The organism is Chloroflexota bacterium (assembly GCA_011322445.1).
In the GTDB taxonomy this organism is placed as follows: domain Bacteria; phylum Chloroflexota; class Anaerolineae; order Anaerolineales; family DRMV01; genus DRMV01.
Map to the genome: position 1 here is coordinate 1 of DRMV01000009.1, position 57671 is coordinate 57671.

General features: G+C 63.4%; 46 protein-coding genes and 1 tRNA gene (1 of these 47 running past the window's edge). 17 read left to right on the top strand and 30 right to left on the bottom strand.

The annotated features are described in order from the left end of the window. Nucleotides 1-128: 128 nt before the first annotated feature. Nucleotides 129-539: a hypothetical protein gene (locus ENJ54_01330; GenBank protein HFC08485.1), complete on the bottom strand. Its 411-nt coding sequence runs from the start codon at nucleotides 537-539 to the stop codon at nucleotides 129-131. A gap of 58 nt (nucleotides 540-597) precedes the next feature. Here ENJ54_01330 and ENJ54_01335 point away from each other — a divergent pair, with 58 nt between their 5' ends. Continuing rightward, the gene (locus ENJ54_01335) at nucleotides 598-873 is read left to right on the top strand and encodes a hypothetical protein (GenBank protein ID HFC08486.1); all 276 of its coding nucleotides are present in this window, start codon (nucleotides 598-600) and stop codon (nucleotides 871-873) included. On the opposite strand, the gene ENJ54_01340 is transcribed toward ENJ54_01335, so the two are convergent. From ENJ54_01340 to ENJ54_01355, 4 genes are all read right to left on the bottom strand, one after another. Beyond that, nucleotides 860-2086, bottom strand: coding sequence for a hypothetical protein (locus tag ENJ54_01340; protein ID HFC08487.1), 1227 nt, complete (start codon nucleotides 2084-2086; stop codon nucleotides 860-862). The genes ENJ54_01335 and ENJ54_01340 overlap by 14 nt on opposite strands. Further along, the gene (locus tag ENJ54_01345) at nucleotides 2083-2913 is read right to left on the bottom strand and encodes a hypothetical protein (protein HFC08488.1); all 831 of its coding nucleotides are present in this window, start codon (nucleotides 2911-2913) and stop codon (nucleotides 2083-2085) included. Before ENJ54_01345 ends, ENJ54_01340 begins: the two co-directional genes overlap by 4 nt. A gap of 164 nt (nucleotides 2914-3077) precedes the next feature. After that, complete coding sequence (locus ENJ54_01350; GenBank protein HFC08489.1) at nucleotides 3078-4268, bottom strand: FAD-binding oxidoreductase; 1191 nt, start codon at nucleotides 4266-4268, stop codon at nucleotides 3078-3080. A gap of 141 nt (nucleotides 4269-4409) precedes the next feature. Continuing rightward, nucleotides 4410-5177 (bottom strand): hypothetical protein, encoded by a 768-nt coding sequence (locus tag ENJ54_01355; GenBank protein HFC08490.1) that lies wholly within the window; start codon nucleotides 5175-5177, stop codon nucleotides 4410-4412. A gap of 342 nt (nucleotides 5178-5519) precedes the next feature. Between ENJ54_01355 and aroF the strand changes: the two genes are divergently transcribed. From aroF to ENJ54_01375, 4 genes are all read left to right on the top strand, one after another. After that, nucleotides 5520-6566 (top strand): 3-deoxy-7-phosphoheptulonate synthase, encoded by a 1047-nt coding sequence (gene aroF / locus ENJ54_01360; protein HFC08491.1) that lies wholly within the window; start codon nucleotides 5520-5522, stop codon nucleotides 6564-6566. Beyond that, on the top strand, nucleotides 6550-7461 hold the full coding sequence (locus tag ENJ54_01365) for a prephenate dehydrogenase/arogenate dehydrogenase family protein (protein HFC08492.1): 912 nt from the start codon (nucleotides 6550-6552) through the stop codon (nucleotides 7459-7461). Before aroF ends, ENJ54_01365 begins: the two co-directional genes overlap by 17 nt. A gap of 79 nt (nucleotides 7462-7540) precedes the next feature. Then, entirely contained in the window at nucleotides 7541-7975 is a 435-nt protein-coding gene (locus ENJ54_01370) for a hydrogenase maturation nickel metallochaperone HypA (GenBank protein HFC08493.1), read from the top strand. Between the two features lie 90 nt (nucleotides 7976-8065). Continuing rightward, the gene (locus tag ENJ54_01375) at nucleotides 8066-14134 is read left to right on the top strand and encodes a hypothetical protein (protein ID HFC08494.1); all 6069 of its coding nucleotides are present in this window, start codon (nucleotides 8066-8068) and stop codon (nucleotides 14132-14134) included. 88 nt (nucleotides 14135-14222) lie between these two features. Here ENJ54_01375 and ENJ54_01380 read toward each other — a convergent pair whose 3' ends face one another. After that, nucleotides 14223-15212: a hypothetical protein gene (locus tag ENJ54_01380; GenBank protein HFC08495.1), complete on the bottom strand. Its 990-nt coding sequence runs from the start codon at nucleotides 15210-15212 to the stop codon at nucleotides 14223-14225. A gap of 99 nt (nucleotides 15213-15311) precedes the next feature. Here ENJ54_01380 and ENJ54_01385 point away from each other — a divergent pair, with 99 nt between their 5' ends. Further along, entirely contained in the window at nucleotides 15312-17240 is a 1929-nt protein-coding gene (locus ENJ54_01385) for a hypothetical protein (protein HFC08496.1), read from the top strand. Between the two features lie 3 nt (nucleotides 17241-17243). Here the strand turns inward: ENJ54_01385 and ENJ54_01390 are convergent, their stop codons facing one another. The 19 genes from ENJ54_01390 to ENJ54_01480 form a co-directional block, all read right to left on the bottom strand. Next, on the bottom strand, nucleotides 17244-18332 hold the full coding sequence (locus ENJ54_01390; protein ID HFC08497.1) for a hypothetical protein: 1089 nt from the start codon (nucleotides 18330-18332) through the stop codon (nucleotides 17244-17246). Nucleotides 18333-18368: 36 nt separating this feature from the next. After that, a complete protein-coding gene (locus tag ENJ54_01395; GenBank protein ID HFC08498.1) occupies nucleotides 18369-18806 on the bottom strand; it encodes a chromate resistance protein in 438 nt (145 codons plus the stop codon). A 44-nt stretch (nucleotides 18807-18850) separates the two neighbouring features. After that, the gene (locus ENJ54_01400) at nucleotides 18851-19408 is read right to left on the bottom strand and encodes a GNAT family N-acetyltransferase (GenBank protein HFC08499.1); all 558 of its coding nucleotides are present in this window, start codon (nucleotides 19406-19408) and stop codon (nucleotides 18851-18853) included. After that, a complete protein-coding gene (locus ENJ54_01405; GenBank protein ID HFC08500.1) occupies nucleotides 19405-20673 on the bottom strand; it encodes an acyl-CoA dehydrogenase in 1269 nt (422 codons plus the stop codon). The genes ENJ54_01400 and ENJ54_01405 overlap by 4 nt, the downstream gene beginning before the upstream one ends. A 326-nt stretch (nucleotides 20674-20999) precedes the next feature. Continuing rightward, nucleotides 21000-22892 carry an N-acetylmuramic acid 6-phosphate etherase gene (gene murQ / locus ENJ54_01410; GenBank protein HFC08501.1) on the bottom strand — a complete coding sequence of 631 codons (1893 nt, stop codon included), beginning with the start codon at nucleotides 22890-22892 and terminating at the stop codon, nucleotides 21000-21002. Continuing rightward, nucleotides 22889-24097, bottom strand: coding sequence for a class A beta-lactamase-related serine hydrolase (locus tag ENJ54_01415; protein HFC08502.1), 1209 nt, complete (start codon nucleotides 24095-24097; stop codon nucleotides 22889-22891). The genes murQ and ENJ54_01415 overlap by 4 nt, the downstream gene beginning before the upstream one ends. 9 nt (nucleotides 24098-24106) lie before the next feature. Next, the gene (locus ENJ54_01420) at nucleotides 24107-24955 is read right to left on the bottom strand and encodes a carbohydrate ABC transporter permease (GenBank protein HFC08503.1); all 849 of its coding nucleotides are present in this window, start codon (nucleotides 24953-24955) and stop codon (nucleotides 24107-24109) included. Further along, complete coding sequence (locus ENJ54_01425) at nucleotides 24952-25920, bottom strand: sugar ABC transporter permease (protein HFC08504.1); 969 nt, start codon at nucleotides 25918-25920, stop codon at nucleotides 24952-24954. Before ENJ54_01425 ends, ENJ54_01420 begins: the two co-directional genes overlap by 4 nt. 72 nt (nucleotides 25921-25992) lie before the next feature. Beyond that, entirely contained in the window at nucleotides 25993-27438 is a 1446-nt protein-coding gene (locus ENJ54_01430) for an extracellular solute-binding protein (protein ID HFC08505.1), read from the bottom strand. After that, nucleotides 27435-28193 carry a GntR family transcriptional regulator gene (locus tag ENJ54_01435; GenBank protein HFC08506.1) on the bottom strand — a complete coding sequence of 253 codons (759 nt, stop codon included), beginning with the start codon at nucleotides 28191-28193 and terminating at the stop codon, nucleotides 27435-27437. Before ENJ54_01435 ends, ENJ54_01430 begins: the two co-directional genes overlap by 4 nt. Before the next feature lie 143 nt (nucleotides 28194-28336). Continuing rightward, on the bottom strand, nucleotides 28337-29374 hold the full coding sequence (locus ENJ54_01440; GenBank protein HFC08507.1) for an SIS domain-containing protein: 1038 nt from the start codon (nucleotides 29372-29374) through the stop codon (nucleotides 28337-28339). A gap of 12 nt (nucleotides 29375-29386) precedes the next feature. Continuing rightward, nucleotides 29387-30250 carry a PIG-L family deacetylase gene (locus tag ENJ54_01445; protein ID HFC08508.1) on the bottom strand — a complete coding sequence of 288 codons (864 nt, stop codon included), beginning with the start codon at nucleotides 30248-30250 and terminating at the stop codon, nucleotides 29387-29389. A 395-nt stretch (nucleotides 30251-30645) separates the two neighbouring features. Further along, the gene (locus ENJ54_01450; protein HFC08509.1) at nucleotides 30646-33435 is read right to left on the bottom strand and encodes a 2Fe-2S iron-sulfur cluster binding domain-containing protein; all 2790 of its coding nucleotides are present in this window, start codon (nucleotides 33433-33435) and stop codon (nucleotides 30646-30648) included. 128 nt (nucleotides 33436-33563) lie between these two features. After that, a complete protein-coding gene (locus tag ENJ54_01455; GenBank protein HFC08510.1) occupies nucleotides 33564-34433 on the bottom strand; it encodes a hypothetical protein in 870 nt (289 codons plus the stop codon). A gap of 106 nt (nucleotides 34434-34539) precedes the next feature. Further along, entirely contained in the window at nucleotides 34540-36081 is a 1542-nt protein-coding gene (locus ENJ54_01460; protein ID HFC08511.1) for an ABC transporter ATP-binding protein, read from the bottom strand. Nucleotides 36082-36142: 61 nt separating this feature from the next. Next, entirely contained in the window at nucleotides 36143-37159 is a 1017-nt protein-coding gene (locus tag ENJ54_01465; GenBank protein HFC08512.1) for a BMP family ABC transporter substrate-binding protein, read from the bottom strand. 162 nt (nucleotides 37160-37321) lie between these two features. After that, nucleotides 37322-38251 carry an ABC transporter permease gene (locus ENJ54_01470; protein ID HFC08513.1) on the bottom strand — a complete coding sequence of 310 codons (930 nt, stop codon included), beginning with the start codon at nucleotides 38249-38251 and terminating at the stop codon, nucleotides 37322-37324. 49 nt (nucleotides 38252-38300) lie between these two features. Beyond that, entirely contained in the window at nucleotides 38301-39350 is a 1050-nt protein-coding gene (locus ENJ54_01475) for an ABC transporter permease (GenBank protein ID HFC08514.1), read from the bottom strand. A gap of 118 nt (nucleotides 39351-39468) precedes the next feature. After that, complete coding sequence (locus ENJ54_01480) at nucleotides 39469-40194, bottom strand: GntR family transcriptional regulator (GenBank protein HFC08515.1); 726 nt, start codon at nucleotides 40192-40194, stop codon at nucleotides 39469-39471. A gap of 222 nt (nucleotides 40195-40416) precedes the next feature. On the opposite strand from ENJ54_01480, the gene ENJ54_01485 reads away from it, so the two are divergent. The 5 genes from ENJ54_01485 to ENJ54_01505 all read left to right on the top strand — a co-directional run bounded on the left by ENJ54_01485 (nucleotide 40417) and on the right by ENJ54_01505 (nucleotide 45311). Further along, nucleotides 40417-42123 (top strand): aldehyde ferredoxin oxidoreductase, encoded by a 1707-nt coding sequence (locus ENJ54_01485; protein ID HFC08516.1) that lies wholly within the window; start codon nucleotides 40417-40419, stop codon nucleotides 42121-42123. A gap of 341 nt (nucleotides 42124-42464) precedes the next feature. After that, nucleotides 42465-43466, top strand: a complete 1002-nt coding sequence (locus ENJ54_01490) for a CPBP family intramembrane metalloprotease (protein ID HFC08517.1) — start codon at nucleotides 42465-42467, stop codon at nucleotides 43464-43466. 162 nt (nucleotides 43467-43628) lie between these two features. Then, a tRNA-Leu gene (locus ENJ54_01495) sits at nucleotides 43629-43713 on the top strand. Between the two features lie 77 nt (nucleotides 43714-43790). Further along, nucleotides 43791-44876: a hypothetical protein gene (locus ENJ54_01500; GenBank protein HFC08518.1), complete on the top strand. Its 1086-nt coding sequence runs from the start codon at nucleotides 43791-43793 to the stop codon at nucleotides 44874-44876. Between the two features lie 54 nt (nucleotides 44877-44930). After that, nucleotides 44931-45311 carry a hypothetical protein gene (locus ENJ54_01505; protein HFC08519.1) on the top strand — a complete coding sequence of 127 codons (381 nt, stop codon included), beginning with the start codon at nucleotides 44931-44933 and terminating at the stop codon, nucleotides 45309-45311. 74 nt (nucleotides 45312-45385) lie between these two features. Here the strand turns inward: ENJ54_01505 and ENJ54_01510 are convergent, their stop codons facing one another. Then, nucleotides 45386-46687, bottom strand: a complete 1302-nt coding sequence (locus ENJ54_01510) for an amino acid permease (GenBank protein HFC08520.1) — start codon at nucleotides 46685-46687, stop codon at nucleotides 45386-45388. A 240-nt stretch (nucleotides 46688-46927) separates the two neighbouring features. On the opposite strand from ENJ54_01510, the gene ENJ54_01515 reads away from it, so the two are divergent. Both ENJ54_01515 and ENJ54_01520 read left to right on the top strand, forming a co-directional pair. Beyond that, nucleotides 46928-48391, top strand: a complete 1464-nt coding sequence (locus tag ENJ54_01515; GenBank protein HFC08521.1) for a sensor histidine kinase — start codon at nucleotides 46928-46930, stop codon at nucleotides 48389-48391. Continuing rightward, entirely contained in the window at nucleotides 48385-49017 is a 633-nt protein-coding gene (locus ENJ54_01520) for a response regulator transcription factor (GenBank protein ID HFC08522.1), read from the top strand. Before ENJ54_01515 ends, ENJ54_01520 begins: the two co-directional genes overlap by 7 nt. A 94-nt stretch (nucleotides 49018-49111) precedes the next feature. On the opposite strand, the gene ENJ54_01525 is transcribed toward ENJ54_01520, so the two are convergent. Then, on the bottom strand, nucleotides 49112-49840 hold the full coding sequence (locus tag ENJ54_01525; protein HFC08523.1) for a DUF2202 domain-containing protein: 729 nt from the start codon (nucleotides 49838-49840) through the stop codon (nucleotides 49112-49114). A gap of 229 nt (nucleotides 49841-50069) precedes the next feature. On the opposite strand from ENJ54_01525, the gene ENJ54_01530 reads away from it, so the two are divergent. Next, nucleotides 50070-51887: a GAF domain-containing protein gene (locus ENJ54_01530; GenBank protein ID HFC08524.1), complete on the top strand. Its 1818-nt coding sequence runs from the start codon at nucleotides 50070-50072 to the stop codon at nucleotides 51885-51887. Beyond that, complete coding sequence (locus ENJ54_01535; protein HFC08525.1) at nucleotides 51853-52578, top strand: response regulator transcription factor; 726 nt, start codon at nucleotides 51853-51855, stop codon at nucleotides 52576-52578. The genes ENJ54_01530 and ENJ54_01535 overlap by 35 nt, the downstream gene beginning before the upstream one ends. Before the next feature lie 93 nt (nucleotides 52579-52671). Here ENJ54_01535 and ENJ54_01540 read toward each other — a convergent pair whose 3' ends face one another. From ENJ54_01540 to ENJ54_01550, 3 genes are all read right to left on the bottom strand, one after another. Beyond that, nucleotides 52672-53070: a hypothetical protein gene (locus tag ENJ54_01540; GenBank protein ID HFC08526.1), complete on the bottom strand. Its 399-nt coding sequence runs from the start codon at nucleotides 53068-53070 to the stop codon at nucleotides 52672-52674. A gap of 143 nt (nucleotides 53071-53213) precedes the next feature. Continuing rightward, nucleotides 53214-55382 carry a hypothetical protein gene (locus tag ENJ54_01545; GenBank protein ID HFC08527.1) on the bottom strand — a complete coding sequence of 723 codons (2169 nt, stop codon included), beginning with the start codon at nucleotides 55380-55382 and terminating at the stop codon, nucleotides 53214-53216. A gap of 387 nt (nucleotides 55383-55769) precedes the next feature. Next, on the bottom strand, nucleotides 55770-56540 hold the full coding sequence (locus ENJ54_01550) for a hypothetical protein (protein ID HFC08528.1): 771 nt from the start codon (nucleotides 56538-56540) through the stop codon (nucleotides 55770-55772). A gap of 232 nt (nucleotides 56541-56772) precedes the next feature. Here ENJ54_01550 and ENJ54_01555 point away from each other — a divergent pair, with 232 nt between their 5' ends. Next, the gene (locus ENJ54_01555) at nucleotides 56773-57594 is read left to right on the top strand and encodes a ParA family protein (protein HFC08529.1); all 822 of its coding nucleotides are present in this window, start codon (nucleotides 56773-56775) and stop codon (nucleotides 57592-57594) included. 67 nt (nucleotides 57595-57661) lie between these two features. After that, nucleotides 57662-57671: the 5' portion of a hypothetical protein gene (locus ENJ54_01560; GenBank protein HFC08530.1), read on the top strand. Its footprint extends 1151 nt past the window's final position; 10 of the gene's 1161 nt are visible here — the first part of the coding sequence; the start codon lies at nucleotides 57662-57664; its stop codon lies beyond the right edge, outside the window.

Consider the following 57671-nt stretch of genomic DNA (forward strand, 5'->3'; position numbering starts at 1 on the left):
GGCTCAAACGAGCCGGTGCTCGATGGACGCCATACGGGGCTGAAATGACCGCCAAAGCGCGAGCAGCCTGGTTGAGCGATGCTTGGTCTCCCACCACCGGCTGGCCCCTTGCTGCCTGATTCTACAACTTATGAGTGCTCCCCCTCAATGATACCCGATTTTGCAGTCGGCCGCAGGGGGAGTAAAATATCACTGCCGCGCTTCTTTATGGTTTGCCTACCCCGAGGAGTTTTCTCCATGCGCCTTTCCACTGTCTTCCGCCTTGCCCGCCAGGGATGGTTGGGGCTCGCTCTGCTGGCCCTCATCGCCACGGCCTGCGCGCCCCGCCCCACGCCGTCTCCCACCGCCACGCTGAGGCCCACAATGCCGCCCACCGCCACCTCCCTTCCGCCGACGGCCACGCCCACGGTCACACCTTCTCCCACGCCTACGCCCATCCCGCCGACGGCCACACCCACCTTCACGCCTTCCCCCACCGCCACGGCCACGCCCGGCACGCCCATCTTCCGGCAAGGGAAGGTCGATTTCGTATTCGACAAAACCATCAACCTGGATAACGGCAGCAAAGATATTGCCTACCACCGCTCCGGCTCGCAGGTGGACGAACTGCGGCATGTGGGCCTGCACGTGGCGTTCTATGGCCCCCTCTACTTCTGGCCCCCCGATATCGCCGATTGCTACAACGCTCCTTACGATCCGGAAAACAATGCGTTGCTCAACCTCTCGCGCTATGTAGGGCTGTCGTTCTGCTACTACACCAACGAAGGGCGCGTCGGCGCGCTGCACGTCGACGCGGATTACGTCGACGGCGCTGGTCAACGCCATCTGGTGATCACTTTCATTACCTGGGCCGTCTTCCTCAAAAAGAAGTAACTCCGGCCTCCGCCCACGCTTCTCCCGGCAGGCGCAAGGCCGCCCCCACTAACGCCTCACCGCTGGAAAAGTCTTCCACCGGCAGGCGATAGACTGCCACCACGCCCTCGGCCACCCCGGCAAAAGCCGTGAGGTGCTGTTGCAAGCGCATCTGCACGCGAGCGCCCCCCGCGGCATCGGTCGAAGGCAACAACACCAGCAGCCGATGCGGCGTAAGCGGCAAAACATGATCACCCACGCGCAACACACGCGCCGCCTCGGCTTCCAGGGCTGTGCCCAAGGCAGCAGGGGCAAAGTGAACGACAAGCGCCTGGCAGGGCCGCGCGTGGGCTTCCCACGTCGCGGCCGCGGTGCGCAACAGGGCGGGGTCGGCGGGGGCTTCGGCTGTGGTGGCGCGCAAAACCGCGGGCAAACGGGCTTCAGCCGCAACCTGCACCGGCGCGCCTACCAGCGCCGCAAACGCCTGCGCTCTGGCTGCTGCTGCCAGCAAAGCCGAGACATCCACCAATTCGCCAGCGGCACACGCCAACCCGCAGCAGGCTGCGCCCTCGGGGGGAAACCGCTTGCGCAAACGGTTGACGGCTTCGCGAGCGCCGTCGCAGGGGGTGCCTTCCAGCCAGAAAATGCCCCCCTCGGTAAAGAATATGACGTCATCGTGGGCGCGCATCCTGGCCTGCAAAGGGTGCTGCGCCTCGGGGGAAAGGGGCACGAGGTCACGGCATACCGCCACGGTCACCACCGTGCCGGCTTCCCGTGCTGCCTGGGCGCGCGGCGCCCAAAGCGCCGCTGCCTTCCGGCGCGCCCGCGACCACGGGCCGACCTGATGCTGCAGTTCGCCATAGCAACCCGCCCCGACCAGCAAAAAGCCCAACACCGCGGCGAATGCACCAGCCCACGCCGCACCCCGGGACAAAAGGAACCACGCCACCAAAATGCCCGCCACGCTCACCGCCATCGCGCCGGTGCCTGCCCAAGGGCTGCCTCGGCGACAGGCGCTCCACAGTGCTGCCAATGCCGCCATCAGCACATACAACACCACCAAGGCCCCTAACAAGCGGCTTACAAGCGCCACATCGCCCCCCTGGCTCAACGCCAGCACCAGATCATGCACCAACTGCGGCGCAGCCCGCTCACCCCACCACGGTGCCAACAGGCCGCTGTACCCCAACAGTACAGCGCCTACCCCAACCAGCACACTCCACATTCGCTTCATTGCGTACCTCCAGAGGGAATTATATCCCATCTTCCCAGGGCGCGCGCCAGCACAAACAAGCGCCCCCATGTCGTCTTTTTCCCTCGGGCAATGCAAGTTTGCAACACGGCACCGCCTTGTGCACTGCCGTAAGTGCGCCGAAAAGCCTCTGCCACCGTCAGACGCTCGCCCGTCGCCAGGTCAATAAAGGCGGAATACGGCGAATCGGGCTGCAAGGCACGGTATCGCACCAACTGGGTGACCAAATATGCTTCCACGCCGCCATCGCCACGGATCACATAAAACACGTCCCCCGCTTTCAAATGGAAAAAAGCCGCCCCCGCCAGCGTGTTGTGCGCCAGGAAGCCCAGCGTGCCATAATAACGGGCAGCCAGCCGAAAGCGCGTCACGGTACCGGGCAACGCGGCCACGAAGCCATCTTTCCCTGGCGGCTGCTCAACAACCCGCGCGGCCAACACACCGGGAAGGTACAAGCCCACCACAGCCTCAGACGGGCGATGCTCGCGCTGCAGGGCTGCGACAAACGCAGCCAGTGATGGCAGCGAAGGGGTGGGGGTAGGGGTGGGAGCAAGTGTAGGGGAAGGCACAGCCGCGCCTGTGGGCACGGGCGGCGCGGTCGGGTGCGGCGTGGGGGTAGGCGGGGGCGTCGCCGTTGCGGTGGGGCGCGGTGCGGGCATGGCCGGCACCAACACCGTGGCCGCCGGCGGCGTGACCACCACCTCCACGGGGGTCGGTGCGCGCAGCACGCCAAACAACACGCTGCCGCCCGCTGCCAGCACCAGCAACAGGAACAGCGTTCTCTCCCACCATGCACGCCGTGATGCCATCTTTACCCCTCGAAGTTCACCGCCACCCACAGGGTCGTGGTGGCAGCAGGAAACCCCTCCTTCAGCCCCCACACCTGCTCCAGACCCGACAACACGCATCCCGCGCCGACCACGCGCGGGATGCGTTATCTCACACTGCTACCCGGCCAGCGGGCGCCTTTCCCTCAGTCCTCCCCTTCTGCCCGCCAGATCGCCGCGTAGGGGTGCTCGCCGCGCAGCGGTTTGCCCGCCGCAAAGCGCTCCAGCCCAAAGGGGCGAATATCCACCGTGCGAGGCGCACCGTCCAGCATCCATTCGGCCAGGCTAAGGCCCACTGCCGGCGAAATTTTGAACCCCGTGCCGCTGTGCGCACAGTTCAGCCAAAAACCTTCAGGCCCCGCCGGGCCGATGATGGCCCGCTGGTCGTCGGAAAGGCCATCGTAGCCGCGATGGGCGCTGTGGAGCGAGCCTTCCTCCATAGCAGGTACACGGCGGCAAACGTGTTCAACGGCCCGCTCGACAAAGCCGGGGTGGGGATGCTCGGTGTCGGTATCGGGGTCTTCCCCAATGGGGTTGCCGACTTCTAACCCCACCAGCGTGAGCCCGCCCTGCTCAGGGCGGAAATACATCTCTTGGGTATCGTCGATCACCGAGGGGTGAGTGGGGCCAAGCCGCTTGGGGCGGCGGATGAACATCACGTCGTGGCTCCATGTCGTAAAAGAGGGAATCTCCACCCCGGCAGTCCGCGCCAGACGGTCGGCCCAGGCCCCCGCGGCATTGACCACGATGGGGGCATGGTAGGTCTCCCCGTCGGCAGTGCGCACACCCAGCACACGGCTTTCCGTGGTCAACACCTCGCTCACCGTCACCCCGGTCTTCAACTGCGCTCCCAGGCGGCGGGCAGCATCCATCAGGCTGGCCGCCGTGGCCGGGGGGTCGGCATAACCGGATTCCGGCTCATAAGCCGCAACCGAAAAATCGTCGGTCACAAAATAGGGAGCCAGCCGCCTGACATCGTCGGCTGTCACAAGGAAGGTAGGAATGCCCACTTCTTGCTGCATCGCCACATTGGCCCGCAGCGCGTCTTCATAGGCCGGGGGCACGATGCGAATGAAGCCGGTTCGGATGAAACCGCAGGACCCCCCAACGATTTCATCCCAATTGCGGAAGTACTCAAACGACTTCCACACCAGTTCACACTCCAGGCGCAGGTCATAGTGCATCCGCACCAGGCCGCTGGAACGCCCTGTCGCGCCTGCAGCCACAAACTTGCGTTCCAGCACCAGGGGCTTGAGCCCTCGCTGCGCCAGGTGAAACGCCAAACTTGCACCGTGGACGCCCCCGCCTACGATGATGACATCAGCCGTGATGGTCATGTTACCTTTCTCCCAAGGTCATAGGGTGATGAACAGGCCACACCGGCCTGTCAAGATGACGGCAAGCCGCAGGGGCGCAGCGGCGCTGCGCCCCCACGCGATAACCATTGGGAAAGTGTCACGCGGTGCCTGCGCCCTGCCCTACGGCGCGGGCACCGTCGCGTCAAAGTTCCAGAACCAGTTGTAGGCATAGTAGCCTGTGGTCGCGCTTTCCAACCGAATGGCAATACGGTCCACATTCGCCAGTTGCGACGGGATGCTAAACGTCGTCGTGCTCAGGTTGCCGCTGGCATCGGTGGTGACCGTACCGACCACGTACCCGCCCACGCCGTACGTGCCGTAGTAGTTCATGTACACCGTGTAGGTATCGTTAGCCGGGAAGTTGTGCGGCTTGATGGTCACACTGCTATTGCGCGCGACCGCGGTGATGTAGAAGTAAGGATAGCCCGGATAAGGCAGCGGCGTGGCCGTCGGCGCGGGGGTCGCGCTCGGGGCAGGCGTGGCCGTGACGGCCGTGTCATTGTTCCAGAACCAGTTGTAGGCATAGTAGCCCGTCGTGGGGCTTTCCAACCGAATGGCGATGCGCACCTGCCCCGCCAGTTGAGCAGGCACACTGAAGGTTGTGTTGCTCAACGTGCCGCTGGCGTCGGTGGTGACCGTGCCCACAACGTACCCTCCCACGCCATATGTGCCATAATAGTTCATCCGCACCGTAAAAGTGTCATTCGGCGGGAAGTTGTAGGGGGAGATCGTTACACTGGTATCGCGCTGCACCGCGGCGATGTAGAAATACGGATAGCCGACATAACCAGGCACCGCGCCCTGCGCCGGGAACCACGATTGCCCCAACGCCATCACCACGCCCAGCACCAGGCCGACGATGCCTTCCAACAGTCTTCGCTTGGTCATTGCAAACCCTCCTTCAAGACAGAAAAAGGGGGAAGCCCCCGACACGACTATCCTAAGCATACATGAAAAGCGCTAAAGGCGCAAGCACCTTTTGACACGTCCGAAACCAATTCCTTGACAAATGACGCTTCTGCCGTAAAATTGAGCGCAATGAATACTCCCCTTCCCACTCACGCGTTTGGCTTTTATTACGCCCAGGGTAACGGCCCGCTGCCGCAGGCCGTTCGTGGCGCGTGAGCAGGGAAAACCCCCTGAGCGTCCGGGCGAGGTCTGACGGCCTCGCCCTTTTGCTTTAACGCCGTCTTGCCAGGCCGACCCATTTCCGCAGTTTGGAGGTGCCCCATGATGATCGTAATGCACGCCCACGCCAGCGAAGAGGATGTGCAAACCGTCCTCGAGGCCATCCGCCGCCACGGGTTCCAGCCCCACATCTCACAGGGGGAAGAACGCGTGGTCATCGGCGTGGTGGGGGAAGCGCGACGCGCCGAGCCCGATGCCTTCTTGCGGCTGCCAGGGGTGGCGCGCGTGGTCCCCCTTTCCCGCCCTTACAAACTTGCCTCGCGGGAATTCCACCCCACGGATCGCGCAGTGATGGTTAGAGGGGTGCGCATTGGCGGCGGCGGTGAGCCGGTTTTCATCGCCGGGCCATGTTCGGTCGAAAGCCGCGCCCAGTTGCTCGAAACCGCCCATGCCGTCAAGGAAGCCGGCGCGCAAATTCTCCGCGGTGGCGCTTTCAAACCCCGCACTTCGCCCTACTCCTTCCAGGGGCTGGGCGAGCGCGGCCTGGAACTGCTCGCGGAGGCCCGGGAAGCCACTGGCCTGCCCGTCGTCACCGAGGTGATGTCGCCCGAACTGGTGCCGCTGGTCGCCCGCTACGCCGACATGCTGCAAATCGGTGCCCGCAACATGCAAAACTATGCCCTGCTGCGCGCCGCGGGCGCCAGCGGCAAACCCATCTTACTCAAGCGCGGCATGAGCGCCACCCTCGACGAACTGCTGCTCGCCGCCGAATACATCCTCAGCAGCGGCAACGAAAACCTGGTGCTGTGCGAACGCGGCATCCGCACTTACGAAACCGCCACCCGCAACACCACCGACATCAACGCCATCCCTGCGCTCAAAGCACGCACCTCGCTGCCCGTGATTTTAGACCCCAGCCACAGCACCGGCCACTGGGCGTATGTTTCTCCCGTGGCACGAGCAGCCATTGCCGCCGGTGCCGACGGGCTCATCGTGGAAGTGCATCCGCACCCCGCGGAAGCCCTCTCGGACGGCGCGCAATCGCTCAAGCCGGAACGCTTCGCCCGCCTGGTCACCGAGGCGCGCGCCATTGCGCAAGCCTTGGGCCAGGAAACCCTGCACGAGGTGCCCCATGTGGCCGCCGACTGAAGCCGACGACGGAGAAGCCGACTTTGCGGCTGACTTTCCGTTGCACCGCGCGCGCGTGGCGATCGTGGGGCTGGGGCTAATCGGCGGCTCGCTGGCGCTGGCGCTGCAAGGCCAATGCGCCGCCCTGCTGGGGGTGGACCCCAGCCCCAAAGCCCGCGCGCTGGCACAGGCCAGCGGTGCATTGGACGCCATCTCAGACGACCCCGCGGCGCTCCTCCCCGCCGCCGACGTGGTCATCCTGGCCGCCCCTGTGCGCACCATCCTGGCACTGCTCGACGCTTTACCTTCCTGGCAGCCCAGCCCGGCCATCGTGCTGGACGTCGGCTCGACGAAAACCGCCATCACCACCCGCATGGCCGCGTTACCACCGCGTTTCGACCCCATTGGCGGGCACCCGATGGCAGGAAAAGAACATGGCGGGTTTGCCCACGCCGAGGCCAACCTGTTTCGCGACGCGCCTTTCGTCCTCACACCTCTCTCCCGCACCACGCCGCGCGCCCGCGCCTTTGCTCTGACGCTGGCCGGCGCTTTGCAGGCGCGGCCGCTCTGGCTCGACGCCACCACCCACGACCGCCATGCCGCGGCCATCAGCCACCTGCCCTACCTGCTCAGCCTCGCCCTCACGCTGAGCACCCCCCCAGAAGCCGCCCGCATCGCTGGCCCCGGCTTTCGTTCCACCACCCGGCTGGCCGCTTCCCCGCCCCACATGATGGCCGACATCCTCACCACCAACCGCCGCCCTGTGCTGGAAGCCCTGCGCCATTTCCGCACCACGCTGGACGCTCTGGAAACCGCCCTCGCCAACGACGACCCCCGTGCCTTGAAAGCCCTGCTGGCCGAAGGGCCGCCCCAACGACACCGCCTGTTGACCACGCCGCCCCCCGGCGAGCCTTGACCCGTGACACCCTGAGGCCCAGCGTTGCCCGAATGTACGGCCTAATTAGTGAAGTTTGTCACTTGCTAAATGTGCCCGCATGTGCTATTCTCAAGACAGAAACGATAACTCCCTCTGCCCCGCGCGGGCAGCGGCTCTTCACCTCGGAGGTGCCAGAATGAACACCCAAATCAAGTCTCGTGAAGCCAGTTTGGTGCAGCGGCTGATCGAAGCAGCCTGCCAACAGGCCAACGGCAAACCGGTGCTGGAAGTCAAAATCGCCGCGGCCAAATGCGCCGGGCTGGATGAAAGGCTGGTGCGGTTCTATTGGGACCAATACGCCCCCGAAACCGTATGCCAGGGCGCGCACATCCTCTATCGCGAAGTACCTTTCATCCAAAAGTGCCCTTACTGCGGCCACACCTTTGCCTCGCGCAAACAGAATGTGCCGTGCCCTCAATGTCGCGCCGGCCACACGGCCACACTCGTGGGCGACGATTGCGCCATCGTGGAAGACATCACCACAGCAAACTAACCACCTCCACGGCCTCCTCACTCCATCCCCCAGGTCCCGCCTGTCCAGCGCACGGCGGGACCTGGGCGTTTTTCCCATGCTATAATCTCCATGACGGTTCGCGTCTTTCCCTGGGAGGTTCCAATGTCCATATTCCGCAGGCTTATCATGGGGGCCGTGCCGGCGTTTCTGCTTCTCGCCGTTGCAGCCTGCGGCCCGGCAACGCCTTTGCCTTCCATCTCTGCTGCTGCGACCTCGGTGGCTGCGGCGCCGACCCTGCTCCCTTTCACGCCTACCCCCACCGGGCTGGTGCTGGTGCAGGCTTCGCCGCCCAAGGGCGCCGCGCTGCCGCTGCAAGGGGTGCTTACCTTCACCTTCAGCCGCCCTCTTGACCCTGCCAGCGCGCCTCGCGCCTTCCAATTGCTTGACGCCACCCAGCAGCCGGTCGCGGGCCGCGTGGATTTCCCCAACGCCCGCACCCTCCGTTTCACGCCCGCCCAGCCGCTGACGCCTGAGAGCACCTACACCGCGGTGTTCGACGCCAGCCTGCGCGCCGCCGACGGCACCCCACTCGCAGCCCCTCTCCGCCTGGCCTACACCACCGAGGCTGCCTTTGCCGTGCTGCGCGTCTTCCCCGCCGAAGACAGCGAAGACGTGCCAGTGAAAAGCGACATCACCGTGGTGTTCAACAAGCCCGTCGTGCCGCTGACCACGCGCGAAGCCGCCACCCCGCTGCCCCTCAAAATTTCCCCCGCCGTGGAAGGCAACGGCGCATGGATCAGCACGGCCATCTACACCTTCCACCCCGACCAGCCCCTCACCAGCAACACGACCTACACCGTCACCCTGCCAGCAGGGGTGCAAACGCTGAGCGGCGAAACGCTCTCCGCGCCAGTGACGTGGTCTTTCCACACCCACGCGGCGCGAGTCCGCCGCGTCAGCGCCGACGGCTGGGGCATCGAAGAAGATCAGCCCCTGGACTACGCCCGCCTTGACGCCGCCCTGCAAATCACCTTCAGCCAGCCGATGGACAAAACCACCACCGAGCAGGCCGTGACGCTGCAGGCGGAGGAGGGGGCGCTTACACCGCCGATGAAAGCCCGCTGGAACAAGGACAGTACCCGCTTGACCCTTGTGCCCCAGGGCCTCTTCAGCCCCGGCGCGACTTACACCCTCACCATTGCCGCGACGGCCCACAGCCAGGACGGTGGCACATTGGGGCGCGCCTACCGCTTTGCTTTTCACACCGCCGGGCTGCCGCGCGTGCTGAACACGTTTCCCGCCAACGGCCAGACCCAACAAGGCTACGATCCATGGGTCCAGGTGGAGTTCAACACCTACCCCGACCCCAAAAACGTGACCCAATACATCCGCATCTCGCCCACTCCCCCCACCGTCAAGGTTCAGGTTTACGATCGTCGCCTGTTCATCGGCTCGCTGGAAGCGGGCACCCCTTACACCATCACCCTGCTGCCCGGCCTGCCCGACCGCTTCGGCCAGACGCTAAAAGAAGCCTACACCTTCCGCATCACCACCGCCCATCTGCAACCGCGTGCCGAGTTGCTGCTTCCCTCCGAACCGGCCGTGGTACGCGCCGACGGCCCCCAAACCGTCTGGCTACGCTATGCCAACCTGGAAAGCGCCACCCTCAGCCTCTACCCGATGGCGGATGCCACGCTGATAGCCTCCCTCAACCGCGGGGCAGCCTGCTCACCGCAGGGGCAGCCGCTGGGTATCTTGCAGCCGGAAGCCGTAGCCACCGCCACCCGCGACGCCACCCACGCCCTCCAGTTCTCCCTCAGCCGCCTCAACCGGGGCAAGCCGCTCCCCCCAGGCGCCTACTGCCTCATCCTTCACCACGAACCCCACCAGAAATACGACCGCGACCGCGCCTACTGGCTGCTGGTTTCCACCGATAACCTCACCCTGGAAACCGGCCCTGCCGACGCTTTGGTGTGGGCCACCGACCTCGAGGCAGGCGCGCCCCAACCCGACCTGCCGGTGCGCCTTTTCACCGCCGATGTCGAAGACTATCCCCCCACGCTAAACGACGCGGGCATCGTCACCACCGACGCCAACGGGGTGGCTTCCTGGCCCAACCTGCCCCACGCGGCCCGCTTCGCCCTCGTGCACACCGCCGACCGCTTCGCCTTCACCGATGCGCACTGGGGCGCGGCCAACTTCCAGCAGCCCCTGGCCGCTTCCTACTGGGACGCGGCTTACACCCGCCCCCACGACCTCACCGCCCTCATCTACACCGACCGCCCCCTCTACCGCCCCGGTCAAGAAATCTTCTTCAAAGGCCTGGTGCGACGCAACCACGACCTGCATTACACCCTGCCCGAAGCCACAGCCGTATGGGTTAGCCTTTCCCACGAGGGCAAAATCATCAGTCAGCAACGCCTGCCCCTCTCGACGCTGGGCACTTTCCACGGCTCGGTGCTGCTGGCCGAGGAAGCCCCGCCCGGCACCTACACCTGGACCATCCGCCTCGAGCCCAAAGGCGACGCCATCGGCTGGGGGAGCGTGCGGGTAGCGCTCTATCACAAACCGGTTTTTGAAGTGCACCTCACGCCCCACGTGCCTGCGCTCATGCCTGGCGGCCGCACCACAGTGGACCTCACCGCCACTTACTACGCCGGCGACGCAGTGACCCACGCGGCGGTGAACTACCACGTGGAAGTGCAGCCTTACACCTTCCGCCCGCCTGAAGCCTGGGCCGACTACACCTTCCAGCAAACCACCGCCTGGGCATGGGACTTTTACTTCTCTGGCGGCGCACCGAGCGCCCAGGCGACCGAGCAACCGCCCCAGAGCGGCAAAACCACCACCGACGCCCAGGGGCACGCGGTCATCCCCGTGCAGGCGCCCATCGCCCTGCAAAGCGGCGACCAGCAACTCGCCGTGTGGACTTCCGTGACCGACGCGGGCGGCAACACTGCCGACGGGCACACGACCATCGTGGTGCGGAAAAGCAACCTTTACGTCGGTCTGAAAACCGAAGGCTGGACGGGCATCGCGGGCCAGCCCACCACCATTCACCTGGTGGTGCTCGACCCCAACGGCCGCCCCTTGCCCCATTACCCCCTCACGCTGAACGTGGAAGAAGAACGCTGGCACAGCGTGCAGCAGCGCGACGCCAGCGGCATTCTGCACTGGAAAGACACCCTGGAAACCCTCCCCGTGACGACCTTCGACAGCCTCACCACCGACGACAAAGGGCGCGCCACGGTCACCTTTACGCCCGACCACAGCGGCACGTATCGCTTCACCGCTGCCGCCCGCGATCGCGACGGCCGCCGCCGCGAGGCTTCCTTGCGCTTCTGGGTTGCAGGCAAAGAAGCCCTGCTGTGGGCACAAGGCGAACACACCCTCCCACTCATCCCCGACAAATCGTCCTACCACCCCGGGGGAACCGCCCACCTGCTGGCGCCCCAGCCTTTCGGCAAGCCAACTTACGCGCTGCTCACCGTGGCGCGGGAGCACATCTTCACCCACCAGGTCGTGCGGCTCGACCAGCCCAACACGCTGCTGAACATCCCCCTCACGGCCGACATGGCGCCGGTGGTTTACGCCTCACTGCTCACCCTGCGCCCGCCCGAAGGCGACCGTCCGGCCGATTTCCGCAGCGCCATCGTGCGGCTGCCGGTGGCGTTAGACGCCCAACAACTGGAAGTCACCCTCACCCCCGACCGCGACCACCTGGCCCCCGGCGAAACGGCCCGCTTCACCATCACCACCCGCACCCACGACGGCCAGCCCGTGCCCGCCGAGGTTTCCCTCGCCCTGGTCGACAAAGCCATCTACGCCCTCGCCCCCGACACTTTCAGCCTGCTCCAGCGGCTTTACCCGATGTATGGCCTGCGCGTTGCCACGGCGCTGGGGTTGGTGAACGATCTGGAAGCCTACGACGCACGCGTCCGCAAATGGCTGCCGGAAGGGGAAGGCATGGGCAGCGGCGGGGGCGAAAAAGGCGCCGACCTGGGCGGCGTGATCCCGGTGCGGGAGACCTTCCGCGACACCGCCTACTGGCGGGCCAACGTCCAGACCGACGCGCAAGGGCGCGCCACCGTCAGCATCACGCTGCCCGATAACATGACCACCTGGGTGATGCGCGCCCGCGCCATCACCGCCGACACGCGCGTGGGCACTGCCACTGCTGAAATCACCGTCAACCGGCCCTTCTTCGTGCGGTTGCACACGCCCGCCTTCTTCACCGGCGGCGACCAGCCCCGCATTCAGGCCGTGGTGCACAACGCCACCGACACCCCCCTGCAAGCCACCGTGCGCCTCACCCGCGCCGACGGCCTCACGTTGCAAAGCCCGGTCGAGCAAACAGTCACCGTACCCGCCAAAGGGCAGGCCGCGGTGGCCTGGCAGGCTTCCGTGCCCCTCACCGCCACCCGCGTCGACCTGGTGGTAGAAGCCCGCGCCGGCAACTACCGCGACGCCACCCGCCCCATCCTGACCACGCTGCCCGACGGCGGCATTCCGGTCTATCAGTTCACCACCGACGAAATCGTGGGCACCGCCCACGCCCTGACCCAGGCCGCCGAAATCCACGAAACCGTGTTGCCGCCCGCCGACGCCGCCGATGTGACCCTCCGGCTGGATGTGGCCGCCTCGCTCACCGCCGGCCTGGCCCAAAGCCTGAGCGTGGGCCAGCCGCCGGAAAGCCATTGCACCTACGCCTGGGCCGACAACCTGCTCGCCAACGCGGCCGCAGCCCAGGCCTTCCAGGCCCTCGGCGCGACGCCCCAAAACAAAGCCCAACTGGACACCGCCGTCCAACAGGCCGTGCAGGCGCTGGAAGCCACCCAACACCCCGACGGCGGGTGGGGCTGGTGCCCCCAGGGCGATACCGCCCCCCTGCCCACGGCCTACGCCACCCTCGCCCTCTCAGAAGCCGCCCGCGCCGGTTACACCACCGACCAGCGCGTGCTGCGCGCCGCCGCCGACAACCTCTACCTCGCCCTCACCCGCCAGCCCAAAAGCCCTGCCCCAGGCAAAACCTTCTCCGCCGCGGCCCAGCCGCTCTCGCTGGAAAGCCGCGCTTTCCTCATCGATACACTCGTCCGGCTGCCGTTCCGCTTCCCGGGGACGCTAACCACGGAAATCTACGCTCTCAACAAGAAAGCCGCCGACCACGGCATGGGCATCACCGGCTGGGCACTGCTGCTACACGCCGCCCAGGCCACCGGCATGGGCGACGCCTTCACTACGCCCATCCTGCGGCGGGTGGAAAACACGGTGGTGCTTTCCGCCGCCGGTGCCTACTGGGACCACAGCCCTGGCCCCGGCTGGATGTGGGGCACCGACACCGCCACCACCGCCCTGGCCCTGGACGCCCTGCTGGAAACCGATCCCCAAGCGCCCTTCCTGCCCAATGTGGTGCGCTGGCTGATGCAAAACCGCGATGCCCGCGGCCGCTGGGCAGGCGGGCAGAACACGGCTGTTGCGGTGCTCGCCCTTGCGCACTGGGTACGCTTCAGCGGCGAAAGCCACCCCAACTACCAGGCCACCATTGCCCTCAACGGCAGGCAGGTTGCCGCTTTGAACATCACACCCCAAAGCAACCTCGCACCGCAGCACTTCACCTGGCACGCCGCCGACCTCCGCCTGGGCGCGCCCAACGACCTCGCCATCCGCCGCACCGCCGGGCCGGGGACGCTCTACGCCAGCGCCTACCTGACCACCGTACTGCCCGCAGGCCAATTGCGCGCCCGTGCCGACGGCGTGGCGGTTTCCCGCGCTTACTACCTGCTGAACGACCTGAACACGCCCGTCACCACCTTCCCGGTGGGCGCGCTGGTGCAGGTGCGGCTCACGGTGGTCGCCCCCCACGACTTGCGGCATGTGCTGCTCACCGACTACCTCCCCGCGGGCATGGAAGCCCTCGACCCCAACCGCACCTGGAAGCCCGAAGCCACCGACGCCTTCTCGTGGGAAGATTTCCGCCGCTACGGTTGGGGTGGCTGGTACTTCTACCATCGGGAAGCCTACGACGAACGCGTCGTCTTCTCAGCCGACTTCCTGCCCGCGGGCGTTTACACCATTGTGTACAATGCCCGCGCCGCGGTGCCTGGCGCCTATCAGGTGCGACCGGCCACCGCCGGCGAGGTCTTCTTCCCCGATGTGCGCGGGCGCAGCAACGGTGTGGTGGTGGAAATCAAACCCTGAAAACGGTCTCCCCAGAACACCCACGCCCCCGCAGGCCAATCTGCGGGGGCGGTTTGATTTCCCAGGCAACGGGGGGCTTTCCGCTTGCTTACACTTCCGCCTCCGCCGCCACGCGGCGTGAGATGTGGCGATAAATCCACCCCAGCCCCAGCAGGAAGATCGGGCTGGTTACATACATTACCGGATACACCCGCCCTGCCAGCAGCGCGGTGAAAACGAGCAGAAAACTCAACTCGCCAGCGAGCAAAGCAAAGCGGTGGCGGTCGTTCCAACGGCTGCCGTGGCCGCTCCAGCGCAGGACGACCGCCAGCACCACGCCGGCTTCCAGCGCCAGCAGCGCCATGGCAACCAGCGGCGGGTAACGCCCAGCATCAGCACCCTGCGACACCAGAAAGAACATCAACAACATGCCCAAAAAACCGAGGGAGAAAAAAGCCAGCGGGTGCGGCGGATTCCCGCCGCGCGCTGCCCGGGGCCAAACAGGCCACACCCGCGCCAGCCCAATCAGCGCCATAATGCTCAACCAGCACAAAAGCACGCCGACATCGGGCGCATCGTAAGGGGTGAGGGCGCGCCCGATGAGCAGCACCAGCGCCAGATTGACGAGATGAAAGCCCCAGGCACGGCGGCTGTGCAGCCAGGGCCGCCCCCGCTGGTCAGGAAAAAGGATTTCCACAAAGGCCACCGTCGTGACAATGCTCAGCACTGCATGAAAGAGCATCAACTGTTCAACCCACACCCAGTTCACCCCCCAGGCCCGCCCATAAACGCCCAGATTGCCCAGGTCCATCCAGTGGGGGTTGAAGAACGACCGCACCACCAGCCCCTCTTCGAAAATGCCATAGGCAAAACCCAGCAAAAGCAGGCTGAACCAGCCTTTGCGCCACCGCACCACGGCCTCGCGCGCCAGCACCGCCCCCGAACCGTAAAGCATCATCAGCGAGATGAACGCCAGGGGATTGATGAATTCATTGAGCGGCGTCGAGCCGGAAAACACCTCGGCCAGCACTGGCGCGATGACAAAAAGCACCCACGCCGGGTGGTCACGGAGCCAACGCTTCCAACGGCGAAAACGCATGGGAACGTCCTTTGGATAGAGAGAACAGCAGCCTTTGCCTTCAAGTGCTATAATGCCTGTAAAGATTGTACCGCGTGGTTTTCTCAGGGGAGGCGAAACATGCTGGCCGTGCTGACCACAAGCGCCTTTTTTCTCTTTTTCTTCCAGACCCTCACGGAGTTCGTGGCGGCGGTGTATGCCTTCGGCCTGATGGGCACCAGCATTCCGCCGGAAATTGGGGTGCTGGTGCTGCTGCTCAGCCCTTTTCTGTTGGCGCTCTGGCGGCGGAAGGTCGGCGGCTGGCTGCTGCCAACGCTGCTGGCCGTGCTGGCTGCGGCGCGGCTCGCCCTGCCGCTGCTGCCGACGCGCGGGGTGCTGTGGGTGGGTGGCATTGGGGCTGCCGCGGCGCTGCTGGCGCTGCCCCTGATGCTGAAGCGCCTTCCGGCCACGGCGAATACCTTGGGACTGGCCTGGGCCGTTGCCGCCGCGGGGTTGTTGCGCGCCGCCGGGGCGGGCATTGACCTTTCGCTCAGCCCTCACGGGCAGGCCATCGGTTGGGCCGTAGCCGCCTCAGGCGTATGGGGCTGGCTGGCATCCCTGCGCAAGCCACCTGCCCGCGCCGCGGGAAATCCCCCTCCCGCCGCCGCGCCCACCTTCGGGAAGGCCCTGGCCGCCGCGCTGGGCCTTGCTTCGGTGCTCTTTTTGCTGGAAGCCGCCTTCACCGCGCCCGCGGTGATTGCCCGCTGGGGCGGCTGGCAACCATCACTCCTTTACGGCCTCACCGGCGTGGCGCTGCTCGTCGTGGCGCTGGCATGGGCGCGGCAACGGCTGGCCGCCTGGCACAACCTTGACTTGGGGGCGCTGGCAGCGTGGGCTGTGCTCTTCGGCGGCGGGCTGTACAGCCTGGAAACCACCTTCCCCACGGACCCCGCCGCCTACCCCTACACGCCATCCATCCCCCACGCTGGCTGGGCTGTGCTGCTGGCCGTATTGACGTTTGGGCTGCTCTTCTCAGCCTTCCACCGTTTCAGCGCACGGCTATACGAAACGCCTCCCTCGACCCGCACCCTGGGCGCGGCTTTCGGGCTGTGGGCGCTTTATCTCCTCGTGCTCATCTTCGCCCACGTCTGCACCACCACCTACGACTACATCCCCGTGGTGGGGCCGTTGTGGCGCGACCGCTTCTGGCTGGTGTACGCGCTGCCGGCAGCCGTGGCGGCGCTGGCCGCCTTCCTCTTTCCGGGCGGCGCGCCCCGTGGGGCGCTTTCCCGCAACGAGCGGCTGATGGGCGGAGGCATCCTTGCCCTGCTGGCGCTTGCAATGGTTGGCTTCGCTTACGCCCGCACCCCGCGCCCGCAACCAGCAGAGGAAACCGCCTTCCAGGCCCGCGTGCTCACTTTCAACATCCAGCAGGGCTACCGCGCCGACGGCCAAAAGGGCTGGGAAGACCAACTGGCCCTGATGCGGCAGGTGAACGCCGATATCATCGGCCTGCAGGAATCCGACACCGCCCGCCTCAGCGGGGCCAACAACGACCTGGTGGGCTACTTTGCTCATGCATTGGGCATGGAAGCCTACTACGGCCCGCCCACGGTGAACGGCACCTTTGGCATCGCACTGCTTTCCCGCTACCCCATCCTCGAAGCCCGCACGGTCTACCTGTACAGCAAAGGCGAGCAAACGGCGGCCATTCTCGCCACGGTGAGCGTCGGTCATCGCCCCCTGCATGTCGTGGTCACGCACCTGGGAAACCACGGCCCGATGGTGCAAGAAGTGAATCTCTTGCAAGCCATCCAGGGGCTGACGCCGGTGGTGCTGATGGGCGACTTCAATTTCACACCCAACACGCCGCAATACCGCCGTACGGTGGAAACCCTGCAAGACGCCTGGCTGGTAGCCCGCGGCCGCGGGAGCGCGAGCACCTATCTGCCGCCCGCCCCCATCGACCACATCTTCATCACCTCCGACCTGACCGCGCCCCAGGCAGCCTACCTGCCCCCTGGCCCTTCCGACCATCCGGCGTTGTGGGCGATGGTGGAAGGCAAATAGCGCCTACGGCCCCAGCACCCGCTTATCCCGGAAAAACTGCCATACCTCTTGTACCATCTCGATATCGTGGTTCTGGTGGCCAAAGCGCCATTCATACAGCCAGGAATACTGCTGAGCCATGCTCGGTGCGGCGTGACCGCCTCCCTCGATGCGATAGAGCACCACCTGGGTGCCCCCCACCCCATGTCCGTAGGTGTACCGCACCACGGTGCTGCCATCGTGCGGGTCGAGGTCAGGGAACCGGTGCACTACCGGCTCGGGATCGGCGCCGTCCACCTTGACCCACAGCGCCACCGAGGCCGCGGTGGATTGCACCGTGCCGAAAGAAGGTTTCGGCGGCCTGGAAACCGTGCCGCCCTCATAAGGCAAATGGGCGTCACGCGTGCCGTTCATGAACAGCACCGAAAGGGGATGCGAAGGCGGCGGGCATTCGGAATGAGCAGGCATGGCTGCTGCCACGGCAGCCACTGCGGCCAGGCGGGTGGGCATCTCCACCGCCAGGCGCAAGGCCATCAGCCCGCCGTTGGAAGTGCCGGAAACATACACCCGCCGCGGGTCGATGGAATAAGTGGAGAGCAAGTGCTCCAGAAGCACGCCAATAAACCGCACATCGTCGGCTTGAGAACTCACCGTGGCATCGCCGCGGCAATCGTTCCAGGTGGGCTTGCCGTAAGCACCGGGCCGCCCTTCGGGATAAACCACCACCACACCCTCGGCATCGGCCAGGGGCATCCAGAGTTTGTAAGGGGTTTTGTAACCGCTTTCCCCCGTCATATCGTCAATCGTCACGCCGCCGCCGTGGAGTTCCAGCACCAGGGCATACGGCCCGCTCTTTTCTGCCGCGGGCAAATAAAGGGCATAGCGCCGCGAGACGCCATCCACCACCAACGTGTGCGTGGCAAGCGTGCCACGCGGGGCCTCACCCTGCGGCCAGACTGGGGCATTTATCCCGCGGGCACAGCCCCCCAACATCGCCAGGCCCCAAAACGCCACCACTCCCAACAACGGGAAGCCTATCCGCCACCCTCCGCTGCCCGGGTGCTGGCGGCCTTCCCGCCTGTTGGAAACCCTGCCGTGGCGGCCTGTTTTCATCTTCCCGCCGCCACGGCAGAGCAGCCAGCCAGCCCGCTACCCACTTTTGGCAACCTGCAAACGGCACCAGGCATAGAGCGCATCGTAAACATCAAACTGCCGCTCTAAATTTTCCAGGTCACCGGGAAAGCGCAGGCTGTAACCCACGGCCAGGGCTTCCAGCCCGGCGGCAATCGGGCCGTTGCCGCGGTCGGCACGAATATCGGCGCTATGAACGATTTGCGCCAGCCGCAGCAACGCGGGGTCGGTGAGGCCGTAATGCTCAATGATGGTTTCAAAGGAGCATTTATTGCCGTGATGTCCCAATTCCACACCAGGGGCATCGAAAGGTATTGCGCCGGTTTCCTCGGCCACCCGATTGACCTCACTCTTGGGCACGAACAGGAACTCGGCTTCTGAATCGATAAAGCGGCTGATCAACCACGGACACGCGACGCGGTCCACATGCACATGCGAGCGGGTTACCCATTTCATCTGAGGCTCCTTTCACAGGGAAAAGGGACAAAAAAACCGCAAGGTCAACCCTTGCGGTGCTGCTCGACATCCACGGGGTAAGCAAACTCGTGAGGGCCGACCTGCACGCGCCCTGCCAGAGATTCACCGGGAAGCGGACGGCGCACCTCTACCATGTTGAGCACGTCGTAACCACGCTTCTTCAAAAAGCGGATGATGGCCGTGTTGTTGGGATGCACCCAGTTGTACACGGTAGGGCTACCCAGGCGAACAGCCAGCGCCTCGGCCTGGGCGTAGAGCGCCGCGGCCACGCCACGCCGACGGTAGGGGGGCGCGACGTACAGCGCCTCAGCCCACACCACATCGTCGTCCACCCGGCAAACCAGCAGGCCGACCGCCTGGCCCTCAATTTCCGCCACGAAGATGGGGTAACGCCGGGCGCGATAATCGGCCAGTTCGCGCCTGGCGGCCTCCAGGTCAGGCGAAGGGGTGCGGCCATGCAGGGCAGCCAGTGCAACCCGGAAGCCTGCCAGCAGCGGCACCAGCGCCGCCCCGTCGCCTTCTTCCGCCCGACGCACGGTCACAGCGGAAGGCCGGGGAGCCGTGGCATCCGTGGCGCTCATTCTTTCTCCCCCGGCGCGTTGTATTCTTTCTCCTCCACAGCGTCGGCTTCGGCGGCGTCGGCTTCCACATCGCGCCCCCGCGGCCCGGCCTGCAGGAATTCCCGGTAAAACTCGTGCTGAATTACCAGGTTCATGATTTCATTCGTGCCCGTCCAGATGGTAATCAGGCGCACATCGCGCAGCAGGCGTTCCACCGGGAAAACGTTGGTATAGCCAATGCCGCCCAAAATCTGCATGGCGTGGTTGACCACTTCCCACGCGGCTTCGGTGGAAAACTTCTTCGCTTCGGAAACCAGGCGGCGCACCTTGCCCGAGGGTACGGCGCCGCTATCGGCAGCCATGCCCGCCGCACGGTTGAGCGCCCGCGCCGCATCCAGCAGGGTCAGGCTTTCGGCAATCTTGAAACTCACGCCTTCAAAACGGCGGATTTTCTTGCCGAAGGCATAGCGGCGGTCGGCGTAGCGGGCAGCGATTTCCAGCGCGGCGCGCCCCATGCCCACCGCACCGCCTGCCGAGGTCAGCCGCTCCGGAATCATCATCTGGTGGAACACGGCGGTGCCGTTGCCCACGCCGGCTTCCCCGCCCAGGACGTTCTCCACCGGCACCGGCACATTCTTGAACACAATGCGCCCGGTACCGCCGCCGCGTGTGCCCATCAGGCCGTAAACGTGATGCACTTCCACACCCGGCCCGCGCTCAATCAGGAAAGCCGTCATGGCTTTCTTGGGGTCGTCAATGCCTTCCACCTTGCCGTAGACGAGGAAGAGGTCGGCGCCTTCCGCCCCCACCACGAAGCGTTTTTGCCCGCTGACGTAAAACACATCGCCTTCGCGGCGGGCCTTGGTGGTCGCAGCGAAGAAATCTGAGCCGCCGCGGGGTTCGGTCAACCCCTCGGCCACGGCCAGTTTCCCGGCAATCATCGGCTTCAGATAGCGCTCCTTCTGGTCTTCCGTGCCGAAAACATGGATGGCCTCGCCCACAATGGAAATCAGGGAATACAGGCAGGCCAGCGCCGTTCCCAAAACGCCGACTTCTTCCAGCGCCACCAGTTCAGCAGCCCACGGCACGCCTGCGCCGCCCCAGCGGGGGTCAAAACGCAGCCCCAGCAGGCCGCGCGCCCCGGCTTCCTGCAGGAACTCGCGGGGGTAGACCACCTTCTCGGCGTCCATATCGAGCAGCAATTGCCGCGGCACCGACTTGACGAATTCCCGCACTCGCGCCTGCAGGGCGCGCTCTTCTTCGCTCAACATGGCTTCCACCGACATGAGATTGCCTCCTCGTTCAAAGCGGCCGGGGCTCTCGGTATTTCACCCTTCCGACCAAACCGCCCCCAAGGCAATGCCGGGAACCCTGGCAAGCAAAACCATCCAAAAAGCCTGCCGCTGCGCCAACCCTCACCACCGCGGGGGAAGCGCCACCTCGGCAATTTCATTATACCCCTGAACCCCTGCCAGGGCTCGTGAGAGAAAAGGGAAGCCGCCGGGCTGGCATGCAAGCCAACCACGGCGGCGTTTGAACCGACCAGCATCGCAAACGCTGACGTGCGGGCTTCCTCTCATCCCCTCGCAGGAAAGCGATACCCCGGTGCGCCCTAATGCTTCAAGGCAGCCGGCTCCTCGTTCCCCTCCTTGCGCGCCGCGGCAATGGCTTGCCGCACATTGCCACCGGCCCGGCGCAGATGCTCGCGGGCCTGTTTGGGGGAACAATGGAGCATGGTGCTCACGATGGCCACTTTGACATCGCGGTCACAGCGCGCCAGTGCCTCTGCAGCCTCGGCCAGAGAAACCCCACAGGCCTGAGCCACAATGCGCCGAGCCCGCTCCTGCAGTTTGGCGTTGTGCTGCTGCACATCCACCATCAAGTTGCCGTAGGTCTTCCCCAAACGCACCATCACGCCGGTGCTCAGCATGTTGAGCACCAGTTTCTGCACCGTGCCAGCCTTGAGCCGCGTAGAACCCGCAATCACTTCCGGGCCGACCAACGGGGCCAGCACATGCTCAGCGACTTCCGCCAAAGGGGCCGGCAGGTTGCAGATCAGCGCCACGGTCAGCGCGCCCCGCTGCCGGGCTTCGGTAAGGGCCCCCAGCACGTAAGGCGTCCGCCCGCTGGCAGCGATGCCTACCACGCTATCTAAGGGGCCGGCTTCCAGGTCACGGATGGCCCGGATGCCATTTTCAAGGCTATCTTCGGCTTCTTCCACCGCTTCGGTGAGGGCCGCCCGCCCCCCCGCAATCACGCCCACCACCTGGCCTGGTTTCGTATTGAAGGTGGGGGGGCACTCTGCGGCATCCAACACCCCCAAGCGCCCCGACGTGCCCGCGCCGATATAGATCAACCGCCCACCCTGCTTCATGCGGGCTGCGATGGCTTCCACAGCCTGGGCAATAGCCGGCAACTGAAGACGCACCGCGGCCACAGCCCGCCGGTCTTCCAAATGCATGAGCCCCACCATCTCCAGGGTGGTGCGGGTATCCAAATCGTGGGTGAGGACATGCCGCTGCTCCGAAGTCCAGGGCCCGCCCCCGGAAGGCGCTTGCGACGCAGCGTGACGGGGCCAGGGGCGGCCTGCCAGCGCCAACGCCAACCACCCTGCCCCCACGGCTGCATCGGCCAGGGGGCGCCGAGGTCGCGCAGCAGGCACGCGGGTTTGCACAGCCTGCGCCACCACCGAGCGATAAAACGCGCTCCGCGACAACAGCCCGCCCGTGAGCACCACAGGGAAAGGTTCGGCATCGCTCCATCCCAACCGGCGAGCCACGGCGCCCACCCCCTCGGCCAGGGCATCGGCCGCCCGCAGCACGCCATCGGTGGCAATCAGGTCGCCCCGCTCGGCCTCTTCCAATACCAGCGGAGCCAGGGCTGCCATTTCGGCCACGCCACGCCGCGCGTCATAGAGCCAGGGAATCAATTGCGTTGCTGAAGGCAACGCCAGGGCTTGCAGCAAGCGGTCGGTCAGGCGGGTAGGCAATTCGCTGCCGTCTGCTGCACGGGCCACAGCCCGACACGCCCAAAGTCCCAGGGCATACCCACTGCCCTCATCCAACAAATGGCCCCATCCTCCCGAGCGGGCGGTATTTCCGGCAGTATCTTCGCCATACACTATCGCGCCAGTTCCCGCAATCACCACCACCCCCTGACGGCGGCCTACCCCGCCCACCAACGCGGCGGCGGCGTCATCCACCACCTGACCGGGAACGCCGGGGAACAGAGCGGCCTGCATGTCGTGCAGGCGCTGGGCTTCAGCAGGGCGACCGGCCCCGGCCAGCGCCCACACCACCGCCGCGGCCTGGGACAACGGCGCCCCCGCCGCCTCCGCGGCCGCGCGCATGGCCGCTTCCAGCGCGGCCCGCGCCCCCTCTTCCCCCACCAGGTGGTGATTGGAAGGACCGCTCCGGCCGCGCCCCAACACCTTCCCCCGGGCATCCAAAATCACGGCCTCGGTCTTGCTTCCGCCGCCATCCACACCAATGACAAAAAAACTCATCTCAGGCCCTCTCCAGTAGTGCTCGCTTCCACCACCGCTGCAACAGCCTGATGCACCCGAAGACGAAAGTGAGCAATTCGCTCGCCATCTCGGCCAAAATACACCCGGTTGGTCAACAGCGCCACCACCAGTTCCCGGCTCGGGTCCACCCACAGGGAAGTCCCGGTAAAACCGGTATGCCCAAAACTCTCCAGACTGAAAGCGTCACCCACCGGGCTTTGGGTGGGTGTCTGCAGTTTCCAGCCCAAACCGCGCCGCTCAGCGCCCACCCAGGCCTGCTCTCGCACCATTTCCCGTACCAGCGGCGGGGGGAGCAACCCATCTCCCAACGACAAAGCGCATTGCCCCAAAAGGGCTACCTCCCTGGCCGTAGCAAACAACCCCGCATGACCCGACACCCCACCCAGGCAACATGCGTTCTCGTCGTGCACTTCCCCCCAAAGCCGTCGCCCTCGCCAGGAACATTGCTCGGTGGGCGCGAGGCAGCGCTGGGGAACTCCCTGAGCCAGGGGATTGTAAGTGGCCGACGTCATGCCCAAAGGGGTCAATACCGCTCGCGCCAGGTAATCGGGTAGAGGCATACCGGCCAGCCGGGCCACAGATTCCCCCAAAAGCACAAAGCCCACATCACTGTAAACCAGCCCTTCCCCCGGCGGGTACACGAACCGCGGTGCATGCAACAAAGCCGCCAGCCGTCGCTGGCGCATTTCTGCCGGCAGACGATGCGGCAACGGCACCGAAGCCCCCGCCGGCATGCCGCAGACATCCACCCAGGCCGCCAGCCCCGCCGTGTGGCTCAGCAGGTGGCGAAAGGTGACCCTGGCAGCGTCCACCGTCTTCCCTTGATAGGCCGGGTCAGGCGGCAACGGCACCTTGGCATGGGGATCAATGCCCGGCAAGATGGGATGCCGCCCGCGGAGTTCCGGCAACACCTCAACCACGGGGGTATCGGGCGTGACCTTCCCCGCCGCCACGAGGGTCATCCACGCGGTGGCGGTGAAAACCTTGGTCAACGAAGCCAAATCAAAAAGGGTGTCTTCCTCGGCGGCAAACTGCCGGGTTTCTGGGTCGAGCCAGCCGTAAGCCCCGCGGAAGCGCACTTCCCCCCCTTGCTGCACCCAAAGCACCGCGGCAGGGAACACGTGCCCCACCCCCTGTTCCATGAGGCTGTCAACTTTGTTCCAGAGGGTTGTGGCAGCAGTCAAAACGCCATCCTATTTGCCGATGCCCGCCGTCAAACCGGCAATAATTTGCTTGGTAGCCAGCAGAAAGATGACGATCAACGGCAGGGTCATAATGATGAGCCCGGCGAAAAGGGTAGACCAATCGGTCTGGAATTCCCCGAAGAAACGGGTCATTCCCACCGGCAAAGTCCACTTGTCCGTGGAGCGGAGCAACACCAAGGGGAAGAAGAAATCGTTCCACAGGGGGACGAACTGGAAGACCACGACCGTGGCGAGGGCAGGACGCACCAGCGGCAACATGATGCGACCAAAAATGGAAAACTCGCCCGCTCCGTCGATACGCGCCGCTTCGCTCAATTCCTGAGGAAGTTGCCGGAAAAAGGACGAAAGGATAAACACAGAAAAGGGAATGCCGGTGGCTGCATAGACCAGAATCAGCCCCAAGCGGGTATCCACCAGGCCCAAGTCGTTGAGCAGCAAGAACAAAGGCACAATGGCTAAACGGAAAGGGAGCATCAAACCGGCCAAGAAGTAAGCCGAAAGAAAAGCACTGCCTTTGAAGCGATAGCGCCCCAGCATGTAACCGGCCAGGGCCGAAACGGCCGTTGCCAGGAGCACCGCCGCCACGGTAATGATGAGGGAGTTGAAAAAGTAAACGTTGAAATTGGCTTTTTCCCACGCCTTGACAAAGCTCTGGAACGAAGGGGAAGTCGCCAACCCCAACGGATTCCGAAAGATGTCACGGCTGGGCCGGAGCGCATCATTGACCACGAGCAACAAGGGGCCCAGAACCACAAAAGCATAACCCCACAGCAGAATTTGCGTACCGATGGCGACCAAGTCAATCCGACGCGTAGATTGCTTCCTCGAAATCCTCATCGCAAGTTCTCCTCCCACCGGCGGAAAACGCTGACCATGACCATGGAGACGCCAAAGATAAGCACAAACATCAACACAGCCAAAGCCGAAGCCAACCCAAACGCATCCACACCGCCACGGAAGGCCGTGCGATAGAACACCAACCCCAGCACATCGGTGGCCCCGGCGGGCTCGCCGTTCACCCCGCCCATGGCCCAAACAATGCCAAAGACGTTGAAGTTACCAATGAAGGTCAGCACGGTGACGATTCCGATGACCGGCAAAAGCAGCGGCAGTTCAATGCTCCAGAAAAGCCGCCAGCGCGAAGCGCCATCAATGCGGGCGGCTTCCCGCAGGTCTTCGCCAATATTCGCCAAACCGGCAGAAAACAGAAGCATGGGAAATCCCACCCATTGCCACGCGTTCGCTAAAATGATCGCCGGTAACGCCGTGGCTGGGTCTCCCAACCAGGGGCGGGCCAGCGCCCCCAGCCCTACCGCCTTGAGCACCCGGTTGATAGGGCCAAAGAGCGGGTTGAGCATCAGACTCCACAGATAGCCCACCACCAAGGCGCTGATCAAATAAGGCATGGTATAAACCGTCTGGAAAAAGCGCTTGCCAAAGCGGGGCTTGTAGAGCAATTTGGCGAACAGCAACCCCAAAGTGTTCTGCACCAGCATGGTGCCCACAAAGAAATAGACATTATGAAGAAAGGCGCGGGGAAGTTGCTCATTGACGGGATAACGGGTAAAAAGTTCACGGAAGTTACGCAAACCGACAAAAGCCCCACGCGCCAGCCCTTTGAACTCAAAAAGGCTGAAGTAAAAGGATTGAGCCAAAGGCCAAACCATAAAAACGGTATAAAGCAAAAAAGCCGGGAGAATGAACGCCGCCACAATGCCCCACGAGGGGGCACCACGCCCCACGCCCCGGGCGCGGCCGTGCCTGGGTTTCTTCCTTTGCGTTGACCGTCGCAAGAGAGACATACCCCGCCTCCACCACAAAGGTTTGGCGGAGCGACGCATCAGGTCGCTCCGCCAAAGCCCTCAGCACAAAAACTACTTCTTGGGTTTAAACCACTGGGAAATGCCTTCCTGCAGGCTCTGAGCCACGTCGTCAGCCGTTATTTCACCCAAGAGCATCTTCTGGATGCCGTTCCCCATCAAGGTCGTGCCCGAGGGGTTGCCATAACGGAAATCAACCAGCAGCATGTACGCCGCGGGGGTCTCGGCGTAGAAGTCGGCAAACTTCTGCAACAGCGGGTCGGTCGGTTTCGCCTGAGGCAGAGGCGAAAGCTGCTTGATTTTCTCTGTGAACATCTGCCCAAACTCAGGGGTCCCCATCCACTCTACCAGTTTGATGGCTTCCTCTTTGGCGTCGCTGTTGGCATTCACGCCGTAAGAGCCATCCATCCAACCCGGAGCCAAGGGGCCATCATGCACCGAATCGGGCGCGGGCGGCACACGGAAAACGCCAATGTGCATATCGGGCGCCTGGTCACGCCAGAAGCCAACCTCGAAAGAGCCGCCGATGAAAATGGCCGCCTGACCGGTCACGAACAGCGTGCGAGCGTCCTGATACCCCACACCGACAACATGATCAGGCATGTAGGGCTGCAAGTCTTTCACCAGTTGAATCGAGGCAACATAGTTCGGATCGGTGAAGTCGGTTTCGCCAGCCAGGATCTTCTTTTCGAACTCAGGCCCGCCGTAGCGAGGGGCACCAATGGTATCGTGAACGATGGGCAGCATCCAGGTATCTTTAGCAGGCACTGCCAGAGGGGTGTAGCCAGCCTTCTTGACCACTTTGAGGATGTTGATGAAATCGTCCCACGTCTGCGGTTCGCTCAGCCCCAGTTCGTCGAAGATATCCTTGTTGTAGTAAGCGCCCAGCACCTGAATGCCGAAAGGCACGCCGTAGATATGGCCGTCTTTGACGCCCATCGCGCCCTTGAGGATATCGGGCGTGAAGTTGTCAAGGGTCTTGACCTTGCCATCCAGGGGAACCAGTTGCCCGGCTTCCACCAACGGCTGCAACCCGCCATAAGCGCGCAATTGCACCACGTCGGGGCCACCCTCGCCGGTCAGGCCAGTCGCGAGGATGTTGTTGTAATCGGTGGCAACAAAGGGCACAAATTCCACCTTGACACCAGGATGTTCTTTCTCATACACCGCAAAAATTTCATTGTAGGCTTTTTCGTCCTCGGTGCGCCAGGACCACACCGTCAGGGTGACGTTCTTCTGCGGCGCGGCTTCCTGGGTAGGCGCTTCGGTAGGCGCTTCGCCGGCAGCCTGGGTGGGCACAGCGGTCGGCGCGGACTGCTGCTGGGCAGCGGTAGGCTGAGGTGTGGACGCGGATTTGGCACAGCCGCCTAACGCCATAGCCACTACCACGAACAGCCCGACCAGTAAGACAAAAACTTTTTTGCGATTCACTTGCTTCTCTCCTTGTGTGTTAGGGATAGAAAAAACGAGAAAAGGATAGGGAACAACAGGCATCCTCATCTTCCATGGTTACCTCCTTGAGATTGGTCTAAAGCACTCAACTCGGCTTGGAAGACATAACGATCGCCGCGATAAGCCGATTCAGTGTATTCAAAGGGGCGCCCCCAGCGGTCGTAAGTGATACGCTTGTTGCGCAACACAGGGGCTCCAGCAGGAATCTGCAAAAGATCCTGCTCGCGCCGGCTACAAAGGTCTGCGCCGATTTTCTGGACGGCCCGCGCAGGCGCAAGATGGTATTTCTCCGAAAGAATCTGGTACAACGAGCGGTTCTCAAAATCTTCCTGCAAGAGCGCCTCGACGCCATTGAAATACAAATGGCTGGTCTCAAGGGCAATGGGTTCGCCCCCCGCTAACCGCAACCGTTCCAACAGCACAATTTTCTTTTCTGGGGTGATTTGCAAAGCCCGCGCAACCCGCAGCGCGGGTTTAACCGCCATCAACCGAATCACGCGCGCACCCGGCTTCATGCCACGGGCCTGCATATCTTCTGTAAAACCGGTCAGCCGGGTCAAACCATGCTCAATCTTTGGCTCGGCCACAAAAGTGCCCCGCCCTGGTTCGCGGCGCAACAGGCCCTCAATGGCAAGTTCCTGCAAGGCTTGCCGGGCCGTCATCCGACTGATATGGTATTGCTCACTCAATTCACGCTCCGAAGGCACCATATCGCCTGGTTTCCATTCACCCGAGGCGATTTTCTCGCGCAAGAGTTCCTTGAGCTGAAAATAGAGCGGCAAAGGGTAAGTCTTATCGAGCATGATGGACCACGCCTCCCGGAGGTTGGACAGAATGTATAGTTGTTCAGTGGTCTATACCAATATAGCAAATTTAACAGCCCGTGTCAAGCGACTTTACGCCCTCAGCGGCATTTCCCTCTCGCTGGGGCACCAAGAGACCACACCTATACGGTTTCGGTCACCTTGCGCAAGCCACGCGGCCGCTCTGTATCGTAACCTTTCGCCAAAGTCAGATGGTAAGTGAACAATTGAGCCCCCACCACGCTCACTAAAGGCGTCAACCATTCAGGCACTTCCCGAGGAAGGCGCAACGGCACCTCAGCCCAAGAAAGCACTTCGTCGTCATCAGAGATCACCACCAGTTCCGCGCCCAACGTATCGTGCAAGTAACGCAACAAGTCACGCATCGAATCCAGCACCGCGCCGGAAGGCGCAACGGCCAGCACCGGATACCCCTTGCCCACCACCGCGACCGGCCCATGCTGGAAATCGGCCGAGGAATACGGCTCAGCAGCGATGTAGGTGAGTTCCTTCAGTTTAAGCGCCCACTCGAATGCTGTAGCGTAATTGTAGCCCCTCCCCAGCACCACGCACTGGGTCACGTACCGGTAGCGGACGACGGCGCGGGCAATATCGGCTTCCAACGCCAACATGGCATCCATCCACCGCGGCACCTGGTCCAACGCCTGCTGCATGGCCTCATCTTGCGCCAGTGCGGCCGAAAGCAGGGCAATCGCCGCCAGTTGGGCCGTGTAAGTTTTCGTAGCCGCCACACTCTCTTCCCGCCCGGCCTGAATATCCAGCACCCATTCAGCCACGCGCGCCAGGGGCGATTCAGGAGCATTGGTAATCGCCAAAGTGAGGTTACCCTGCTCACGACCGTGTTCAATCACACTCACGATGTCAGGTGAGCGCCCCGATTGGGAAATGCCCACCACCAACGCTTCGCGCAGCCGCGGCGGCCGGCGGTAAAGCGTAAACAGCGAAGGAGCGGCCAAAGCCATCGGAAGGCGATTGTGGGCTCCCCAGAGATAATTGGCGTAGCGGCCGGCGTTGTCGGAAGTGCCGCGCGCGGCCAGGAAGGCAAAGCGAGGGTCAGTCCGGCGAATTGCGGCAGCAATTTGCGCAGCCGTGGGCCGTTGGGTTTCCAGCAGCCGCCGGATGACAGCCGGTTGTTCGGCAATTTCTGCGTGTAGTCCCATGTTCTTCTCCTCTCACTGTACGGTACGCGATGGCCGCAATCGCTCGATTCGCCCGGCCACCTCGTTGCGAAAACCCTCGATGAGGGTGAGCACATAGTCCAGGGGGTCCAACTTCTCTTGCTGAACCAGGGGCGTCAGGTCCATAGCCCACGCCAAGGCCGTCGCCTGATCCACCGCGTGGGAAGCGAAATAAGTGGCGTTCACCCGCCGCCGCCCCAGCGTGGCCACATCGTACCGTTTTCCCCCGCTGATCTGCGAATCGAACACGCCCAACAGAGCCGCTTGCAAATTTTCCTGGTGAGAAAGGTCGAACACCACCTTGTCCTCATCGCGCATCCAATCCAGGTCCCTCCACACAGCGCCGCCATACAACTTTGCGGGACGTTCTTCCCGCGGCAACATGCGGATGGCCTGAATAACCCGCAGGGCTACGGCGATATGAGTATCGTGCTTATCGGCCAGGTTATGCGTGTAAACCTCACGCGGGTGGGTGGCCCGAAGCACGGCCACCAAATCCTCCGTAGGGGGCATCGCCGCGCGCTTGACCACGCTGCTGGGGTAATCGAGCAAAATCTGGGCAGCGTATTCGCCTACAAATGCAGCTTTGCGCTGCTCTTGTCGGCGAACCGCCCACATTTCATCGTCCGTGTAGCCAGCATACAGGCCCGCTCGCGGCGACCCTCGCCCATCGGTCACGACCACGCCGGTAAACCACTGGTCCGGCTGCTGAAAGCACGCCAACACGGCTTGCGCTGCCATAATCTCGATATCGTCCTGATGGGCAGCGATGCACAAATGGGTTGTGCGCTCTAAAGCCTGTGTTTCGGGCATGCCGTCAGGGATGTAAACTTCCGCCTGAGGCATTCGCAAGTTCATCGTCACGCTCCTTATCATTCGGGTGTTGCCAAGGCAACAGGGGGGACAAAACAAGCCACCTGCCATATACAGCGATGCCTGTCGGCAGCGCCGAGCAGGCAACAAGGGCAAGCCTCCATCTCGCCCCAGGGCAGTTAGCATTATCAGAGAGTATACCCGAAAACGGCTCGTCCCCGTGGCAGCCCCACTCTCCACGGGCACTTCCCCCTGCGGAGCCTCTCACCCCCCGTCCGCCCCGCAACCAACCGCCTACAACGCTTCGCCGAGAGCCCCCCTCGCGTGTCCTCTTCCCTCTCAGCCAGAGCGCTCGCGCGGCAGAGCCCCCCGGCGCGTCGGCTTTTCCCCAGGCCGCGCCACACCTCAGCCCTGGCGTGACAGCCCGGCCCGAAGCCCCCTCAGGCGTCGCGCGGCGAGCGGCTGGCCAACGCTTCTTGATCCACCGGCAGGCGATCGAATCGCACCCCCACCGCGCGGTAAATGGCATTGGCAATTGCGGGCGCCGTGGGCACGCTGACAATTTCGCCAATGCCCTTGCCGCCGAAGGGGCCGGTTTCCACCGGGTGCTCCACCACGATGGGGATGATTTCCGGCACTTGCTCAAAAGAGGGCATCCGGTAGCGGGCTAAGCGGTCGGTCACGACGCGGCCTTCCTCAACGATGAAGTGCTCGGTGAGCGCGGTGCCGATGCCCATGATCACGCCGCCTTCAATTTGCCCTTTCAGCGTCAGCGGGTTGATGGCCGCCCCCACATCCACCGCCGTCACCACCCGCAGCACTTTCACTTCGCCGGTGAGGGTGTTCACTTCCACCTCTGCGGCTTGCGCGGCGAAGGCGTAGGCAAAGTGCATGTCGCCGCTTTCGCCTAACGGCCTGGTCTCGGGCGCGTGGTAGGTGTAACGGACGCGCGGCGCGCGCCCCAAGGCGTGCATTCCCGCCGCCACCTCAGGCCAGCGGAGCAGCCGCTTGCCCAGCAAAAGGCCCTCGGGCTGCGGCCGGATTTGGTCGGGCGGAACGTCATACCGTTCCGCCAGGGTGGAGCGCAAGGCGTTAACCAGCACCCGCGCCGCCATCCGCGCCGCGTTGCCGCTGACGTAAGTCTGCCGGGAAGCCGTGGTTGGGCCGCCGTCGGGGGTGCGGTCGGTGTCCATCACTAACACCCGCACACCATCCGCCTCCACGCCGATTTCCTCCGCGGCCACCAACTGCAACACCGAAACCAGCCCTTGCCCTAACTCGGCGGACGAAATCCGCACTTCAAACAAGCCCTCGGGCAGCAGTTCCACCTCGGCGGTGGCCTCGTCGGGCGCGCCGCCGCCCAGCCCCGTGTTCTTGAACGCCGCGGCAAAGCCCCACGCCCGCACTTTGTGCGGCTCGCCGGGCACGGGATGCGGCGCGAAGGGGTCGGCTTCCCCTCTCAGGCGGCGCACCTCCGCGTCCACGCGGTCAATGCATTCCAGCAGGCCCACGCTCTCCCGCAGCACCTGCCCGGTGCTGGTGGTGGAACCCACCCGCAGGGCGTTCTTGCGCCGCAGTTCCACCGGGTCAAGCCCCAAGCGCTCGGCGAGCATGTCCATCAGGCTTTCCACCGCAAAGTTGGACTGGGTGACGCCGAAGCCGCGGAACGCGCCCGCCGGCGGGTTGTTGGTGTACACCGCGTAGCAGTCGGCGCGCACGTGCAGCACGTCGTAAGGCCCGGCGGAATGGGTGGTGGCGCGGGTCATCACCTTCTCGCCGAGGGAAGCGTACGCGCCGGTGTCGCCGTAGAGTTCGGTCTGCACCGCGGTCAGGCGGCCATCGCGCCTGGCGCCGATGCGGACGCGAATTTGCGTGGCGTGGCGCTTGGGGTGGGCAATCAGGCTTTCGCGGCGGTCGTAGAGCAGTTTCACCGGACGGCCGGTCTTCCACGCCAGGAGCGCGGCGTGAATCTGCCCGGCGATGTCTTCCTTGCCGCCGAAGCCGCCGCCCATGGTCTGCCCCACGATGTGCACCCGCTCCTCAGGCCAGCCCAACGCCGCGGCCACTTGCCGCCGGTCGTCGTAGGGGATCTGCGAGCCGACATATACCTCCATCCGCCCGTCCTCGGTGGGCACGGCGACGCTCGCCTCGGGCTCAAGGAAGGCGTGGTCGTAGTGGGGCGTGGTGAAGGTGTGTTCCAGCACCACATCGGCCTCGGCAAAGCCCCGTTCCACATCGCCTTTGCGGACTTTGATATGCTTGAGCAGGTTGCCGGAAGGGTGCAACTGCGGGGCGTCGGGCGCAAGCGCGGCCAGCGGGTCGGCGAGCACGGGCAACGGTTCGATTTCGGCTTCAATCAGGGAAGCCGCTTCCTGCGCGATAGCACGCGTTTCCGCGGCCACAATGGCTAAGGCATCGCCGACGTAGCGGATGCGCTCGCCCACGCCGACCAGAATGGGCCAGTCGTCAATGAGCACGCCGTGGTTGCGCGCCGCGGGCAAATCCTCGGCGGTCATCACCGCGACCACGCCCTTCAGCGCGCGGGCTTTGCTCACATCCAGCCGCCGCAAGATGCCGTGGGGGACTTCGGCGCGGCGCACCGCGGCGTGGAGCATGTTCGGGAAGATGAGGTCGTCGGTGTAGCGGGCGCGCCCCGTGACTTTATCCACCGCGTCGGGGCGAATGTGGGGCCTGCCGACCACCTTGCCCGCGTAGGCCGAGGCGGGGATTTCGGGCGGGGGCAGCGGTTCGCCGGTGCGCAGACTGTGCGCGGCGGCGAGAATCGCGTCCTCAATGGCGGGGTAAGCCCCGCAGCGGCAGAGGTTGTCCTTCAGCGCGTGGTGGATGTCCTCGGGCTGGGGGTCGGGGTTGTGTTCCAGCAGGGCGTGGGCGGCCATGATCTGGCCGGGGGTGCAGAAGCCGCACTGGGTCGCGCCGTGCTCCACAAAGGCTTCCTGCAGCGGGTGCAGAATGAATTCGTGGTCGCGCTGCTGCGCCAGCCCTTCAATGGTGAGGACGCTCTTGCCGTCGGCGCGCTCGGCGGGGTAGATGCAGGAAAGCACCGCCTCGCCGTTCACTTCCACGGTGCACGCGCCGCACTCGCCTTCCTGGCAGCCGATTTTGGTGCCGGTCAGGCCAAGGCGGTAGCGCAGGACATCGGCGAGGGTCTCGCCGGCGTCAATGGTGAGGGTATGGGGGGTGCCGTTTACGGTAAGGGTGATAGTGGGCATGGGAGGGAATTAGGGAATTAGGGAATTAGGGAATTAAGGGATTGAGGGATGTGCGACGCAATTCGCCACTCGCAATTCCTCATTCGCCACTCGCTACTCGCAATTCGCGATTCGCCACTCGCAATTCTTCATTCGCCCTTCGCGCGCTCCCACGCCTTCCCCACGGTTTCGCGCAGGAGAATGCCGGCGAGGTGGCGGCGGTAGGTTTCGGTGGCGCGGTAGCGGCTGGTGCGGAAGCGGGCTTCGCGGAGCAGGGCTTCCACCGCGGCGTTCAGCGTCGCTTCGTCGGGCGTGTGGCCGCAGAGGACGCTTTCGGCGGCAGTGGCGCGGCGAGGCACCGGCCCAAACGGCCCCACGGCAATGCGGATTTGCGCGATGCGGTCGCCTTCCCGCACCAGCCAGACCGCCGCGTTGAGGATGGGCAGCGCCACGCCCTGGGGGCGCATCACGCGGCGGAATGCCGAAGCCGCCTTCCGCCGCGCCAGCGGCAGCCAAAAGCCGACCAGCATTTCCTCGTGCTTGAGCGCGGAGCGGCCGGGGCCGAGGTAAAGGTCGGCCAGGGGCACGCGGCGGCGTCCTTGGGGGAAAGCGACCTCGGCGCGGGCATCCAACGCGAGGAGGGCAATCGCGCCGTCCGCCGCGGGAAGGGCATGAGCCACGTTCCCGCCCAGCGTGGCGACATTGCGCACCTGGTGGCCTGCCATCTGACCGGTGGCCTCGGCAAGGGCCGTGGCGTGCTTGCACACCAAAGGCGACGCCGAAACGCGGTTGAGGGGCACGCCCGCGCCAACGAAGAGTTCGTCGCCGCGGACTTCCAACGCCCGCAGTTCAGGGATTTCGGTGATGTCCACCAGTGCCTGCACGGGCGGGTGCCGCCCCTGTTGCAAATCCAGCATCAGGTCGGTGCCGCCGGCAATCAGCACGGCGGCTTCCCCTGCTTCGGCCAACGCCTGCAGGGCTTCTTCTACGGTTTTCGGGCGAAGGTGGGTGTGCCACATGGAGGTTGAGGGATTGAGGGGAATTAAGGGACTGGGGTATTGGGGACGGGTCAATTGGTTGATTGGTTACTTGGTCAAGGGGATGCCGAGGTAACCAGGCAACCACTCAACCAACCCCCGCCATCAGCAGGCCCAGGCGCTCGGCGGTGGCTTCTTCCCGCGGCAGGATGTCCATCACCTGCCCCTCGTAGAGCACCGCAATGCGGTCGGAAAGCGCCAGAATTTCGTCCAGATCTTCGGAAATCAGCAACACAGCCACGCCGGCGCGGCGTTGGGCTAACAACTGCTCGCGGACGTACTCGGTCGCGCCGATGTCCAGACCGCGGGTGGGCTGTGCGGCGATGAGCACACGAGGTTGACGCGCCAGTTCCCGCGCCAGCACCACTTTCTGGATGTTGCCGCCAGAAAGGCTTTTCGCCAAAGTGTTGCGTGAGGGCGTCTTGATGCGGAACTGCTCGATGAGGCGGTCGCTGTGCTCGGCAATGTAGCGCAGGTTGAGGAAGCCGCGGCGGGAAAAGGGCGGCTTGTGGTGCTCGCGCAAAATCAGGTTTTCGGCTACGGTAAAATCGCCGATCATGCCGTCGCGCATCCGCTCTTCGGGGATGTAAGCCAACATGCGGTCGGTGCGCGCACCCACGGGCAGGGCGGTGACGTCTTCGCCTTCCAGCAGAATGCGGCCGGCGGTGACCTCGCGCAGCCCGGCAATGACCTCCGCAAGTTCCCGCTGGCCGTTGCCCGAAACGCCCGCGATGCCGAGAATCTCGCCGCTGCGCACCTCAAGGCTGACATCCCGCAAGCCGGGCGTGCCCCGGTCGCTTCCGCAACTGACACCTTCCAGCACCAGGCGCGGCTCGCCGATTTCGCTCTCCCCGCGCTCCAGCATCAATGACACCTCACGCCCAACCATCCAGTTTGCCAGGGTCTCTTTCGTCACCTCGCTCGTCGGGCGGGTACCGATTTTACGACCGTCGCGCAGCACGGTCACCCGGTCGCTGATTTCGATGACCTCGTGCAGTTTGTGGGAGATGAAAATCAGGGCATGCCCGTCTTGCGTCATCTGGCGCATGATGCCGAAAAGTTCGTCCACTTCCTGCGGGGTGAGCACGGCGGTCGGCTCGTCCAGGATGAGCAACGAAGCGCCGCGGTAAAGCGCCTTGATGATTTCCACCCGCTGTTGCTGCCCCACCGACAGTTGCCAGATGTAGGCAGAAGGGTCAATGTGCAAGCCGTAGGTCTCGGCGAGTTCCAGAATGCGGCGGGAAACCACATCCAAATCGGTGAGGACGCCACGGGAGGAAGGCAGGCCGAGGGCAACATTTTCGGCCACGGTGAGGGTTTCCACCAGCATGAAGTGCTGGTGCACCATGCCGATGCCGTGGGCGATGGCGTCGCTGGGGGAATGAATGGCCACACGCTCGCCGTTGATGTAAATTTCGCCCTCGTCGGGCTGGTAAAGCCCGTAGAGGATTTTCATCAAGGTGCTTTTGCCCGCACCGTTTTCGCCCAGCAGCGCGTGCACTTCGCCCGCGTGGACGTCGAAATCCACATGGTCGTTGGCCAGCACGCCTGGGAAGCGCTTGGTAATGCCGCGCATCTCCAGCGTTTGAATGTGCTGCCGGGGCAGAGCAGAGGCGTCGGGTTGGGTCATTGCAGCATTTTCTCCAGGGTCGGGGCGCAGGGTTGCTGCGCCCCGACCGAAAGGCAAGGCGTTATTTCTTCAATTCGATCTTGATGGTGCCGTCTTCGATGCCTTTGATGGCGTCTTCGGCGGCTTTCTTCACCTCAGGCGACAGTTTATATTGCGGATTGTATTCAATGACCTCGCCACCATTCTTCAAGTTGATGGTGAAGGCCTGACCGCCCAGCGTGCCGTGCTGAATCAAGTCGATCATCTTGGTCAGCACCACCTCCCAGTGGTAAACCTGGTTGGCGACCACGATATTGGGGGCGAGGGAACTCTGGTCGGCCTGGGTGCCGAACCAAAGCACGTTCTTCTCTTTTGCCACACCGATCGCGCCCACCACCATCTGGGCGGTGCCGGTGAGCACATCGGCGCCCGCAGCAATGTGGGTATTGGCGGCTTCGGCGGCCGCGGAAACGTCCGAGAACGAGCCTGTCCAGGTGACGTTGACTTTGATGTCGGGGTTGGTCGCCTTTGCGCCGGCAATGAAGCCTTCCACATAGCGCTGCGCGTCGCCGGTTTCAATCGGCCCAATCACGCCCAGCACGCCGCTCTTGGAAAGTTTCGCCGCCATCACGCCGTTGACATAGCCGCCTTCCTCAGAAGCGGCCTCATAGGCAAACACGTTGGGCATCCCGAAGGTGTCGACCGTAGTGCCCCAGGCGAAACTGGTCTTGGGGAAGTCGGGGGCGATTTCTTGCAGCGAAGAGCCATATTGCGAGCCGTGGGCAATGATGAGGTCATAGCCCTGCGAAGCATAGTCGCGAATGGCAGCCGCCGCGTCGTCCACTTTATACATGCCATCGGAATACACGAACTGCATGGCGTCTTCCCCGCCCATTTGCTTTTGCACTGCCAGCAACGCCTGATACATGCTCTGGCTGAAAGCCAGGTCGTTGATGGAACTGGGCAGCACAACAGCGATACGGAAAGGCTTCTTGGGGGCTTCGGTCTTGGTGGGCGCGGGCGTGGCCTTCCCACAGGCGGCCAGCACAAACGCCGCAACAAGCAAAACAGCCACGAACACATAGAGTTTCTTTCTCATCGGTTCCTCCTTCAAAAGGTGAAAAGCGGACAAAACAGAACCACAGATTACGAACCACAATTACACAGATTTACACAGATTTACACAGATTTTTTCTGCGGAATCTGCGCAATCTGCGGTTTCAACCATCTCATCGGTGCAAATCTGTGTCAATCGGTGGATTTACCCTTCCCGCTCAAACGGTTTGGCAAGCGCCGAGGGGGCACGCACCTTCGAGACCGTCGCCATGAGCACCAAAATCGTGAGCACGTAAGGCATCATGACGGCCAGGTCCGAAGGGATGGGCACACCGAGCACCTGCATCCAGAGTTGCAGCGCGTTGACCATGCTGAAAAGTAGCGAGCCGCCCAGCACACCCAACGGCCGCCAGGCCCCAAAATAAACCAGCGCGACCGCGATGAAGCCCATCCCGCTGGTCATGTTCTGCTGGAAGACGTTGAGCAGCCCGATGGAAAGCGACGCGCCCGCAATGCCCGAAAGCACGCCGCCCTGGATGATGGTGTAATAACGCACCGCGGCGACCCTGATGCCCAGCGAATCGGCCGCCTGCGGATTTTCGCCCACCGAGCGGATTTTCAGCCCAATGGTGGTTTTGTTGAGCACAAACCACGCCAGCGGCACCAGTGCATAGGCAGCATAGACCACCACATTGTGCTGAAAGAGCACCGGCCCCAACACCGGCAGGTCGCTTAGCACGGGAATGTGAACCGAAGGAAAGCCCTGGATAGTCTTCACCGTGCCAACCAGTTTTTGAAAGAGCAAATCGCTCAGCCCCAGGCCAAAGAGGTAAAAACCAATGCCGCTAATGCCCTGCTCGGCCTGGAGGTTGACGGTCACGAAAGCCATCGCCAGCCCCATGAGCGCGCCCACCCCTGCCGCGGCTAACATGCCCAACCACAGGCTGCCCGTGACCAGCGTGACATAGAAGGCAAAAAACGCACCCAGCAGCATCTGGCCTTCCACACCGAGGTTGAGCACGCCGCTCCGCTGGCCGAAAGTTTCGCCAATGGTCGCGTAGAGATACGGCGCTGCCAGACGCACACCGGAAGCCAGAATGCCTATCAGAACCGAAGCGGAGAAGAGTTTGGCTATCATGCGCTTACCTCGTGACCAACGAATAGGGGAACCGCGACAGCGCCGGTCATCCCGGCTTCTCCGGGGCATCCGCGGCTTCCGCGGGGGCTTCCTCGCCCTCGCCAGCAGTTGCGGCCAGGCGGCGGCGCTGGCGGCGGATGCGCCAGATTTCACTGCTCACCACAAACACCACCACCAACCCGTTCAGGGCCGTAATCAACGCAGAAGGCACCTGCGCCACGCGCTGCATCTTGTTCGCCCCGACCAACAACGCCCCAAACAAAATGGAAGCCGGTATCGTGCCGATGGGATGCAAATGGCCGAACAGGGCAGCGACGATGCCGTTGAAGCCCGCGCCGCCGGTAAAGCCCGTGGCCGAGCCGTCGGTAATCATGCGATAGTTCACGCCGTACACCTGAATCACGCCTGCCAGCCCGGCAAACGCGCCGCTCAGCAACAGCGCCAGCACCACATAGCGCTTGACCGGAATGCCGCCGTAGCGCGCCGCATGGGGGTTCTTGCCCACCGCGCGAATGCGGTAGCCCCACACCGTGCGCCAGAGAAAGATATAGACCACGAAAGCCAGCACCAGGGCAATCAGGGCGCCGAGATGCAGGCGGGTGGGGGCCAGCCTCGGCAGACGGTAAGCCATTGCAAGCCGCGCCGTTTGCGGAATTTTGGAAGCCATCGCGGCCTGGGCCGGATCGATCATTGGCCCGCGCAGCAAATAATTCATCAACTGAACCGCAATCGCGTTCATCATCACCGTGCTCAAAATCTCGTTCACGCCGAAATATGCCTTCAGCGCGCCGGCAATGCCGCCCCAAATGGCCCCGCCGACAAAGCCCATCGCCAGCGCAAACGTAATCATCAGCCACCCCGGCCAATGCTGAAAGTGCAAGCCAACCCACGTGCCCAAAATGGCCCCCACAATCATCTGCCCCTCACCACCAATGTTGATCACATTCCCCTGGAAGGCAATACAAATGCCCAACCCCACCAGCAACAGCGGCGTGGCTTTGACCAGCGTTTCGGCAATCGCGTTGGTGCTGCCAAACGCGCCCACCACCAACGCCCAGTAAGCCTCGAGCGGATTGGCCTTGAGGAACAGCAACATCACCGCGCCCACCAACAACGCCAGGAACGTGGCAATGATGGGCAAAGAGAGGTCGAAAAGGGCACCCCAGCGTGAACGCACCGGCAATCCTCCTGAAAACTGGCCTGACCGGATTACCTCACCATGCCTGCACCAGGCTCAAGTGAAGCACCTGATCGTCGAAGTAACTCTGCCCCATCACCAGGGGCGTGCTATCTTTTCCGTAGAACGACATCCGCAAACGGAGCATGGCCGCGCCCAACTCACGCCGCAAGAACGCCACGGCTTCTTGCGGTGCGGGCACAGCATGAATTTCGGTGATGGCAAAAGAAATCTCGCGCCCCGCGAATTCCCGCAGCAGTTGGCGGATGGGGCGTGTGCCATCTACCGCTTCCGGCGGAACCCGAAACAGGGCAAGGGGAAAGACGTTATCGGCAAGAATGACCGGTTTGTCATCGGCCAGGAAAAGCCGCCGGAGAAAAAGCAAACCCGCGCCTGGGCGTAACGCCAGGACGCGGGCCTCTTCTTCGTTCGCGGCACGAATTTCACGCTTCAACAAACGAATGGTTGCCGCAAACCCGCTGCTTTCTATCAGGCAGTTGAAATCCCAAAGGTTGCCGAAATGGGCGCTGCCTTGGCTCAGCCGCTCGTTGACATAGGTGCCATCCCCCTGACGGCGCAGGACCAGGCCGTGAGCAGCCAGTTTGGCGAGCACCGTGCGCACCGTGGCCCGGCTCACACCGAACTCTGCCGCCAACTCACTTTCGGAAGGCATCCGCGCACCGGGCGGATAGACGCCTTCGCGCAGGCGCCTGCGCAAAATGTGCTCGACTTGTGCTGCCAGCGGTTTGGATTGAACCAGCATGAAGGCACACCCAGGTGGCGGAAAAAGCGGGGGAAGCGGTGGGCAATCGTCTGACCTTTCCAACGCTTTTACTTTAGCAGAAGATGAGAAGAAAAGCAAGGGGGTTTTTCCAGAAAGAGAAAATCTGCTTTTCCAAAAGGCCCGATTACCGCGCCCTCTTCCACACGCACCCGCGGTAAAATGGAGCCGTTGCGCCGCATCCGCTCTTTCAAGGAGGTTGCCATGCACGTTCTGCGCATCAACACCCGCACCCAGGAAGCCCGCACTGAGCCCGTGCCGCCCTCGTGGGAACGCCTCGGCGGGCGCGGCCTGATTGCCCGCATTTTGCTCGATGAAGTGCCCCCCCACGCAGAACCCCTCGGGCCCAAAAACGTGCTTATCTGGGCACCGGGGCTGCTGGTGGGGCACATGCTTTCTTCCTGCGACCGCATCTCCATCGGCGGCAAAAGCCCCCTCACTGGCGGCGTGAAGGAAGCCAACGCGGGCGGCTCCACCGGCCTGGCAGTGGCGCGCCTCGGCATCAAGGCGCTGCTGCTGGAAGACCGCCCCGATGACGACCGCTGGTGGGTGATCGTCATTGACGGCGACGGCGTGCGCTTCGAGCCAGCCGACGACCTCGTGGGCCTGGGTGTGTATGCCAGTGCAGAGAAACTTCAAGCCCGCTACGGCAAACAAGCCGCAATTTCCCTTATTGGCCCCGCGGGTGAAATGCTGATGCGTGCCGCGGGCATCCAGAACCTCGACCGCGACGGCATGCCCACCCGCATCAGCGCGCGCGGTGGCCTCGGCGCAGTGATGGGCTCCAAGCACATCAAAGCCATCGTGTTCGACCCGCCCAAGGGCGCCAAACCGCCGCTTGCCGACCCCAAAGCCTTCCGTGAAGCGCAGAAAATCTACAACAAGGCCCTGATGGAACACCCCCAAACCAAGGTCTATCACGACTACGGCACCGCGGCCATGGCTTCCATGACCAGCCACTTCGGCAGCCTGCCCACGCGCGGCTTTTCGGAAGGCTACTTCGAAGGGTGGGAAAAAATCAGCGGCGAGCACCTGCGCGAAGTCCTCATCAAGCGCGGCAAACCCAGCCTGCCCAACCATGCCTGCATGAGCGGCTGCGTGATCCAGTGCTCCAACGTCTATGCCGACGAAGAGGGCAACATCATCACCTCGCCGCTGGAATACGAAACTATCGGTCTGATGGGCTCCAACCTGGGCATTGACGATTTAGACGTCATCGCCCAACTCAACCACGAAGCCAACGACCTGGGGCTGGATACCATCGACACCGGTGCGGCGTTAGGCGTGGCCGGGCGCGCCGGCATTTTGAAATGGGGTGACGGCCAAAAAGCCCTCGAACTGATGGGAGAAATCCGCAAGGGCACGGCCTTGGGGCGGGTGCTGGGCAACGGCGCGGCGCTGGCAGGCAAAGTGCTGGGGGTAGAACAGGTACCGGTGGTCAAAGGCCAGGCCATGCCCGCCTACGAACCGCGCGTCATCAAAGGCACCGGCGTGACCTACGCGACCTGCCCCCAGGGCGCCGACCACACCGCGGGCCTGACCATCCGCGCCAAAGTCGACCACCTCAACCCCGAAGGCCAGGCGAAACTTTCTCGCGGGGTGCAAATCAGCATGGCCGGCTACGACACTTTGGGCGTGTGCATCTTCGCAGGCTTCGGCTTTGCCGCCGCGCCGAAAGACACCATCGCCCGCCTGCTGCGCGCCCGCTACGGTTGGGAGGATGTTGGTGAAGATATCCTCGCCGAGCTGGGCAAGGAAACCATCACCTTAGAGCGGGAATTCAACCGCCGGGCGGGCTTCACGGCAGCCGACGACCGCCTGCCGGAATGGATGACACGAGAACCTGTGCCCCCTACCGGTGCGGTTTTCGATGTGCCTGAAGAAGACCTCGACACCATCTTCGACTGGTAAGCCCTGCGCCCCTGCCGTGTGAAAGCAGGGGCGTTTGCGTTCAGGCCCCCCGAGGGCCCGACAGGTTTTAGTGCATAATCAACCCAGATGTTGGGTTTAGGCTCTTCGGCAATGCCCAGTCGCCTGGCTTAATCTCTCCCTACCCCCGCTACGGCGAGGCCTCGCTTGGCCTTCGACTTCGCTCAGGCCAGGCGCTCGGCTCATCGGGGGATGGGTGAGATCTTGCCACAAAGAGGGCGGATGGCGCCTTCCGTAATGACCAAAATCTTGTTTGAGAATGCATCAGGAAACCCTCAAGTCCTCAATACCAAACAGGCTATACGAAGCCCGGAGGTGCAACCATGACCCACCGCCAAACCAAACCCTGGCTGCTCTGGCTGCTGTGGACGCTGGCCGGCGCGGGCCTTTTGTTCTTCGTGGTGCTGGACGAAGGCACCACAATGCACCCCCTCACCTGGCTGGCCCTGATGCTCGGCATGGCGCCCCTCATCGGCGCCCAACTCGCGCTGGGGGCCCCAAAGGCAGCCGCCGCGGTGCAGACCTGGCTGGACGACCACCCACGAGCCTGGCTGGTAGCCGTGGGGGTGTTGAGTGGCTTCTACCTGCTCACCGGCCTGCTCACTCTGCACTTCGACCCCTACGCCACCGCCATCTTCATCGTCGGGCTGCTGGCCGCGTTTGGCACCCTGCGGGAAATCCAGCACGGGCGGCGCGGGCTGACGTGGGCCGACATCGCAGTCTGGCTGCTGCTGTGGATTCCCTTTGACCTGCGCTGGAATTACGACCTGTGGTTCGGCCCCAAGGGTTTTGCCTACAACTGGTGGGCTGTGCTGCTCACCGTGGTGGCGGTCATTGGATGGTATGGCCTGCGCGGCCTGCCCGACTTTGGCTACCGCCTCACCCCGCGCTGGAAAGATCTCGGCATCGCCCTGGTGGCCACCGCGGTGTTTGCGGTCATCGTCATTCCGCTGGGGCTGGCCATTGATTTCCTTTCCTTCCCGCCTTCGCACACCCCTACCCTGCTGGGCATCGCGGCGCACTTCGTCGGCCTGTTCCTCACCGTGGCGCTGCCTGAGGAAATCTTCTTTCGCGGCATCCTGCTTCACGGCCTCGACCAGATGAGCAACCGCCGCGGATGGACGCTCTTCCTGTCCTCGGTCGCCTTTGGCCTGATGCACTGGAACAACGCCGCCGCGCTGGGCACCAAAGTGGCCTATGTTGCCCTGGCGACCCTCGCGGGCGCCTTCTACGGCTGGGCCTACCGCAAAAGCGAGAACAACCTGCTTGCCGCGGTGCTTTCCCACACCTTCGTGGACTTGCTTTGGAGCGTGTTGTTCAGCTAACTCGCGGCGTGCTGGAAACCGCAGCCTGAAAACATGCGAAGGGAAAGAGACAAACTTGCCGCTCGCGGCTGATCCAACACAGCAGTCCCACCTTCACAATCCCGCCCAAAAGCCGCGCAAAAGGTTGACAAATCGCGCCTTTAGGGTAAAATTTTCCCGCACGCCGAAGTGGCGGAATTGGCAGACGCGCTGCGTTCAGGGCGCAGTGGGCCTTGCGCCCATGTGGGTTCGACTCCCACCTTCGGCATCGCCCACCCTCCCCGGGGTGGGCTTTCCCTTTTTGCGGTATAATGGGGCGGCATTCCGCTCAAATAGAGGTGAGAGATGCAACGAAAAACATGGCTTTTAGGTGCAGCCGTTGCCGGGGGAAGCCTGGTCATTGGCATCGTCGTAGGCGTTTTCCTCATGAAAGTATGGACTCGTCCGTTGGCGCCCAGCCTTCCGACGTTGGTGCCCACGGCCACGCAAGGCGCGCTGCCGACCCAGGCACCGACCCAAGTGCCTACGCAGGCAGCCACAGCCGCGCCTCCTACGGCCACCCCTGCACCCACCAACACCCCAACACCTACCCCCGCACCGATGTGCGGCGGGCCTGCCAGCATGAACATCCTCGCAATCGGCACCAACCGGGGCTTCTATGACCTTGCCGACGTGATCCGCGTCATTCGCGTCGATTTCGTCACGGGCGATGTCTACGTGGTGCCCCTGCCGCGCGACCTGAAAGTCGACCTGCCGCCCAAAATCACCACCTACCCCAGCCCTCAGAAACTCAACGAAGGCTATTTCCTGGGCACGCCGGTCTGGCAATGGGGCGCGCCCCGCAGTGGCGGCGCTGCCTTGCTGGCTCAAACGCTGTCCTATAATTTCGGCATTACGACCGACCATTACGTCGTCGTCAGCGGGAAAGGCTTCCGCGACCTGGTCGACGCCGTGGGCGGGGTGCAGATCTACCTGCCTGCGCCAGTGGTTGACCCCGGTCAGGCCCACGCCAACTTCCCCGCCGGGCCCCAAACCCTCGATGGCTACCACACCTGGCTGCTGGCCCGCATCCGAAAGAACGTCGGTGATCCCGGCCGCATCGAGCGTCAGAACATGATCCTCAAAGCCCTGCTGGATAGGGTAACCAGCCCCGCCATCTTGCCCCGCCTGCCCGAGATGGCAAAACTGTACAGTTCGCTGGTGATGACCGACCTCTCGCCGCAGCAAATTTCCCAACTCATTTGCCTGCTGCAAAAAATGGACAACCCCAAAGCCCATTTCCACTTCTACGCCGTCCCGCGCGATCTGTTGAAAGAGTCGGCCGAAAGCGTTTACGCTGGTCAGGTCAAGAACATCCGAGACGTCTTGCTGTGGGATGAACGCTACAAGCAGTGGCTGCACGACGCCATAGAAGGCAAAATCAAGCCGTAATCCTGCAAGGGCTGACAGCCGTCAGCCCTTTTTTGTCCTTGCGAGGGCACTTCAATGGCAAAATACGGTAAAAGCGTCTTTTGGGTAGCAGCGGTGGTTCTGGCTTTCGTCGCCCTGACCTCCATCGCCCGTCGCGCCACACTGGTACAACGGCTTTCCCGGCAAGTCGCCACAGCCACTGCGATGTATGCACGCGTCGATGCCACCCACGCCTACCTGCAAACTCAGGTTGCCCTTGCCACAGAAGGCGCCAACGCCGACCTCCCCCTGCGGGAAGACGCGGGCATGGCCCGCCCCGGCGACCAGGTCATCATTCCCGTCCCCGTAGGCACGCCGGTGCCTTCCCCCTCGATAGCCACACCGCCACCCACCCCCACCCCGCAACCGCCCCCCTGGAAAGTGTGGTGGCGGCTCTTCTTCGGGCCCTTAGACTAAGCACGAAACCACAACGCCGGAGCCAGAGGAACTTCCTTGGCTCCGGCGCTTTTTACTGCCCGAGAATGGCAATCTTACTGCATTCTCGCCCGCATCTCTCGGTGGGTGAACGCCCGGTACAGCCACTCCACCGCAAACGCAGCCACCAACACCACCACCAGCACCGCCAGCGTCACAGGGGTCGTCGTCCACAGGTAATAAGTCAGCACACCAAAGGACGACAAACACGCCACAATCGCTGCAACAATCACCCACCGCTTTGCACCGGTCTCACGGTACAACCGCAAATGCCCAATGCTGACCGCAGCATAAATCAGCAGGAAAGCCGCACTGCCCATCATGCCAATTTTGTCCAGATTGAACAAATTGGCGAACAAAATCACCAGCGCTGCGGTAATGAACAAACCTTCGGTGGCGCGTCCCCACACCCCGCGCTCGAAAATTTCCGGCAATTCTCCATCTTTAGCAATAGTGTAACTCACATTGGCCCCACCATACAAGGTGGCGTTGATGGCCGAAGCCGTTGCAAACAACGCGGCAAAGGCCACCAGCCGCAAGCCCCACTGCCCCAGGAAAGCCTGCGCTGCCGCGGCCGCCGCGTAGTCGCTCGCTGCCACAATCTTTGGCACGGCCAGGTTCCCCACCACCGCCACACTAACCGCAATATAGAGAAAAATCACAATGCCCACACTCAGGTACAGGGCCTTCGGCAGGGTTTCCTGGGGGTTTTCCATATCTTCCGCCGTATTCGTCACCAGCCCGAAACCCTCGTAAGTCAGAAAAACCACACCAGCCGCGAAGAGCATCTTATTCACATGCGGCCAATGGGCCGGAGAAAGCAACGCCGGCTTCAGGAAAACGAACCCCGCCCCCGCGAACAACAACAGAAAGCCCACGTTCGCTGCCACAATCACCAATTCCGACCGCCCCACAGCCTTCGAGCCAAGAAAGTTGACAGCGGTGAACACCAGGACAATCAGCGTAGCGAAAATATTTTGCCAGTAGCCCGGCAGCCCGGGGAAGAAGGTGCTCAAATAAGCCCCAAACGCGCGCGCATATAGGGCAAGCGCGAAAACGTAGCCTATCCAGAGCAACACATTGAACCCCCCGCTCAAAATGCCATCACCGAAACCCTGAATCAGGAATTCCACCGGGCCGCCTGCCGATGGATAACGCGCCCCCAACTTAGCGTAGGAATAGGCGCTAAAGAGCGCCACCAGCCCCGCCAGAGCAAAGGAGAGGTACACCGCGTTGCCCGCGACGCTCACCGCAGCCCCCAACAGGGAATAGATGCCGCCGCCAACCATGCCGCCAATGCCAATGGCAACCGCCGCGCCCAGGCTCATGGCCTTCCTGTCGCTCGCTTGCTTGCTCATGCACGCCTCCATCCCGAGAATGTGCGCTCACCTCGCGCCACGCTCATCTTACCATAATCTGACATTCAGACAACGCCCTGCGCCATACTGCACGCCAGGCAAGCCCCTCTACGGGAGCGACCGCCACCTCTCTTCCTGAGGCACGGCCACGCCCACACGCGCGATAAAGCCGCCGACGTTGGTATAATCCCCCACGTCGTTCTGCTTTGCCGGCAAAGAGCCTCCCCCGCAGGAGCGCGTATGACTCCGACCTCCACCACCAACCTGACCTTATGGAAAACACTGGCTGCCGCCGAAGCCACCATCGCGCTGGTGTTGCTGGCGCTGCTGCTATGGCGCGGGCGGCGCAAAGCCATGCCTCGACCGCTCCTGCTGGCTTTTGGCGTGTTGGTAGTTTGGGCAGGGCTGCGGCTGGTTTCCCCCCCATTGGGCATATGGCGCTGGCTGCATGGCTTTTGGGTACCGGTAAGCGATCGGGCCCTGTTCACCCTTTTTCTCATCCTCACCGCCTATGCCCTCGTCCGCCCGCTATTCCCTGCCTATCGGCAGGCCGTCTACTGGCTGCTGGGTAGCCACCTGGGCTTCTGGGTACTGCTCACAGCCGCCGCGCTGTACGATTTCAGCCGCGTGTGGCAACCTCGCGCCCGCTTCACTGCCCACTGGAGCAACCTGGTCTTCGGACTTTACCAGGCTGCGCTGCTGCTCACGGTGCTTATGGTGGTAGGCTACGTCTACCGTCACGGACGCGCCCGCTCCCTGGGCTGGGCAGGCGCAGCCTTCGCCATCTGGCTGCTGGCCGACGTCCTGCATCTGGCCGCCGCCATCCGGGGCACCAACATCCCCGAAGGGTTGGGGCTTATTACCCGCGGCGCTGAAATGCTGGCTTTCATCTTCCTCGCCCTGGCCTACTGGCTGCCAGACCCCTCACGGCGTGCCTTTGCCGAGCGCTACTTTGCCGACGCACAGGCGATGGTGCAACGGCTGGAAGCCCAACTGGCCGAAATGGTGGCCGTGCAAGCGCGCCTGGAAGAGCGCCAAAGGCTGGCGCGCGAGTTGCACGACTCGGTAAGCCAGGCGCTTTTCAGCACCGAACTGCAACTGGGCACCGCCGAAATGCTGCTGGAAAACGATCCCCAGGCTGCCCGCGAGCGCTTAGAACAGGCGCGGCGCACCATCCACGAAGCCGCCAACGACCTGCGAGCCCTCATCGCCGACCTGCGCCCTCCTGCGCTTGCCGGGAAAACCCTCACCGAAGCCCTGGCCGATTTCACCCACTCGCTGGAAACCGTCGAAGGCATCCCCGTCGTATTCGAGGCAGATGTCGAAGGGCGCTTGAGTGAAGCAGAAGAAGCCGAACTTTACCGCATTGCCTACGAGGCACTGACCAACGCCGTGCGCCACGGCCAACCTCACCAAATCAACGTCAGTCTCTGGTTGCGCCCACCAGCCTTCCGGCTGGCTATTGCCGACGATGGGCAAGGCTTCGACCCCACCCACACGCCATCGGGCCACTGGGGGCTGGTAGGTATGCGGGAACGCGCCGAGCGGCTGGGGGCTTCGCTCGCCATCGATTCGGCGCCGGGGCGCGGAACCCGGGTAGAAATTGTGCGCGCCTCCCCCGCCGCCGACTTTGCAAGCGTCGCGGCCGCCCCCAACGACCTCACCGCTCGTTCCAACCGTGGATCCTTTGGGAGTACATCGTGATTCGCCTGATCATCGCCGAAGACCACCAGATCGTGCGGGAAGGGCTGCGCCTCTTCCTGAACGCCCAACCCGATATGAAAGTCGTTGCCGAAGCCGAAAACGGCAAACAGGCGCTGGAAGCCGTTCAACGCTACAAGCCCGACGTCCTCTTGCTGGACCTGTTGATGCCCGAAATGGACGGCCTGGCGGTGCTGCGCGCCCTGCCCCAAACCGCCCCCGAAACTCACGTGCTGGTCCTCACCAGCGCCAACGAAGACCGCCTGGTGCTGCCCGCGGTGCGGGCGGGGGCGACCGGCTACGTGCTCAAAAACATCTCCTCGGCCGAACTGGCCGAAGCCGTCCGAAAAGTGGCCCGTGGTGAACCGGTGCTGCACCCCGAAATCACCCGCATGCTGATGCGCGAAGTGCGCCAAGGGCCGGGGGCCGTGGCCGGTGAGGCCTTCACCCAGCGGGAACTGGAAGTGCTTAGCCTGTTAGCCCATCGCCTGACCAACAGGGAAATCGCTGCCGAGTTGGGCGTGAGCGAGACCACCGTAAAAACGCACGTCCGTAACATTCTGCGCAAATTAGGGGTTAGCACACGCGCCGAGGCTGCCCGCTACGCACGCGAACAAGGGCTGGGGTAACCCTGCCACGAACCCTCGCCAGAAAAAGCACAACAAAAAGGGCGGCTCTTGAAGCCGCCCCTTGAGCGTACAGGCAACAATGAGGCCCGGAGGGTTATCCGCCGTTGCCCTGGCCCTGGCCTCGACCCGAAGAGCCTTGTAAAATCTGCTGAAATTCTTCTTCGGTAATGTACTGCGGCGTATAATCGGCGCCCTGCGCCCGCAGGTTGCTCACGAAAGCCCGCATGTGGCTTTCGGAACCCATCTTCAGGTTTTCATACACCTCACGAATATCGGCCTTATCGGTGCGAGCCAAGGCGTCATTGAGGTCCTTGATATCCAGGTCTTCAATCGTCGCGCCCACAGTGAGGGCATCCACCAGGGAAGCCGAGCCTTTGCTCACCAACTGGTCATACAACGCTTGCAGTTTGGGGTCGGTGAACACACCGCGCTGATCCTGGGTCTGCGCTACGGGGTCTTCGATGCCATACGCCGTCAACAGCGTCTTCACGGCATCCATGTGGGTTTGCTCAGCGCTGGCGATGTTTTGGAACACCTGGGTGCCCCACTTGTCGTAAAGGGTCAAATACACATCACGGGCAAGTTTTTCCTCTTCCCGCATGTGGAGCAGGTCGGCCACCTCTTCAGTGGTCAGGCCAGAAGCGGCTGCCGCTGTCACATCCGCCGCGGGCACAGTGGCTTCTGCTGCTTCTGTTGGTGCTTCTGCGGGTTCTGTGGTTGCCACGGGAGATGCAGCCGCCGGGGCCGCCGTGGTCGTCGTCGCTTGGGTCGGCGCACAGGCCGCCGCGCTCAAAGCCAAAACCAATACCCCAATCCAGGGCATCCATTTGCGCAACATTTCGTACCTCCTCATTATGAGAGTTCAATCGGCTATTTTGGATAGCAGCCGCCTGCAACCTGGCTGCCTTCATCGTCGCCCTGAGTGTAGCCGGAAAGCCGCAACCCCGCATCGTCCGTTGGGGAGGAAAAAGGGAGGAAAAAGCCTGCTTGCCTGTGCTCCCCCCACAACGCAGTAAGGTACAATATTCCCAACCTCACCCCAAGGCACACCCATGAAGCCGCCCAACCCCTCCAAACCCCTTCCCGAAGAAATCGACGCCTACCTGCTGGCGCTCCGCTGGGGGATGCTCGTGGCTACGGCCATCATTTACTGGCTGGTGCGCTTCCCGCCCTCGGCTTCCCCCCCGCCCGCCTTTTTGCTCGACCCCCGGCTGGTCTTCATCGCCTTGCTGGCTTACAACGTGCCGGTCTCGCTGTACTGCCTGCGAGAGCGCCCCATCGCCGCGGGACGCCCCTGGCTGCTGCTCCTCAGCGATACCGTCATCTCTTTGGGCCTGGTCGGCCTGACGGGCGGCCACCTGAGCGCCTTCTTTCTCATTTTCCTGATTGCCATCATCGAAGCCGCGCTGGCCTTCCGCTGGCAGACCGCGCTGGTGCTCATCGTGCTTTTGGATACGCTCCAATTGCTGATTTTCTCTTTCCTCGGCCCGCAGGTCCATGCCATCATCATCATCAACCGCTTCGTGGCATTCCTGGTCTTTGGCATTTCGGCCATCCTGTTTGGGGAAGGCACCCGCCGCGAAGAAGCCGAGCGCCAGGAGGCCCTGGCAGCCGCAGAACGGGAACGCACCCTCAACGAAATCTTCTTCGAACTCGGCAAAAGCGGCATGAACCCCGAAAAAGTTTTCCAGGTGCTGCTGGAAAGCACCCACCGGCTCCTCAACGCTGCCTGCGCGCTGATTGCCCTTGAAGTGGAAGACGGCACCCTGCGGGTCGCGGCGTCCACCTCGCCCCATCATCCCCCCGGCAAAGCCCTCGCCGCGGTCCCCTGGCCCACCTACGACGAGCCGCTGGTGGTCACCCGACGCAACGACCCGGCCTGGCCTTCCTTCATCCGCCAAAGCGACGTCCGGCAACTGCTCGCCGTGCCCCTGCGCTCGGCCACCCAAAAGCCCCTCGGCTGGCTCATGGTCGGGATGAACCGCGCCTTCCCCCTCGCCGCCGCTGACCGCAACCTGCTCAAAACCCTCGGCCTGGAAGCCGGTTTGGCCCTGCACAACGCCCAACTTTACCGCCGAGAAGAAGAACACGTGCGCGAACTGGAACATTTCAGCGAAATGCGGGCCAACTTCTTTTCTGCCCTGGGGCACGAACTCAAAACCCCCCTCACCGCGCTCAAAACCCTGGGGCCTTCGCTGGAGCGCCTTCCCGACCTGCCGCCCGAAACCCGCGCCGAAATCACCGAAAGCATTCAAATCAACCTGGAACGCCTGGACGGGTTGATCAACGAACTGTTTGAGAGCCTGCGGCTGGAAGCCAACATGGTCGCGCTCCACCCCACCTCGCTGGATGTACGTGCCCGCATCCAACACAACCTCGCCGCGCTGCGCCCGGTGCTGGAACAAAAGAAGTTGCAGGTGGAAACAGACCTGGCCCCCGACCTGCCGCGCGCCCAGGCCGACCCGCGGCGCTTTGACCAGATTTTGGGTAACCTGCTGCACAACGCGGTCAAGTTTTCCCCCGAGGGCGGGGTCATTCGGGTTGATGCGGCACCCGAGGCCAACAGCGTACGCATTTGCGTGGAAGACGCCGGCCCCGGCATTCCCCCTGAAGAACGGGAGCGGATTTTCGACAAATTCGCCGTAGTTTCCCAACGCAAAGCCATGGCGGGCGTGGGGCTGGGGTTGTTCATCAGCCGCGAACTGGTGCGGCTGCACGGCGGCACCATCTGGGTTGAAGACGCCTCCTTAGGCGGCAGCCGCTTCTGCTTCACCCTTCCCCTGGCAACCAAAGACACCCGCGAGCCACCACCATCCCCTTCCTCTGGAGACAGGCATGGAAAAAGCCACCAAGCGCATCCTGGTCATTGACGACGAGCCGGAAATCCGCCGCGCCGTGCGGCTGACCATCACGCTGCAGGAACCCACCTGGGAAGTCGTCGAAGCCCCCTCCGGCCGCGCCGGTTTGGCCCGCCTGAGCGAAGAAGACTTCGACCTGGTGCTGCTGGATTTGATGATGCCCGAAATGTCCGGCTACGAAGTGCTGGAACAAATCCGCCTGTTCAGCGACGTGCCGGTCATCATCCTCACCGTGCGCGACGATGAACTGGATAAAGTCCACGGGCTGGAACTCGGCGCGGACGATTACATCGTCAAGCCCTTTGGGCACCTGGAGCTGCTGGCGCGCATCCGCTCGCTCTTCCGCCGCATCGAAGGCACCACTCAGGCTTACGAAAAGCCCTTCGTTTCCGGCGATCTGCGGATTGACTACAACACCCGCACCGTCACCCTCAAAGGGAAACCGGTTTCCCTCACCCGCACCGAATACCGCCTGCTGGAAATCCTGGCACGCAACGCGGGCAAAATCGTGCCTACGCGCACGCTTACGGCCAAAATTTGGGGGCCGCTGGCTGAAGACAACCCCGAATACCTCAAGGTTTACATTCACCGCCTGCGCGCCAAACTGGGCGACGACCCGCGCTCCCCGCTTTACCTGCACACCGAGCGCGGCGTGGGCTATTGGCTGACACCCCCCGCCCGGCCGCAGAAGTCAAAGGAATGAGCCCTGCCGACGTAAAAAGCCCCTCCCCACCCGGCCGAAGGGTGAGGAGGGGTTGTGCCACGGCTGGCACAAGGAGGGAGAGGCGAGGGGTCTCTATCCCTTTGCGGTCTGGGCTGCCCACACACCCAGCACCAGCACGATGATGCCCACGATGATGTCGTTCCACATGGCGGCAGCGACGCCCGAGTAAGCCAGGATGAAGGGGGCAATCACCAGCCACAACCCCAGCACGGCGTTGACCCAACTGAGCGCCTTCACCGTGCCCACTTCATTGGCCAGCCCGGCCCACGCCCCCAAAACCACCAGCACAATGCCGATGATGATGGCATCCCACATGGCGGTTTTGGTCTGCGAGTAAGAGAGGATAAACGGCGCCAGCAACTCCCACACGCCACCAACGGCAATGATCCAGTTGAGCGTCTTCGCGGTCTTCATCATCCACCTCCGTAGGGATTGGTTTGGCGAGAACAGGCTTTCGTTCAACACTTGCATTGTGCCACCGGGAGGTGAACAGACGCGTGGTGAAAGGTAAAAAGAAGGTTACAAAAACGCCCTTTTGAATCTTCCGGCGACCCCTTGCCCGTAAAACACATCAGCAGAGGAACGGCTATACGAAACACCCCTTTAGAAAAAGGCTATACGAAATCCACCCCCAGCCACCCTGCCAAAGCCAGCATGGCCTGGCGCCCTGCTTTCCCGAAGACCTGCCAGCGCGGCTCCACCGCCATCACGGCTTCCGGCCCGTATTCCAGATGCCGCGCCAGTAGCGCCCGGATTTGTTCTTTGGGTAGCCGGGCAAGGGCATCAAAGGCGCCGCCGGGCAAGCCACCCTGCCGGATTTTGTGTACGGCAAAACCTAACGGCGCTTCCAGCCTGGTGTCATGCGCGGCCACATAGAGCAGCCAGGCCACCCCGTGCCAGGCAGGAAAGCGCAGCAGGGCTTTCTGCACGGCTGGGGCAAGGTTTTGCCAGGCCGGTAAATCTTCCCAGCGCCACGCGGTAGAGATTTCCCCACCCGCCTGCGCAGGTGGGTGCTCTTTTGGTTGCCCGGAGGTTGCCTGAGGGTGATTAAGGTTAACGTGAGGGAAAGTTTTGGCGCTTTCCGCGGGAAGGTTTTGGCCGCGCGGGAGGAAAGTTTTGGCAGAGCCGGAGGAAACCTTTGGCGTTTCCGGGGGAAATTTTTGGCCTTCTGGCGAGGATTGTTGAGGAACACCGGGGGAAATTTCTGGCAATTCGGCCAGGGCTTCCAGGGCGCGGCGGCGAATTTCCGGCGGAGCCTCGACGTTGGTCAGCGTATGAAGGGCTTCTTCGGCCACAGTCGTGTCTTTGTGGCGGCAGGCTTCCTGCAGGCGATGCAAGGGGGTGAAATCGCCCTGCTGGGCGCAGGCGGCCAGGGCTTGCAGCGCGAGGCGATGAGCCGCTTCGTCGGCGGGTGTGAGCGGCAGCACGGTCTGCACCGCGAGCGTGAAGGTGTTTCCCCGCCCGGGTGGTCGGCGCAGGAAGGCCGCGGGCGGTATGCTTTCCCCTTCTGGCGGCGCAGCGGCCGGCGTGTCGAGGGCTGCCACGGGGATCAAATCACGCCCATAGCGGGCTTTTTTCAGGCCCAGCCAGCCTGCCACGCGGCGGGCTGTGGCTTCCAGCGTGCGGAAGCCGTTGCCTGCCGCGCGGCCTTCGCGCTCGGCGCGGTGGCGGGCGACCAGGTAAAGCCAGGCTACGGTGTGCCCCAGCGCCGGCAGGTGATGCTCGATGAAATACCAGGGGATGAAGAGTTTGCCTTCGGCTTCGATGAGTGAAGTTTCCAGAAGTTCGCCCATGCCGAGTGCTTTGGCCAGGGTGGCTTGAGGCAGCGCCAGAGGGCGCAAACGCTCGCTGAGCGCGGCGCGCAGGGAGGGCGGTTGCGCAGGCGGCGCGGGGGGCGGGCTGGGCAGGGGCGCCAGCAAATTTTGGGGAGGCTGTTGCAGCGCCGCGGCCAGCGCTGCGATGGGGTCTTCTTTCAGATTGTGGGCTTCCAGGAACGCTAACACGCTTTCCAGGTCGTGGGGCGTGAGGGGCATATCGGTGGTGAAGATGTAGCGGTTGGGCGCTTGCCGGTGGGCGTCGAGATGGCGGTCTCGCTCCACCTGCACAAGGGGGGCGAGCAGCCCCTGGTTGAGGATGTTGTTGATGGTGCGCTTGGTGAGGTGGCTCCAGCGGGCGAGGGTGTGGCGTGGTACTTCCAGCGCCTGGCCGGGGCGGATGGGCTGACCGGGGCCATAAGGATGGCGATTGGCGAGGAAGTGGGTTTGCCGGAGGGCAACGTAGAGCCAGGCAGCCCGACTGCCGAGGTAAGGCAACCAGCGCAGGAAGTAGCCGGGCAGGAAGACGATGCGGCGAGGTCGCTGGAAGGCGTCGCGCAGGCGCAGGCTGACAGCGCGCAGGTCGACGGATGCAGGCATGGGTGTCGGGGGTGGTGACGGCTCGTTGGCTTGGGCTTGCGGAACAGTTGTTCCGGAAGGCTGTGGGTTTTCAGAAGGTGGGGTTGTATCGAGGGGTGGGGTTGTATCGGGCGCGGCCACGACGAAAACCACCTGAACAGGCGCGCCGAGCAAGCCGCGCAGTTGATTTTCCAGCGTGGTGCGCAGGCGGTCGGCCAGCCAATCTCGGGCATAGGCGTTGGCGACGCCCACGGTCAGCACTTGCCCATCGTAGTTCAAGGGGCGCGCGTCGCGCAACCAGGCGTCGAAATCGGCCCGGTTGAGGGTGTAACGCAGCTGGCCGAGCACTTGCTGCCAGGCTTGCTGTGCTTGCGAAAGGAGGGACGACATTGCGCGCACCTGAATGGATTCCCCCGATCGGTATGGGTGCGCAGGCGGGTATCGGGAATGCGCCAGCCGGAAGCCCTGAGGGCGTCCGGTGCCACGAGGGGAGCCTGGTTGTAAGGGGAGGCGGTCCGGCAGGGGGCTTTCCCTTCCACGGGAATGTGCCACACCTTTCCGGCCCTCTCAACCTTGACAAGGCGGCCAAAACCCCTATAATTGGCGTTGCCCGAAAAATTTCTGCCCGCCTGCGCCCACGGTTGCCCGACCGGGGCGCTTGGCTTTTAAGCCCTTACCCGTGTCCCTGTTCGGCTTTGGCCGCGCGTGCGGCAAAGCGCCGGGCATGGGTTGGGCTTCAGCATGGAAGGCCGATTCTCCTTGCGGAACAATTGTTCCTCAAGGCTGCCCGACCATCCACGGCTCGACGGTGGTGCCGCCGCCTTCCAGCAGCGCCTCAAGGGCCAGGCGGCTGAGTTCCAGCGTCTCCCGTGGATTGCCTTGCGAAAGCATGTAGAGGCGCTCTAACGCCTCGGGGGTGAATAGCGATCCCATCACCCGGCCGGCGCGCCGCGTGATTTCTTCGATCACGAAAACCAGCGTGTCATAGTCCCACGGCGTCAGCAGGTAACGGGCTGCGCCCTGGATGCCCCGGCTATCCCACGGATGGTTGAAGACGGCATAGCCGGTAAGCACGACGGTTGTGGCCTGCGCGAGGTCGGCAATGAGTTGTGCCATGCCCGAGTTCAGGCGTTGCTGCCCCAGGTCGATCACAATGCCGGCGTATTGATTCTGCAGGAAGGCCTCTAAGCGAGCGCGGCGCAGTTTTTCTTCCTTGACCCGCGGCAGCCCTAAACTGTCGTTGACCAGCTTGAGTAGCCGGTTGGCTGTGCGCGGGGCAACGGCTAAGGCCAGGGGCGAGGGCAACCGTCCCCCCGCCAGAAAGCGGGCAAATGCCGATTTGCCGCTCCCCGGCTCGCCATCGATCAGCACCAGGCCTTTCTCCTGGCTGAACCATCGCTGCCGGATTTCTTGATAAACGCGGGCCAGTTGAGGCACGGGCACGAAATAACGCCCGTCCTCGAAGGTCTCAAAGGGGTTTTCCAGCAGACGGAGCATCTGCAGGCGCAGCGCACGCTGCACAGCCGGGTTCTCTGGGGAAGTTGCCATGGTCACCTCGTGACCTCATTATACACCCTTTTGGCGGAATGTGCATAACGGGATTTGAATATGCTCATTTTGTTCAAAATGGCGCCTTGTTGGTGCGGTTTTGTGAAACGCACTTGCTTTTTTGCTTTGGGGGTGATAAGATATAAGCGGCGGGGAGCCTATGCTGGCGGTGCGAGGGGGCAGCGGGTTGGCTTCCCCAAAGCGCGTGTTCGCGTGAACGAAGGAGCATTCTATGATTCTGGCGGTTTCGGCCCTCAAAGGGGGGCCAGGCAAGACCACCTTCGCAGTCAATGTGGCGGCAGGGTTGGCGCTCCGCATCAGCAAGCGCACCCCCCGCCCGCGGGTCCTGCTGGTGGATCTGGACCCGCAGGCGCACGCCGCGTATTGGGCGTTGGGGAAATCGCGCGGCGACCCCATCCCTGTGGGTGAAGAGGACCTCTCCACCCATCTGCTGGGCACCGCCCACGGTTCGCCGCTGGACATCATTCACCCGGCGGCCTTCCCCGCTTCGGCCAATATGGATGTGGTGCTGGTGCGCCCTCAGGCTATGGCCCAGGCTGAGCGGGTGTTGACGTCGGACCTGGCCGAGGGTATTTACGCCCTGGAGGAGTATCTGGAGCCGTTACGGAGCGCCTATGCGGTGATTGTAGTTGACACGCCGCCTTCGGCGGGGGCGATGACGCTGAACGCGCTGGTGGCTGCGGATGCCGTGCTCATTCCCATGGAACTGACCAAAATGGGGGTCGATGGCCTGCGCGAAACGCTGGCTGTGGTGGAAAAAATCCGCCGCCGTCACAACCCCCAAATGCGCATTGTGGGCATTGCCCCCAACCGCTGCGATTTCCGCCGTAGTGAGACGAATGATATTTACCGCTTCATGCGCCAGCAATACAAGGACCTGGTGCTGCTTCCGGTGGCCGAGCGGGCGCAAATTGCTTATGCCTCTTCACTGCGCAAAGATATTTTTTCGCACCTTGGCTCGACCCAGGACCAGGCGGTGGTGGAAATGGGGCGGGTGGTCGATGCCGTAGTGCAGAGGTTGGGACTCCGGTAGCCCTTGCGGAACAGTTGTTCCATAAGCCGCGTGTTGCCCAAACGGGCGCTTTCTCTTGGGAGTGCGTATGTCTCGGA

Excerpts from the sequence above, each read along its gene's own strand:
- ENJ54_01540 (HFC08526.1), bottom strand. The coding sequence starts at position 53,070 with ATGCAAGTGTTGAACGAAAGCCTGTTCTCGCCAAACCAATCCCTACGG.
- ENJ54_01450 (HFC08509.1), bottom strand. The coding sequence starts at position 33,435 with ATGCCCACTATCACCCTTACCGTAAACGGCACCCCCCATACCCTCACC.
- ENJ54_01380 (HFC08495.1), bottom strand. The coding sequence starts at position 15,212 with ATGCGTTTTCGCCGTTGGAAGCGTTGGCTCCGTGACCACCCGGCGTGG.
- ENJ54_01555 (HFC08529.1), top strand. The coding sequence starts at position 56,773 with ATGATTCTGGCGGTTTCGGCCCTCAAAGGGGGGCCAGGCAAGACCACC.
- ENJ54_01375 (HFC08494.1), top strand. The coding sequence starts at position 8,066 with ATGACGGTTCGCGTCTTTCCCTGGGAGGTTCCAATGTCCATATTCCGC.
- murQ (HFC08501.1), bottom strand. The coding sequence starts at position 22,892 with ATGAGTTTTTTTGTCATTGGTGTGGATGGCGGCGGAAGCAAGACCGAG.
- ENJ54_01490 (HFC08517.1), top strand. The coding sequence starts at position 42,465 with ATGACCCACCGCCAAACCAAACCCTGGCTGCTCTGGCTGCTGTGGACG.
- ENJ54_01525 (HFC08523.1), bottom strand. The coding sequence starts at position 49,840 with ATGCCCTGGATTGGGGTATTGGTTTTGGCTTTGAGCGCGGCGGCCTGT.
- ENJ54_01510 (HFC08520.1), bottom strand. The coding sequence starts at position 46,687 with ATGAGCAAGCAAGCGAGCGACAGGAAGGCCATGAGCCTGGGCGCGGCG.
- ENJ54_01370 (HFC08493.1), top strand. The coding sequence starts at position 7,541 with ATGTGCTATTCTCAAGACAGAAACGATAACTCCCTCTGCCCCGCGCGG.
- ENJ54_01425 (HFC08504.1), bottom strand. The coding sequence starts at position 25,920 with ATGTCTCTCTTGCGACGGTCAACGCAAAGGAAGAAACCCAGGCACGGC.
- ENJ54_01485 (HFC08516.1), top strand. The coding sequence starts at position 40,417 with ATGCACGTTCTGCGCATCAACACCCGCACCCAGGAAGCCCGCACTGAG.
- ENJ54_01420 (HFC08503.1), bottom strand. The coding sequence starts at position 24,955 with ATGAGGATTTCGAGGAAGCAATCTACGCGTCGGATTGACTTGGTCGCC.
- ENJ54_01440 (HFC08507.1), bottom strand. The coding sequence starts at position 29,374 with ATGGGACTACACGCAGAAATTGCCGAACAACCGGCTGTCATCCGGCGG.
- ENJ54_01385 (HFC08496.1), top strand. The coding sequence starts at position 15,312 with ATGCTGGCCGTGCTGACCACAAGCGCCTTTTTTCTCTTTTTCTTCCAG.
- ENJ54_01530 (HFC08524.1), top strand. The coding sequence starts at position 50,070 with ATGAAGCCGCCCAACCCCTCCAAACCCCTTCCCGAAGAAATCGACGCC.
- ENJ54_01480 (HFC08515.1), bottom strand. The coding sequence starts at position 40,194 with ATGCTGGTTCAATCCAAACCGCTGGCAGCACAAGTCGAGCACATTTTG.
- ENJ54_01400 (HFC08499.1), bottom strand. The coding sequence starts at position 19,408 with ATGAGCGCCACGGATGCCACGGCTCCCCGGCCTTCCGCTGTGACCGTG.
- ENJ54_01405 (HFC08500.1), bottom strand. The coding sequence starts at position 20,673 with ATGTCGGTGGAAGCCATGTTGAGCGAAGAAGAGCGCGCCCTGCAGGCG.
- ENJ54_01365 (HFC08492.1), top strand. The coding sequence starts at position 6,550 with ATGTGGCCGCCGACTGAAGCCGACGACGGAGAAGCCGACTTTGCGGCT.
- ENJ54_01340 (HFC08487.1), bottom strand. The coding sequence starts at position 2,086 with ATGAAGCGAATGTGGAGTGTGCTGGTTGGGGTAGGCGCTGTACTGTTG.
- ENJ54_01455 (HFC08510.1), bottom strand. The coding sequence starts at position 34,433 with ATGTGGCACACCCACCTTCGCCCGAAAACCGTAGAAGAAGCCCTGCAG.
- ENJ54_01475 (HFC08514.1), bottom strand. The coding sequence starts at position 39,350 with ATGTTGCTGTTCCTCAAGGCCAATCCGCTCGAGGCTTACTGGGCGTTG.
- ENJ54_01355 (HFC08490.1), bottom strand. The coding sequence starts at position 5,177 with ATGACCAAGCGAAGACTGTTGGAAGGCATCGTCGGCCTGGTGCTGGGC.
- ENJ54_01460 (HFC08511.1), bottom strand. The coding sequence starts at position 36,081 with ATGACCCAACCCGACGCCTCTGCTCTGCCCCGGCAGCACATTCAAACG.
- ENJ54_01550 (HFC08528.1), bottom strand. The coding sequence starts at position 56,540 with ATGGCAACTTCCCCAGAGAACCCGGCTGTGCAGCGTGCGCTGCGCCTG.
- ENJ54_01535 (HFC08525.1), top strand. The coding sequence starts at position 51,853 with ATGGAAAAAGCCACCAAGCGCATCCTGGTCATTGACGACGAGCCGGAA.
- ENJ54_01505 (HFC08519.1), top strand. The coding sequence starts at position 44,931 with ATGGCAAAATACGGTAAAAGCGTCTTTTGGGTAGCAGCGGTGGTTCTG.
- ENJ54_01545 (HFC08527.1), bottom strand. The coding sequence starts at position 55,382 with ATGTCGTCCCTCCTTTCGCAAGCACAGCAAGCCTGGCAGCAAGTGCTC.
- ENJ54_01395 (HFC08498.1), bottom strand. The coding sequence starts at position 18,806 with ATGAAATGGGTAACCCGCTCGCATGTGCATGTGGACCGCGTCGCGTGT.
- ENJ54_01515 (HFC08521.1), top strand. The coding sequence starts at position 46,928 with ATGACTCCGACCTCCACCACCAACCTGACCTTATGGAAAACACTGGCT.
- ENJ54_01390 (HFC08497.1), bottom strand. The coding sequence starts at position 18,332 with ATGAAAACAGGCCGCCACGGCAGGGTTTCCAACAGGCGGGAAGGCCGC.
- ENJ54_01345 (HFC08488.1), bottom strand. The coding sequence starts at position 2,913 with ATGGCATCACGGCGTGCATGGTGGGAGAGAACGCTGTTCCTGTTGCTG.
- ENJ54_01500 (HFC08518.1), top strand. The coding sequence starts at position 43,791 with ATGCAACGAAAAACATGGCTTTTAGGTGCAGCCGTTGCCGGGGGAAGC.
- ENJ54_01435 (HFC08506.1), bottom strand. The coding sequence starts at position 28,193 with ATGCTCGATAAGACTTACCCTTTGCCGCTCTATTTTCAGCTCAAGGAA.
- ENJ54_01465 (HFC08512.1), bottom strand. The coding sequence starts at position 37,159 with ATGAGAAAGAAACTCTATGTGTTCGTGGCTGTTTTGCTTGTTGCGGCG.
- ENJ54_01430 (HFC08505.1), bottom strand. The coding sequence starts at position 27,438 with ATGAGGATGCCTGTTGTTCCCTATCCTTTTCTCGTTTTTTCTATCCCT.
- ENJ54_01350 (HFC08489.1), bottom strand. The coding sequence starts at position 4,268 with ATGACCATCACGGCTGATGTCATCATCGTAGGCGGGGGCGTCCACGGT.
- aroF (HFC08491.1), top strand. The coding sequence starts at position 5,520 with ATGATGATCGTAATGCACGCCCACGCCAGCGAAGAGGATGTGCAAACC.
- ENJ54_01445 (HFC08508.1), bottom strand. The coding sequence starts at position 30,250 with ATGAACTTGCGAATGCCTCAGGCGGAAGTTTACATCCCTGACGGCATG.